Genomic DNA, 41,924 nt, shown 5'->3' with positions numbered 1-41,924 from the left:
CAGGAATAATCGTCGAAGGCACGCGGGACGGGCGCAGCGAAGCCGCCCGGCCACGTGCCGGATAGGGGGAAAGTGGATGGCCCAGACTACCACCGCGCGGCGGGGGCGGGAATGCTTGTCCCTGACTTGTTCACAGAACCATCCACAGCCTGTGGATGAAATCCCTGCACGAAAGGCGGACATGGCTTGACGCGATGGGGGTAGGGTCTATAGAATTTCCGGTTCTTTCCGTCCCATTCATACAGGTGCCCCCATGGCCACCAAGCGCACGTTCCAACCCAGCAACCTCAAGCGCAAGCGCGATCACGGCTTCCGCGCGCGTATGAAGACCGCTGACGGCCGCAAGATCCTGTCGCGTCGCCGCGCCAAGGGCCGCAAAGTCCTCAGCGCTTGATTGCGTTGCCGCCCCGTGCGGCAGATGCAACTCCGATCGTGAGCAGCACCGACCCGCGCAAGCGATTTCCTCGCTCTGCGCGGGTTCGTACGCGTGCCGAATATACAACGGTCTTCAACGGCGCCCGCCGTGTATCCGACCCGCTGATGACACTGCACTGGCTGAAAGGGGATTCCCCCGCCCGGCTGGGCCTGGCCGTGTCACGCAAGGTCGATACGCATGCGGTGGGGCGCAACCGTATCAAGCGTGTGCTGCGCGATGCCACACGCCACCTCCGGGCAGGCATGGCCGGGGGTGACTACGTCGTTGTCGCCCGCTCGGCGGCCAAACTTGCCAGCAACCGGCAGATCCGCGAGGCGTTCGAACGCCTGCTCCGCCGTGCCGGCGCATTGCCCGCCGTGGTCGCTGACGGCACAATGCCGCCGCGCGAGGGCAACGAACCCTCTTCTTCCTTGAATGCGCCAGGCACCCTGCCTGGTCGAGCCGAGCCTGCCTGCTGATGAACCAGACCCGTGTATTCCTGATTTTCGCCTGGCTGATGGTGGCGGTGCTGCTGTGGATGGAGTGGGGCCGCGAGAAGAACGCGCCGGACCCGGCCACCGTCGCCGCGACCCAGCCGGCGGTGCCGGCCGCCAACGACGCCGACCTGGCCCCGCCGGCCGCCGGCAACGTGCCGCAGGCGGCGGTTCCGGGACAGGCCCCGGCCGCCCCGGCACCGGCCATGGAAGCGGCCACCGCCGCCAGCCGCGTGAGCGTCACCACCGACGTGCTGAAGCTGGTGCTCGATGGCCGCAGTGTGCTCGACGCCGACCTGCTGCAGTTCCCGCAGACCAAGGCCGCCGGCAGCCCGCCGGTGCAGCTGCTGACCGAGGAAAAGGCGCATCCGTACAGCGCCACCAGCGGCTGGGTTGGCCAGGGCGGCTCGGCCGCGCCGGGCGCCAACGGCTTCCAGCCGACCCAGGGGGCGAAGGAATACACCCTGGCCGATGGCCAGAGCGAGCTGCAGGTGCCGTTCGTCTGGAACGGCCCCAATGGCGTCAGCATCCACCGCACCTACACCTTCAAGCGCGGCGACTACGCCATCGGCGTCAAGGATGAAGTGGTCAATGCCGGCACCACGCCGTGGCAGGGCTATGTGTTCCGCAAGCTGGACCGCGTGCCGGCGGTGCTCAGCCGCAGCATGACCAACCCCGATTCCTTCAGCTTCAACGGCGCCACCTGGTACGACAACGACAAGAAGTACCAGCGCCGGCCCTTCGCCGACTACCTGGAGGACGGCAACCTCAACCAGACCATCACCGGTGGCTGGGTGGCGATGCTGCAGCACCACTTCTTCACCGCGTGGATCCCGCAGGCCGACCAGGCCTCGCTGTACCTGCTTTCGCAGAACGGCCCGCGCAACGTGATCGAGGCGCGCGGCCCGGGCTTCACCGTGGCCCCGGGCCAGAAGGTCAGCACCCAGGCACGCCTGTGGGTCGGCCCGAAGCTGGTCAACCAGATCGCCAAGGAAGACGTGCCCGGCCTGGAGCGCGTGGTCGACTACAGCCGTTTCTCGCTGATGGCGATCATCGGCCAGGGCCTGTTCTGGGTGATGAACCAGGTCCACAAGCTGGTCGGCAACTGGGGCTGGTCGATCATCGGCCTGGTGATCCTGCTCAAGCTGGCACTGTTCCCGCTGGCCAACGCGCAGTACAAGTCGCAGGCCAAGATGCGCAAGTTCCAGCCGCGCATCGCCCAGCTCAAGGAGCGCTATGGCGACGACCGCCAGAAGTTCCAGACCGCGATGATGGAGCTGTACAAGAAGGAAAAGATCAACCCGATGGGCGGCTGCCTGCCGCTGCTGATCCAGATGCCGATCTTCTTCGCCCTGTACTGGGTGCTGGTGGAATCGGTGGAACTGCGCCAGGCGCCGTGGTTCGCGTGGATCCAGGACCTGACCGCGCGCGATCCGTACTTCATCCTGCCGGTGATCAACGTGGCGGTGATGTGGTTCACGCAGAAGCTGACGCCGGCGCCGGGCATGGACCCGATGCAGCAGAAGATGATGCAGTTCATGCCGCTGGTGTTCGGCGTCATGATGGCCTTCATGCCGTCCGGCCTGGTGCTGTACTGGGTGGTCAACGGCGGCCTGAGCCTGGCCCAGCAGTGGTGGATGACCAAGAAGCACGGCGAGGACGCACCGACGCCGCCGGCCAAGGCCGAAGCCAAGTAACCGCGAAAGCCCGCCGCAAGGCGGGCTTTTCGCATGTGCGGCGCACGCCGCCGCCGCCCGCGGGGACTCCCGCGACTGCGGCGGGGCCAGCGGTACACGCGCGGCTCCACTAGAATCGTCCGGCCCCCGCCTGTCTTCGCCTGCCATGTCCCGTCTTCCAGCCCTGCGCGGTTTCCTGTTGCCGATCGCGATCGCCGCGTTGCTGGGCGGGTGCGGAGGGGGACAGGGCGCCGCGCCTCCCGCGGCGGCGCCGGCACCCGGCCAGGCCACGGCGGCCGATCCGGCTGCCGCTCCGCTGCTGGCGGCGCTGCAGAAGCAACTGGACAGCCACCGCCGCATCATCGTGCTGCTGGCCGACGAGGACACGCAGGCCGAGCGCGACCGCGCCACCTCCACCCGCATCGGCCAGCAGTTGTTCCACCAGGGACTGGAGGAGCGCGACGCGATCGCCGCGCAGTTCGATACGCTGCTGCGCACCGCCAGCCCGCAGCGGTTCGCCACGCTCGGCGCGGTACTCGACTACATCGAATCGGCGCCGGACCTGTTCGACGCCGACCGCCTGGCGTTCCGCGAGGTACTGCGCGACCTGCACGCGCGGGTCGGTGCCGACTCCTCGCTGCCGGCGGTGAAGCTGCACCAGCGCATCGGCGAGGACCTGGAGGCGCTGGACGAGATCGAGCGCAACTACAACCAGGAAGTCACCCGCATCTTCAGCCGCTTCGAGCGCACCCGCGCCATCGCGCTCAAGCGCGAGAAGTGGGAGGACTACCTCGCCCACCTGCGCACGCGCTACGACCGCGAGGCGATCCTGCGCGACCACGGCGTGATCGAGCCGTACCCGATGTCGATGAAGGACAGCGAGCGCGAGATCTTCGGCCGCGACCTGCCGGCCAAGACCGTGGTGCTGACCTTCGACGATGGCCCGCACAAGGCTCATACCGAGGAGATCAGCGCCATCCTCAAGCGCTACGACGTGCCGGGCGTGTTCTTCGAGGTCGGCCGCAACATCGGTACGGTCGGCGCCGATGGCACGGTGGCGCTGGGTGCGATGGCCGGGATCAGCCGCCAGCTGATGGCCGACGGTTATGCGGTGGGCAACCACAGCCTGACCCACGCGCAGTTGTCGCGTACCAGTGGCGACGCGCTGCGCGAGCAGGTGCTGGGCACCGATGCGCTGCTGCGCCGTGTCGGTGGCGAGCGCGCGCCGCTGTTCCGCTTTCCGTATGGCGCGCGCAACGCCGAGGGCCTGCAGCTGCTCGGCGAAGCCGGCCTCAAATCGATCATGTGGAACATCGATTCGATGGACTGGGCCGACCCGGTGCCGGAGTCCATCGTGCAGCGCGTGCTCGCGCAGGTGCAGAAGGAACAGCGCGGCATCATCCTGTTCCACGACATCCACGACCGCGCGGTGAAGGCGCTGCCGCAGATCCTGGACAGGCTGATCGCCGACGGCTACCAGTTCGCCGGCTGGAACGGACGCGACTTCTCCGTCAGCCGCGCGCGCCGCGACGCCGGCAACGCGGCCACCGTCACCACCGGTTACGAAAAATCCTGGGCCATCGTGATCGGCATCGACGACTACGCGAAGTGGCCGAAGCTCGAATACGCCAGCCGCGATGCGCAGGCAGTGGCCGATGCCCTGACCGGCCAGTTCGGCTTCCCTTCCTCGCAGGTGATCGTGCTGAAGAACCGCGATGCCACCCGCAACAACATCCTGGCCGCATTCCACGACCGCCTGTCCGATGGCCGCACGCAGAAGAACGACCGCGTGTTCGTGTTCTTCGCCGGCCATGGCGCCACCCGCCAGCTCGCCTCCGGGCGCGACCTCGGCTACATCATCCCGGTCGATTCGGATCCGCGCGAGTTCGCCACCGATGCGATCGCCATGACCGACGTGCAGAACATCGCCGAGAGCCTGCAGGCCAAGCATGTGCTGTTCGTGATGGATGCCTGCTACAGCGGCCTGGGGCTGACCCGCGGCGGCCCGGCCTCGTCGTCGTTCCTGCGCGAGAATGCGCGGCGCACCGCGCGGCAGATGCTCACCGCCGGTGGCGCCGACCAGCAGGTCGCCGACAGCGGGCCCAACGGCCATTCGGTGTTCACCTGGGTGCTGCTGCAGGCACTGTCCGGCAAGGGCGACCTCAACGGCGACGGCCTGATCACCGGCACCGAACTGGCGGCCTACGTCGCGCCGGCGGTCTCGGCGGTCTCGCGGCAGACGCCGGCGTTCGGCAGCCTGCCCGGTTCGCAGGGCGGCGAGTTCGTGTTCCAGGTACCGGACAGCCAGGAGTTCCTCAACGCCGGCAGCGCCCAGCTCTCGGCCGATGCCATCGCGCTCAACAGCCGCGCCGATGCGGCGCAGGGAGGCATCGACGCGACGGTGAAGGTGGCCGGCCTGCAGGGCGGCAGCAGCACGCTGGTGGTGCCGGCGGCGGTGCCGGCGTCCGATCGCCAGCGCGCCCAGCAGGCCAACGACCGCGGCCTGCAGCTGTACCGCGAGAAGCGCTACGACGAGGCGGTGGCGCAGTTCACCGAGGCGCTGAAGCTGCGTCCTGATTTCGCCCAGGCCGCCAACAACCTGGGCTTCGTCTACTACCGCCAGCAACGCTACGCGGAAGCGGCGCGCTGGCTGGAGAACACACTGAAGATCGACCCCTCGCGCGCGGTGGCCTACCTCAACCTCGGCGATGCGTATGTCCATGCCGGCGACGCGCCCCGGGCCAGGCAGGCCTATCTTACCTACCTGGAACTGCAGCCGCAGGGCAGCGGCGCCGCGCAGGCCCGCGCGCAGCTGCAGAAGCTGTAAGCCATGAACGACAGCGCCCGCCGCGACACCATCATCGCCATCGCCAGCGGCGCCGCTGCGGGCGGCGTCGGCATCGTGCGTCTTTCCGGCCCGCTGTCGGCGCCGATCGCACGTGGGCTCGGTTGCCCCGCGCTGCGGCCGCGCCACGCCCACTACGCACGCTTCCGCGATTCGGCGGGCGAGGTGATCGACGACGGCATCGCGTTGTACTTCCCCGGTCCGCGCAGCTTCACCGGCGAAGACGTGGTGGAACTGCAGGGCCATGGCAGCCCGGTGGTCCTGCGCCAGCTGCTGGAGCGCTGCATCGCCCTCGGTGCGCGCCAGGCCCGCGCCGGCGAGTTCAGCGAGCGCGCCTTCCTCAACGGCAAACTCGACCTGGCCCAGGCCGAGGCCATCGCCGACCTGATCGCCGCCGGTGACGTGCGCGCCGCGCGCGCCGCCCGCCGCTCGCTCGACGGCGTGTTCTCGCGTCGCGTCGAGGACGTGGCCGAACAGCTGGTGCGGCTACGCATCCACGTCGAGGCCGCCATCGATTTTGCCGACGAACCCCTGGATACGCTGGGCGGGGCGCAGGTGCGTGCCGGCGTCGCCCAGGCACGCGAGGCGCTGGCGCGGCTGCGCGTCGATGCCGAGCGCGGCCGCAAGCTGCGTGACGGCCTGCATGCGGTGCTGATCGGTCCGCCCAACGCCGGCAAGAGCTCGCTGCTCAACGCCCTGGCCGGCAGCGAGCGCGCCATCGTCACCGATATCGCCGGCACCACCCGCGACACCCTGCGCGAGACCATCCGCATCGATGGCCTGGAGCTGGAGCTGGTCGACACCGCCGGCCTGCGCGAAGGCGGCGATACCATCGAGCGCGAGGGCATGCGGCGCGCCCGCGAGGAGATGCAGCGGGCCGACCTGGCCATCGTGGTACTCGATGCGCGCGACCCGGATGCCGGCCGCCAGGCCATCGGCGATGCCGCGGCCCAGGCCACGCGCCAGCTGTGGGTACTCAACAAATGCGACCTGCTGCCGCAGTGGCCGCAGCCGCCGGACGCGGACAGCATCGCGTTGTCCGCCGCCAGCGGGCAGGGCCTGGAGCAACTACACGCGCGCCTGCGCCAGCTGGCCGGCGAGGGGGCCGGCGGCGAAGGCCAGCAGGGCGAATTCTCCGCGCGCCTGCGCCATGTGCAGGCCATCGCCCTGGCCGCCGCGCACCTGGACGATGCCGATGCGCAGCTGCGCCACGACCACCTGGAACTGGCGGCCGAGGAACTGCGCCTGGCGCACCAGGCACTGGGCGAAATCACCGGCCGCATGACCGCCGACGACCTGCTGGGTCGGATCTTTTCGAGCTTCTGCATCGGCAAGTGACCGGCCACCGGCATTGAAACGTTCATCGAGCCCCGGGTAGTCTGGCCTGGTCGCCGCGATGGCGGCCCCCGCTTTCCGAAGGAGTCCGGTCCAATGCGCCATTGATGCCCGCCCCGCCAGCACGCGCTGGCGAGGCCTCGCGAAGTCCCGCTGCCGCTGGCAGCCGGGTGATCCGGGCATGGATGGAATGCAATGACCACGACTCCCTTCATGACGCTTGAACGCGTCTCCTGGCAGCTGCCTGACGGCAGGCTGCTGTTTTCCGATCTGGACGAAACCTTCGACGCCCGGCGCACCGGGCTGGTCGGGCGCAATGGCGTGGGCAAGAGCGTGCTGGCGCGGCTGCTGGCCGGTCGCCTGGCGCCTGCCCGCGGGCGCTGCCTGCGTTCGGGGCCGGTGGCCTGGTTGCCGCAGCAGATCGACGTGGCGCCCGGGGCCAGCGTCGCCGACCTGGCCGGCCTGGGCGATGCGCTCGCGGCCCTGCAGCGCATCGAGCAGGGCAGCAGCGACGTCGCCGATTTCGAAGCGCTGGGCGAGCGCTGGCAGCTGCGCGAACACCTGCAGGCCGAGCTGGAACGGATGCAGCTGCACGGCGTGTCGGCGGCCATGCCGGCGTGCCGGCTCAGCGGTGGCCAGCGCATGCGCGTGGCGCTGGCCGGTGCGTTCCTGTCCGATGCCGACTTCCTGGTCCTGGACGAGCCCAGCAACCATCTCGACGCGGCCGGGCGGCAGCTGCTGCGCGAACAGCTGCGGCGCTGGCCGCGCGGCCTGCTGGTGGTCAGCCATGACCGCGAACTGCTGGGCGACATGCAGCGTATCGTCGAGCTGTCCGCGCTCGGGCTGCGCAGCCATGGCGGCAACTACGACTTCTACGCGGCGCGCAGCAGCGAGCAGCGGCGCCTGGCCGCGGACACGCTGCAGCAGCGGCGCCACGAACGCCGCCAGGGCGAACGGGCGCTGCGCGAACAGCAGGAACAGCGCGAACGCCGCGCCACGCGCGGCGACCGCCAGGCCGCGCACGCCAACCAGGCGCCGATCCTGCTGGGCCGGCAGAAACAGCGGGCCCAGGCCAGTGCCGGCAAGGCGCAGCTGCAACAGCAGCAGCAGCGCGCACAGCTCGACGAACAGGTGCGGCAGGCGGCGGCGCAGGTCGATGCCGCTGCGCCGGTGGTGTTGCTGCCGGCGGTCGACGCCGGCCCCGCGCCCGCCCGCGTGGCCATGCTGCAGGACGTGGTGCTGCCATTCGTCGATGGCCCGCTGGCGCGGATCGATCTGCTGCTGGGGCGGGGCGAGCGGCTCGCGCTCACCGGCCGCAATGGCAGCGGCAAGTCGGTGCTGCTGCAGGTGCTTGCGGGGCGGCTGCCGGCGCGGGGCGGCAGGGTGCAGGTGAACGCGCCGCACGCCTGGCTGGACCAGCATCTGTCCCTGCCGCTGCCGCAGGCCACGGCGCTGGAGCAGCTGCGCCATGCCGGTCCGTCGACCGGCGAGGCCGAGCTGCGCACCCGGTTGGCGTTGCTGGGCCTGGACGCCGGCCATGCGGGGCAGCCGGTTGCCGCGCTCAGCGGCGGCGAGCGCATGAAGCTGGCGCTCGCCTGCGCCCTGTACGCGCAGCCGCCGGCGCAGCTGTTGCTGCTGGACGAACCGGCCAACCACCTCGACCTGGAGGCGATGCAGGCGCTGGAAGCAATGTTGCGGCAATGGCCCGGCACGCTGCTGGTGGCCGCGCACGACGAGGCGTTCCTGCACGGCATCGGCATCACCGGCCGGCTGCACGCCGGCGCCGGGGGCTGGTGCCGGCTGCCGCCATGAAACCCGGCAGCCGCAGGGCGTGTCCCATGCCGGTCATATCCGCCGCGCACACTCCCGCTTCCTTCGATGGCGGCAACGGGAGCGCGCGGTGTTCGGCAGAGCGGTGATGGCGGTAGTAGCAGGGTTGTGCGTGGCATCCTCGACGGCAATGGCCGCCGTTCCCGCCCCATCGTCCGCGCAGGTTTCGGTGTATGCGCACCGCGGCGCCAGCGCGCTGCTGCCCGAGCACACCCTGGCGTCCTACGCGCAGGCCATCGTCGATGGCGCCGACTACATCGAGCCGGACCTGGTGATGACCCGCGACGGGGTGATGGTCGCGCGCCACGAGAACGAGATCGGCGGCACCACCGACGTCGCCGCGCACCCGGAGTTCGCTGCGCGCCGCACCACCAAGCTGGTCGACGGCAAGCGCGTCGAGGGCTGGTTCAGCGAAGACTTCACCCTGGCCGAACTGAAAACCCTGCGCGCCCGCGAGCGCCTGCCCGAGCTGCGCGGTACCGCGTTCGACGGCGAGTTCCGCATCGCCACGCTGGAGGAGATCATCGCGTTCGTGGTGCAGCAGGCGCGGCGCAGCGGGCGCGGCATCGGGCTGGCGCCGGAGATCAAGCATGGCAGCTACTTCCGCGGCATCGGCCTGCCGATGGAGGAGCGCCTGCTCGATGCCCTGCGCGGCAACCCCTACACCCACGTCGCGCCGATCCTGGTGCAGTCGTTCGAAACCGCCAACCTGCGCCAGCTGCGCGCGCGCATCGGCCGGCAATCCAACATCCGCCTGCTGCAGCTGCTGGGCGAAGCCCAGGCCATGCCGGCCGACGTGGTGCTGGCCGGCGGCGACCTGACCTACGCGCGCATGGCCACGCCGGCAGGCCTGCGCGAGGTGGCCGGCTATGCCGATGCGATCGGGGTCGAGCGCCGTGCCCTGCTGCCGCTCGACGCGCAGGGCCGGCTCGGCGCGCCCACGCCGCTGATCGCCGACGCGCATGCCGCCGGCCTGCAGGTGGTGGCCTATACGTTCCGCCCGGAAAACCCGTTCCTGCCGCCGGCGCTGCGCCAGGGGGCGGCCAATGCGCGCAATCCGCAGGGTTCGGTGGCCGAGATCCGCGCCTATCTGCAGGCCGGGATCGATGCCTTCTTCACCGACGATCCGGCGCTGGGCCGGCGTGCGGTGGACGGGGACGCGCCTGTCGCCGGTGGCGACGGCTGAGGCGCGGTTACGACGGATCGCGCCGTGGGCGTGGCCGCAGCTGCACCACCACCTCGTAGTCGCGGCCCTCGCGCGGCTGCCACAGCACCGGCACCTGGCCGGGCGACGGCGGCTCCAGCTCGGCATCGGCCAGCGGCGCATCGGCGTCGTCTTCCTCGTCCTCGTCTTCCCAGCTGTAGCGCTTGCGCGGCGCCAGCGGGTCGGCATGGCGGAACAGCAGGGCGGCGATCACGCCGGCGGCGGCACCGCCCATGTGCGACTGCCACGACACGCCCGGCTCGTGCGGCAGCACGGTCATCACCATGCCCCCGTAGAACAGCACGCCGATCATGCCGGCGGCGATGGCGGCGCGGTCGCGGCGCAGCAGGCCCAGCCCCAGCACCAGGAACATCAGGCCATGGGTGACGCCGCTGGCGCCCAGGTGGTGGCTGCCGGGTTCGCCCAGCATCCACGCGCCGATACCCGACCCCAGCCACAGCAGCGGCAGTGCGCGCACGGTGGCCTTCGGGTAGACGCTGCCGGCCAGGGTGCCCAGGATCAGCAGGGCGGTCGCGTTGGCGGCCAGGTGTTCGATCGAACCGTGCAGCAGTGGCGCGCCGAGCAGGCCCAGCAGGCCGCCGGTGTCGTGCGGGCCCACTGTCCACGGCCGCCAGTCCCAGCCGGTCTGCTGCAGCGCGAACAGCGCCACCAGCAGCAGCACGAAGCCCAGGCTCAGGTTGAAGGCGCGCAGTACGCGCCGGCGGTCGCTGCGGTCGGTGGCCGGGGTGTCGCCGGCGGCGGGCGTGTTGGAAGTGTCCATGGCTTTCGGGATTGCGGCGCCCTGCAGTGAATGCAAGGGCGCCGCGTCGGGACGCCGGTGTGCCACCGGCGGGACAATCGGAGCCGTGCCCCGCGGATCAGGCCTTGTGCCCGCCCTTGGGCGGCAGCTTCAGGCTGAGCACCACCGTCACCACCAGGATCGCGGCGACCACGCCCAGCGACACCGGCACCGGGATCTTGAACACGTCGATCAGCAGCATCTTGGCGCCGATGAAGCCCAGGATCACCGCCAGGCCGTACGGCAGCAGGTGGAAGCGGTCGGCCATGCCGGCCAGCAGGAAGAACATCGCGCGCAGGCCCAGCACCGCGAACACGTTGGAGGTCAGCACCACGAACGGGTCGGTGGTGATGGCGAAGATCGCCGGGATCGAGTCCACCGCGAAGATCACGTCGGTGACCGCGATCAGCACCAGCACCACGAACATCGGGGTGAACCAGCGCACGCCGTTCTTCTCGGCCAGCAGGCGGTTGCCGTTGTACTCATGGGTGATGCGCAGGTGCCTGCGCATGAACTTCAGCGCGGGGTTGTCGTCCAGGCTCGGTTCCTGGCCGGCGGCGAACCACATCTTCCAGCCGGTGAACAACAGGAACGCACCGAACACGTAGAGCAGCCAATGGAACTGGCTGACCAGCACGGTACCGGCGAAGATCATCACCGTACGCAGCGCGATCGCCCCCAGGATGCCGATGATCAGCACCCGCTGCCGTGCCGTCTCGGGCACCGCGAAGTAGCCCATGATCAGCAGGAAGACGAAGATGTTGTCGACCGCCAACGCCTTCTCGATCAGGTAGCCGGTCAGGAACTGCAGGCCGATCTCGTTGGCCACCGCGGTACCGGCGGTCTCGTTCAGGTAGTACCAGAGGCCGGCATTGAAGGCCAGCGCCAGGGCGACCCAGCCGATCGACCACAGCAGGGCTTCCTTGAAGGTGACCTTGTGCGGGCCGCCGTGGCGCATCAGCACCAGGTCGATCAACAGGGCGGCGATGACGACGGCGATGAAGCCGCCCCAAAGCCAGGGATTACCGATTGTCTGGATCATGGGAGTTCCGGTCATGTGGAGGTTCTGGGGACCGCAGGGGCCAAGAACTGGACACGGAATCGGGGAGACCGGGGACAGAGCTTCGCCTATGCGGCGAAGGTCTTGCTCACAGTCCCGGAACCGGGACTGCCGCTGCACCGGAGCCTTGCGGCTCGAACTGACGGCGACAACGTCTGGGAGCTACTCCCCTTCAGCCGCAGATAGTGCGGCCTGGAGGCTTTGCCGTCAATGAACGCGCCGCGGCGGTGGCCCGGCGCCCGTTACAATGTCGCCATGAATACCCCCCTTCCCGTCGTACGCCTGAAGAACGCGTGGCGCTCCAGCCACCCGTGGATTTTCCAGAAGCTGGTCGAAAAGCCCGTCGCCAAGCCCAAGCCCGGCACCATCGTCGACGTGGTCGGGGTGGACGGGGAGTGGATCGGCCGCGGCTTCTACAACGGCCACTCGCGCATCGCCGTGCGCATCCTGGAAACCCGCCGCGACGTGGACGTGGACCAAGCCTGGTTCGCGGCCAAGATCGCCGAGGCGGTGTCGCTGCGCCGTGACGTGCTCAGGCTGGACCAGGTGTCCAACGCGTGGCGCGTGGTGCACAGCGAGGGCGACGGCCTGTCCGGGCTGGTGGTGGACCGCTACGACGACCTGATCGTGGTCGAGTTCTTCGCCGCCGGCATGTTCCGCCACCGCGAGTGGATCTACGAGGCGCTGCGCGCGCAGTTCCCGGGTTGCCGCTTCCACAGCTTCGCCGACGAACACGTGCAGAAGCAGGAGAGCTTCGATTTCCACGGCAACACCACCACCGAACCGGCGGTGATCACCGAGCATGGCATCAAGTTCCGCGCCGACCCGGCCGGCGCGCACAAGACCGGCTTCTTCGCCGACCAGCGCGAGAACCGGCAGTGGCTGAGCCAGCAGGTCGAAGGCAGGAGCGTGCTCGATCTGTGCTGCAACACCGGCGGCTTCGCCGTGTACGCGGCCGCGCGCGGTGCCAGCGAGGTGCTGGGCGTGGACATCGACCAGGACGTGATCCAGATCGCCAAGGGCAACGCCCGGCTCAACAACGCCCGGCCGAAGTTCGTGCAGGCCGACATCTTTCCGTGGCTGCGCGATGCCGCCAACCGCGGCGAGCAGTACGACGTGGTGATCCTGGACCCGGCCAAGATGACCCGCGACCGCGACCAGGTCATCAACGCGCTGAAGAAATACCTGGACATGAACAAGCTGGCGCTGGGCGTGGTCAAGCCCGGTGGCCTGTTCGCCACCTTCTCCTGCACCGGCCTGGTGGCCGAGGACCAGTTCCTGGACATGCTGCGCCGCGCCGCGTTCTACGCCGGCCGCACCCTGCAGATCCTGAAGGTGGCCGGCGCCGGCCCGGACCACCCGTTCATGGCCCACGTGCCCGAATCGCGCTACCTCAAGGCGGTGTTCTGCCGCGTGGTGGACTGAGCCCGGCATTCCAGGGGAGCGGCAACGGTCGCTCCCATAGCGCGCGGATCGGGAGCCATGCCCGGCGGCTATGGCCTTGGCAACGGCGGGTACTACCGGTCCGCGCCGCGGCGGCGGTATGGTCGTGGCCTTCTCCCAAAGGCCGAGGCCCGCATGCCGCTGTGTCGTCTGTCCCTGCTGCTCGCCCTTGTGCTGGGCGCACCGCTGTCCGCCCAGGCGGTCGACTTCACCCAGGCCGAACTGGCCCGTGCCAAGGCGCTGCAGCAACGCCTGCTGACCCTGGACAGCCACCTGGACACCCCGGCCAATCTGGCCCGGCCCGGCTTCGACATCCTGCACCGCCATGACCGCAACGCGCTGTCGCAGGTGGACTACCCGCGCATGCTCGAGGGGGCGCTCGACGGCGGCTTCTGGGCGATCTACACCGACCAGGGCGACCGCAGCGCCGCCGCGCACCTGGCCGAGCGTGACCACGGCCTGCTGCGGCTGATGGAGATCCGCGAAATGCTGGCCGCGCACCCGGACAGGTTCCAGCTGGCGCTCACCGCCGACGATGCGGCGCGGATCAAGGCGGCCGGCAAGCGCGTGGTCTACATCAGCATGGAGAACGGCAGCCCGCTGGTGGCCGACCCGTCGCTGCTGGGCTTCTACCACAAGGCCGGCCTGCGCCTGCTGTCCACCGTGCACTTCGCCAACAACGAGTTCGCCGATTCGGCCACCGACCCCAAGGGCGCGGAGTGGAAGGGGCTGAGCCCGGCCGGAAAGGCACTGGTCCAGGAGGCGGTGCGGCTGGGCATCGTGATCGACCAGTCGCATGCCTCCGACGCGGTGTTCGACGACCTGGCGACGCTGCTGCCGGTGCCGTTCATCCTCTCGCACAGCGCCGCCAAGGCGGTGTTCGACCATCCGCGCAACCTCGATGACGCGCGCCTGCGCCAGCTCGCCGCCAAGGGCGGGGTGATCCAGGTCAACGCCTATGGCGGCTATCTCCTGGACGAGACCCCCAGCCCGGAGCGCAAGCAGGCCGAGGAAGACCTGGAGAAGCGGCTCGGCGGCTGGGACGGCATGCCGATCGAGAAGGGCGTGGAACTGGCGCGCGGGATGGCCGAGCTGGACCAGCGGCTGCCACGCCGGCGGGCGACGCTGGACGACTTCTTCGTCCATTTCGCCCACCTGCTCGACGTCGTCGGTCCCGACCACGTCGGCATCGGCATGGACTGGGATGGCGGTGGCGGCCTGCCGGGCATGACCGACGTCACCGACCTGCCCAAGATCACCGCCTGGCTGCAGCGCCGCGGCCTGAGCGACGCGCAGATCGCCAATATCTGGAGCGGCAATGTGCTGCGGGTGATGCGCCAGGCGCAGGACTACGCGGCGAAGAACGGCGCCAAGTAACCGGCCGTCGTTGCCTGAGGCACGTCGCGTGGCCGCGCTGGCCGCGCGACGGCGACGACCAACGCTGCACGCGCGGCGCTTTCCATGCCGGGGCAGCGGCACCGCCGGTTCCAGGCCCGGCCTGTCTGTCCGCGGCCGATCACGGCCGCGCGCTGCGCTCCGCACCCGGGCGCGAAGCCCCGGCGCTCACCCCGCGCGTGCGTTGTCCGTGCAGGTCGACGCACGCCCCCGCCCGCGGCGGGGGTGCCGCCGGCGTCAGCCCGCCTGCCTGCCCAGCACCGCGTTGCGGCGGCTGTACAGCACGTAGACCACCAGCCCGAACACGTTCCACAGCGCGAACCACAGCTGGGTCCGGGTGGGCAGGCTGAAGAACAGGTAGATGCAGCCCAGGATCGCGATCGGGCCGACCACCCAGGCCAGCGGCGTGCGGAAGGTACGTGCGCGGCCGGGTTCGCGCCTGCGCAGCACCAGCAGGCACAGGCCGACCGCGGTGAACGCGGCCAGCGTGCCGGCGTTGGCCAGCGCGGCGATCTCGTCCAGGCGCGCCACCCCGGCCAGCGCGGCCACCAGCACCGCGGTGAACACGGTGATGGTCACCGGGGTGCCGGTGCGCTTGTTCACCAGCGACAGCCCGCGCGGCAGCAGGCCGTCGCGCGACATCACGAAGAAGATGCGGCTCTGGCCATAGAAGAACGCCAGCAGCACGGTCGGCAGGGCGATGATCGCGACCACGCCGATCACCAGCGCGGCGGTGCCGTGGCCCAGTTCGCGCATGATCAGCGCCAGCGGCTCGGCGCTCTTGCCGAACACGGTGTAGCTCATGGCACCGACCGCGGCCAGCGCCACCAGCAGGTAGATCAGGGTGCAGCCGACCATCGAGCCGACGATGCCGATCGACAGGTCGCGCTTGGGGTTCTTGGTTTCCTCGGCGGCGGTGGAGATCGCATCGAAGCCGTAGAACGCGAAGAAGATGATCGCCGCCGCGGCCATCACCCCGCGCTCCACGCCGTCCGGACCGACCGACTTGGGGAAGCCGTAGGGCATGAACGGCTGCAGGTTGGCCGGGTCGAACGCGGGCAATGCCACCCACACGAACACCGCCAGCGCGATCAGCTTGAACACCACCAGCACCGCGTTGACCGTGGCGCTCTCGCGGGTGCCGGCGATCAGCATGCCGGCGACCAGGAAGGTGATGACGATGGCCGGCACGTTGAGGAAGCCGCCTTCCACGTGCGGGCCGGCGGCCAGCGATGGCGGCAGCACCACGTTCCAGCCGAAGGAGGTATGCAGCCACTCCAGGAAACCGACGAAATAGCCCGACCAGCCCACCGCCACCGTGCTGACCACCAGCGAGTACTCCAGGATCAGGCTCCAGCCCACCACCCAGGCGATGGTCTCGCCCAGTGCGCTGTAGCTGTAGGTGTACGCGCTGCCTGCGGCCGGCATCATCGTCGACAGCTCGGCGTAGGCCAGCGCCGCGCAGGCGCAGACGATGCCGGCGACGACGAACGAGATCAGCACCGCCGGGCCGGCCTTGTCCGCGCCCACGCCGATCAGGGTGTAGATGCCGGTGCCGACGATGGCGCCGATGCCCAGCGCGACCAGGTGGGGCCAGCTCAGCGAAGGAATCAGCCGGCGGCCTTCCTCGTGCTGGGTGAGCTGGTCGATGGATTTGCGCCGGAGCCAGGACTGCATGCGGACCTCGCGGTTCGTGGTATTCGGGAAAGGGGCCGAGTTTCGCCGAACGCAGCGCAGCAAAGCCAGAATTTCCCGCTGCTTTCATGGGCTTTGGCGATGGGCGGTGGCCGGGGCGACGGATCCGGCACAAAACCGGATGCCCGGACGGTTGCCGCGCCGAGGCCGCGTCCCGGTGGCCTGCGCGTAGCGGCGGGCTGGCCGCGCTACGCGGTCCGGCGCGGGTGCGCCAGCAGGTAGTCGCGCAGGGCCACGGCCTGGTTGTGCAAGGTGTCGCGGGCGCCGTACACCAGGGTCACCGGCCCGGCGTCCAGCGCATCGCGCAGCGGCGCCAGCAGCCGTGGCTGCGCGGCCAGCTCGCGCCAGTAGCGCTGGCGGAACGCGTCCCAGCGCTCGGCGCGGTGGTCGAACCACTGCCGCAGCGCGTCGCTGGGCGCCACCTCCTTGAGCCACTGCGCCTGCAACCGGGCGTGGCTGATCCCGCGCGGCCACAGACGATCGACCAGGAAGCGCTGGCCATCGGTGGCGGTGGCGGCTTCATAGGCGCGCTTGCAGTGGATGTGCATGCCGACCTCCCGGCGCCGGGGCTCAGCCTTCCAGTCCGAGCCGTACCCCGAATGCGATCAAGCATACGCCGACCGCGCGCCGCAGCCACACGCCCACCCGCGGGTACCCGGCCAGGCGCCGGGCGATGAACTGGCCGCCGAAGATCAGCACCGAGCACCAGCCCACGCTCAATACCGCGATCAACCCGGCCATCAGCCCCAGGGTCAACGCACCGCGCTGCGTGGCCGGGTCGATGAACAGCGGGAAGAACGCCATGTAGAACAGGATCGCCTTGGGGTTGAGCATGCCCACCAGCAACGCCTGCCGGAACCAGCGCCGGCCCCACTGCTGTGCTGTCGCGCCGGCCACGGCGGCCGGTTCGCGCAGCAGTTGCAGGCCGACCCAGACCAGGTAGGCCGCGCCGACGTAGCGCAGGCCGGCGAACAGCAGCGGGTGCGCCTTCAGCAGCGCGGCCACGCCGGTGGCGGCGATGGCGATCAGGATCTGGTCGCCCAGCATCAGCCCCGCCAGTGTCGCGTAGCCGGCGCGCACGCCGCCGCGCGCGGTGGCGGTGAGCAGGGTGAAGGTGCCCGGCCCGGGCAGCATCAGGAACAGGATGACGGCCACCACGAAGGTGCCCAGGTCGTTGATGCCCATCCACGGCATGGCGTTGGTCCCGGCAGGCTCAGCGCGCGCGCTGCGCGGCAAGGCGCCGTTTCACCGCGGCGATCAGCGCCGGCAGGTCGTCATGCCGCGGCACCCCGTAGCGGTCACCGGTGATGTCCAGGTTGCCCTTGCGCCAGAAACCTGCCGGTGCGGCCACCAGCAGCTTGCCCGAGCGCGCATACAGGCCGAATTCGAGCAGAGTGACCGGACTCTGCGTGCCCGGTGCGAAGTACATCAGCACGATGTCGGCCCGTTCCAGTGCGGCCAGCTCCCATTCGACCTGGCGGCGGAACTCCGGCTCGTCGGCTTCGGCGCGCCACGCCGGGTTCCAGTCGGCGCGGCGCGGGTTGAGCAGCAGCACGTCCTCATCGGCCAGCGCCTGCTGTACCTGCCGTTGCCAGTCACCGGCCCTGCCCATTTCGATGCTGCCGGCCAGGAACACCGTGGGCCGCGCATCGTCCCCGGGAATGGCGGCCGGCGAGGTGATGGTCTGCGAACCCGCCATGGCGACCGGAGACAGCAGCAACAGGCAGGACAGCAGCAACGGCTTCATGGCATGGCGGGGAGCATGGGGGACACGCATGATCGCAGAAGCGGCGCAGCCGTTGAGACGCGCGGGGCTACACTTTGTCCCATGCAAACCGAAACCCTGATCCTTGCCGGCCTGCTGCTGGCCGTCATCGTGCTGCAGCTGGTGCTGCTGGTCCGTCGTTCCGGCAATGCCGGGCTGGAAGGCGTGCTGCGCGAGGAGCAGCGCAGCGGCCGTGGCGAACTGCGCGAGCAGCTCGAAGGCATGTCGCGCCAGCAGGACGCGCGCATGGACGGCTTCAGCCGCAACCTCACCGATCTGTCCACCCGCACCGACCAGCGCCTGGACCTGCTGCGTGACAGCCTCACCGACGATGCGCGCAAGGGCCGCGAGGAAAACGCCGGCGCCCGCCAGCAGATGGCACAGCTGCTGGATGCCCGGCTGCAGGACGTGCGCGGGCAGCTCGATGCCTTTGGCCAGCAGCAGCACGTGCGCATGGAACTGTTCGCCAAGCAGCTGGCCGCGCTGCAGGCGGCGCTGCTCGAGGAAACGCGCAAGGGCCGGCAGGAGAGCGGCGATGCACTGCAGCGCTTTGGCGAGATGCAGGGCCAGCGCCTGGCCGAACTCACCCAGCGCAACGAGCAACGCATCGGCGAGATGCGGCAGACGCTGGAGGCGCGGCTGAAGGACCTGCAGGCCGGCAACGATGCCAAGCTCGAACTGATGCGCCAGACCGTGGACGAGAAGTTGCAGAGCACGCTCAACACGCGCCTGGATTCGTCCTTCAAGCTGGTCTCCGAACGGCTGGAGCAGGTGCAGCGGGGCCTGGGCGAGATGCAGCAGCTGGCCACCGGCGTCGGCGATCTCAAGCGCGTGCTCAGCAACGTCAAGAACCGTGGTGGCTGGGGCGAGGTGCAGCTGGATGGCATTCTCGAGCAGACCCTCACCGTCGAGCAGTACGCGCGCGGCGTGAAGCTGCGCCCGGATGGCAACGAGATGGTGGATTTCGCCGTGCGCCTGCCCGGGCGCGGTCGCGACGACACGCCGGTGTGGCTGCCGATCGATTCCAAGTTCCCGCGCGAGGACTACGAGCGCCTGCTCGACGCGCAGGAAGCGGGCGACCAGGAGGCGGTACGCGCCAGCGGCAACCAGCTCGAACGCGCGCTGCGCGTGCAGGCCCGTTCGATCTGCGACAAGTACATCGCGCCACCCCATACCACCGACTTCGCGGTGATGTTCCTGCCGACCGAGGGGCTGTACGCCGAGGCGATCCGCCGTCCGGGGCTGGTGGACGTCCTGCAGCGCGAGCACCGGGTGGTCATCGCCGGCCCCACCACCGTAACTGCCCTGCTCAACAGCCTGCAGATGGGCTTCCGCACCCTGGCCATCGAACAGCGCTCCTCGGAAGTGTGGAGCCTGCTCGGCGCGGTGAAGGGTGAGTTCGGCAAGTTCGCCGGCATCCTCGAGAAGGCCGAGAAGCAGATCAACACCGTCGGCAAAAGCCTGGGCGACGCCAGCCGCAAGACCCGCACCATCGAGCGCAAGCTGCGCGGCGTGGAGTCGTTGTCCGCCGATGCGTCGCAGGCGCTGCTCGGCGACCTTGGCAACGACGATGACGGCGAGGAGCAGGGCACCGATTCCAGCGATGCATGACCGGCGTGAAGCCGGTTTATGCTTGCGCTCCATTCTCCCCGGCAGGAACCGCCATGACCACTTCCATCCAGGACATCCCCCTGACCACCCTCGACGGTACCCCGGCCTCGCTTGGCGACCATGCCGGCAAGGTGCTGCTGGTGGTCAACGTCGCCTCCAAGTGCGGGCTGACGCCGCAGTACGAAGGGCTGGAAAAGCTCTACCGCGAGAAGAAGGACGCCGGCCTGGAAGTACTGGGTTTCCCGGCCAACAACTTCAACGGCCAGGAGCCGGGCAGCGAGGACGAGATCCGCCAGTTCTGCTCGCTGACCTACGACGTGACCTTCCCGATGTTCGCCAAGATCAGCGTCGCCGGTGCCGACGTGCATCCGCTGTACCAGCAGCTGGTCGCGGCGCAGCCGGTGGCCACCGGCGAAGGCCCGATGCGCGAGAAGCTGGTTGGTTTCGGCATCGAACCCAACCCGGCGCCGGGCATCCTGTGGAACTTCGAGAAGTTCCTGGTCGGCAGGGACGGGCAGGTCATCGGCCGCTTCTCGCCGGACACCACCGCCGATGACGCGGGCCTGCGCGCGGCGATCGACGCCGCGCTGGCGGCCTGAGCCGCGACCCGCGCCGGGCAGCAGACTGAAGAGGCAATCGCAGGATGACTGCAGGCAATTCCGGTGGGTTCGCGGTCGGCTGGTTCACCCTGGCGCTCATCAACGCCGGTCTCGCCCAGGGCAAGGGACGCAGTGGCATGAACTGGGGGCTGCTGTCGCTGCTGCCTGGCCCGCTGGCCACGCTGCTGCTGGTGCTCCAGGCATCCCCGCGCCCGGGCGGCCGTTGAGCTCCGGTCCAGGGCGCCGCCACCGGTCCAGAAAAAAAAGCCCGGGATTTCCCGGGCTTTTTTCCATGCATCACCGACAGCGCGTTCAGTGGCCCCAGTCGGGCATCGGCATCGCATCGACCGGGATGGTGGTCTGCTCGTCGTCGCCGTGGCGGCGGGTGCCGTGGCGCAGGTCCTTCTCGATCTGGTAATTGCGCCGCTGCAGCCAGGCATCGCGGGTCAGCGCGTACTCGTCCACCGCGTTGTCGCGGATGTCGTCCAGCGACAGCAGCTGCACGCGGGTATCGACCAGCTGCAGGCCCTGCAGCCCGACGCGCAGCCTGTCCATCTCCACCCGGCGCAGCGGCGACAACGGTACGTCGCCGGCCAGCCCGAACACGTCGCGCACGGTGCGCGGGCCGAAGAACGGAAGTTCCACGTAGCGCGACTGGCGCCAGCCCCAGGCACCCAGGGTCTGCCCGAAATCCTCGCTGCGGCGCGGCACCATGGCCTTGCTGGCAGGGTCGAACAGGCCGCCGATGCCGAGCGTGGAGTTCATCAGGAACCGGCCCAGCGAGTCCCAGGCGTCGTCGCCATGGCCCTGCAGCAGCTGGTTGACCATGGTCACCGGCAAGCGCAGGTTGCTGAAGAAGTTGCTGACCCCGGTCCGCGCCACGCGCGGCACCACGTTCACGTAGGCGGTGGCCAGCGGACGGGCGATGCCACGGTCCACCGCCAGGTTGAAGCGGTGCATCCGGCGGTTGTACTTCTCCCACGGATCGTAGGTCGGCGCGGCGCCATCGCCACCCTTGCCGGCCTCCGTGCCCGGGGTGCCATACAGCGCGGCGAAGTCATCCTCTGCGTCGGTCGCCGCGGCCGGGCTGGGCGTGCTCGCCTGCGCCGGGGTACCCGCGACCGTGTCGCCGGCTGCCTGGGCGGGCTGCGCTGCCGTGTCGGCAACCGGCACCGGCACCGGTGCGGTTGCCGGCGCGCCTGCGCAGGCGGCGGCGTCCGCGCAGCCGGGCTGCTCCGCGCTGACGCTGGCGCTGGCGGGCGGTGCGGTCGCGCGCACGGGTTTGCCGGCGCAGGCGCCCAGCAGGAGCACGGCAGCCAGGAGGGGAAGGGTGCGGAAGAGGCTCATGTCAGTGTTCGGCCGATGAGGCGTTGAAATCCAGGTCCGGCGACAGCCGGTACGCCGCGCGCAGCTCGTCCAGGCCCACCGGGGCGCCGGCGATGGTAGCGCCGCCATTGCTACGCATGCGTGCAGACAGCTCGGCCAGCAGCGCCACCCCGGCGCTGTCCACGCGCTCGACGGCGTTCAGGTCGAGCCGCCGCAGCCTGCCGGCCAGCGCCGCCAGCTGCGGCCACAGCGCGATCGCCGCGGCGCGGTCGAGCGTGCCGGCCAGGTGCAGGGCGTCGCCTTCGACGCGCGCGGTGGCGTCACTTGCCACGGGGTGCCGGGCCCGCGGTGGCCTGCATGCTGCCGTTGCGCAGTTCGGCCGCAACGTCCTTGATCGACTTCTGTCGCAGCGGGGCGTCGAACTGGTTCTTGAAGGTCTGCACGTAGGAGATGCCTTCGATCATCACGTCGAAGATCTTCCACTGGCCACCGACGTTGCGCATCAGGTATTCGACCGGGGTCGGTTCGGCGCCGGCGCGCACCAGTTCGGTGGACACCTTCACGCCACGGTTGCCCGGCAACGGCGCCTCGCCCCTGAAGCGGAAGCTGGGCTTGCCCTGGATATCGAGCAGGGCCGAGCCGTAGCGCGCCATCAGGTTGTCGGCCATCGCGTCGGCGAACAGCTTCACGTCGGCATCGGCGGCGCCGCGGCCATGCACGCCCAGCACCAGGCGGGCAGCGTAGTCGCGGTCGAAGCCACGGCTCAGCTCGCCGTCGATGAAGCCGCGCAGCGCGGTCGGATTGGCGCGGAACTCGCTGCGGCGGGTTTCCAGCGCGGACAGGATGCGCGAGCTGGCGTCGAGCACGGTGCGCGCGGCGGCCGAAGGCTGCGCGGCGCTGGCCGCCGGGCGCGCCTGCGCCTGCGCCATCGCCAGCGACGGGGCCGCGGCGAGCAGGGCCGCGGCGAGCACGGTGGTGAGCAGTCGGGTTTTCATGATTACGGTTCTTCCTTGGTGGGCGTCGGGTGGGGGCCCGGGGTGGACTCGGTGGCGTTGTTGCCGCCGCCGCTGAACATGTATTTGCCGACCAGCTGGATCAGGTCCACCGCCGGCTGCGTGAATACGATCTCGTCGCCGGACTTGAGGACGTCCGGATCGCCGCCCGGCTGCAGGCCGACGTAGCTCTCGCCCAGCAGGCCGCTGGTGAAGATGCCGGCCGAGGTGTCCGCGGGCAGGTCCTTGAACTTTCCGTCCAGCGACAGGGTGACGATGGAGTCGTATCTAGCGGGGTCCAGCTGAATGTCGGCCACTTGGCCGATGGTCACCCCGCCTACCTTCACTGGCGCCTGCGGGCGCAGCTGGCCGACCTGGCTGAAACGCGCCTTGAGCACGTAGTCGCCGCCGCCCATGCCGAAGCGCTGGTTGGTGGACGCCACCGCCAGTACCAGCAGCGACGCCAGCGCCAGCAGCAGGAAGGCGCCGACGGAGAATTCGAGTCGAGGTCCACGAATGGCCATGTTGTTGTCTCACTCCTGATCCAGCAGGTGCCTCGCCGGTGCCGGCGAAGCGGGTTGTTCGTCGGATCCCCGCACCGGAACGTGCGGGTCCCCGGCAGGGATTGGCATCAATGGAACATCAGTGCGGAAAGCACGAAGTTGAACATCAGCACCAGCAGCGAGGCGTTCACCACCGCGCGGGTGGTGGCCACCGAGGTGCCTTCGATGGTGGGCTCGGCATGGAAGCCGACGTAGGCCGCGACCAGTGCCGCGGTGCCGCCGAAGATCGCCGACTTGAGCAGGGCCACGGCGAAGTCGTCCCAGAAGTCGACGCTGTTGCGCAGCCCCGACCAGAACGTGCCGTTGTCCTGGCCCAGCACCTTCACCGCCTCGAACCAGCCGCCGGTGATGGCCAGCGAGCAGAACACGCCGGTCAGCAGCGGCACGGTCAGCACCGCCGCCCAGAAGCGCGGCGCCACCGCCTTGGCCACCGGGTCGATGGCCATCAGTTCCAGCGCCTTGATCTGGTCGGTTGCGCGCATCAGCCCCAGCTCGGCGGCGATGGAACTGCCGGCGCGGCCGATGAACAGCAGCGCGGTCAGCACCGGCGCCAGTTCGCGGTACAGCGACAGCCCGAGCAGGGTGGACAGCGCGTCGGCGGCGCCGAACGTGGTCAGCGTGCGGTAGCCCTGCAGGGTCAGCACCAGGCCGACGAAGGCACCGCCCACGGCGATGATCGGCAGCGAGCGCGCGCCGATCTTGTAGATCTCGCGGGTCAGCTCGGCCAGGAAGTCGCGGGTCGGCAGCGAGCCGCGCAGCACCGTCAGCGAGAACAGGCCGGCGCGGCCCAGCGAGCGGATCGAGGAAACGAACGGCATCAGGCAACCCTCGGCCGCGGGGCGGCATCGAACGGGATCGGGCCATCGGGCTGGCCGTGCAGGAACTGCCGCACCAGCGGGTCGCTGCTGGCCTGCAACTGCTCCGGCGTACCGGAGAACACGATGCCCTCGTTGGCGATGACCAGCGCCTGGTCGCAGATCGGCAGGGTCTCGTGCACGTGGTGGCTGACGATGACGCTGGTCAGCCCCAGACTGTGGTTCAGGCGCTGGATCAGGCTCATGATCACCCCGGAGGCGATCGGGTCCAGCCCGGTCAGCGGCTCGTCGTAGATCATCAGCGGCGGGTCCAGCGCCAGCGCGCGGGCCAGCGCCACGCGCCGCGCCATGCCGCCGGACAGTTCGCGCGGCCACGCATCGGCCGCGGCCAGCAGGCCCACCGCGTGCAGCTTCATCCGCACCAGGCGCTGCAGCACCGGCTCGGCCAGGCGGGTGTGGGTCCGCAGCGGCAGGGCGACGTTCTCGGCGACCGTCAGGTCGGTCAGCAGGCCGTTGCCCTGCAGCAGCACGCCGATGTTCTTGCGCATCTCCAGCAGCGCGCGGTTGCCCTGCGGGATGTCCTGCCCGAACAGGCGCACCTGGCCGCTGACCGGGCGCAACTCGCCGGTCAGCGCCGCCAGCAGCGTCGACTTGCCGGTGCCCGAGGGGCCGAGCACGGCGGTGATGCTGCCACGCGGCACGTCCAGCGAAACGTCGCGCAGGATCGTGCGCCCGCCGCGGTCGATGCGGACGTCGGACAACTGCACCAGGGGTGTCCGGGGAAGGGACATGGCGGCCTTTAACGGAAAACCAACGTGGCAGGATTATCGGGTCCGCCTGAACAAAAGAGAACTGGACCGTGCAGTATTGTCGCCGTACCGGCGGCGCGCGTCAGTGACCATGCGCGGAACGCCCAGTCTCCCTGGTGTCGTCACACGCGCAGCGGCGGCGCGTGCCCACGTCCGTGGCGGACGCCACGCGACCCGCGCCATCCACCGCCGATCACCGCCACGTCCACGTCGCGCCCGCGCGCGTCGCAGTCAACGCGACGCCGCTCCGGCACAATGGCGCGGCCATGCCTGACGCCTCCGCGGACTTCCGCCTCTACCACTCCAACGCCCTGGACGTGCTTGCCTCGCTGCTCGCCCATGCGCTGCGCGAGCCCGATCCCGGCCGGCCGCTGCTGGCGGCCGACACGGTGCTGATCCCGCAGGTGGCGATGCGCCGCTGGCTGCAGTCCACGCTGGCCGCCGAGTACGGCATCGCCGCCAACCTCGAGTTCCTCACGCCCGGCGAGTTCGTCGCCCGCGCGCTGAAGGAAAACGTGCCCGGCGAGCAGGACGACCTGGGCGCGGCCGGGCTGCACTGGCGGCTGTACGCGGCGCTGACCGACGCGGCGCTGATGCGGCAGCCGGCAATGGCCGCGCTGCGCGCCTACCTGGCCGGCAATGCGCCCGGCGGCGACGACCCGTTGCGGGCCTGGTCGCTGGCTGCCGAACTGGGCGGGGTGTTCGAGAAGTACCAGGCCTGGCGCCGCGACTGGCTGCTGCGCTGGGAGGCCGGCGCCGACGCCGCCGACCCGCAGGCCATCCTGTGGCGCCACATCGCCGCTGGCCAGCAGCACCGCGCGCGCCGCATCAACGACTACCTGGCGCGGTTCGAGGGCGCCGGCCAGCCGCTGCCGCGCGGCCTGCCGTCGCGGCTGTTCGCATTCGCCACGCTCAACGTCTCGCCCGACGTACTGCGGGTGATCGCCACCCAGGCGCGGGTCGGTACGTTGCATTTCTATCTGCCCACGCCCACGCGTGCCTACTGGGGCGACCTGCAGACCCTGGCCGAGCGGCTGCGCGGCGGCATCGACGACCCGTTCGGCAGCGCCGCCGGCGAGAACCCGCTGCTGCAGGCCTGGGGCGCGGCCGGGCGCGACTTCATGGCGGTGCTGGGCAGTTACGAGGTGGTGCACCCATCCGGCGAAATCGCCGCCTATGCCGATCCGGAGCGCCGCGAGGGGCCGACGCTGGACCAGGGCGGGCTGAGCGACAGCCTGCTGCATCGCCTGCAGGCCGACCTGTTCCACCGCCGCGCGCGGCCGCCGGCGCCACTGCGCCCGGCATTGCGGGTGGACGACCCCAGCGTGCAGGTCCACGCCTGCCATACCCGCCTGCGCGAAATGCAGGTACTGCACGACCAGCTGCGCGCGCTGCTGGAAGATCCGCGCTTCGACCCGCCGCTGCAGCCGCGCGAGATCGCGGTGCTGGCGCCGGACATCGACCCCTACGTGCCGTACCTGGAATCGGTGTTCGGCGGCCGCGGTGGCGGCGAGGGCCATATCCCGTGGGCGCTGGCCGATGCCAGTCCGCTGCAGGGCGAGCCGCTGGCCGAGGTGTTCGTGCAGCTGCTGGGGCTGCCGGTCTCGCGCTTCGGCCTCAACGAGATCCTCGACCTGCTCGCCAGCCCGCCGCTGGCCGCCGCCGCCGGACTGGATGCGGCCGCGTTCGAGCGCCTGCACGGCTGGCTGCAGGCCGCCGGCGCGCGCTGGGGGCTGGATGCGGCGCATCGCGGCCAGCACCAGGCGCCGGCCGACGACGCCTGCACCTGGCAGTTCGCGCTGGACCGGCTGTTGCTGGGCCACGCCAGCGGCAGCGATGACGACCTGGCCGGGGTCGCGCCGTGGCCGGAGCTGGAGGGCAGCGCACTGGCCGCGCTCGATGCGCTGATCCGCCTGCTGCGGGTGCTCGCCCGCCACCAGAAGACGCTGGCCGAGGCGCTGCCTCCGGCGCAGTGGCGCGAGCGCCTGCTCGGGCTGCTGGCCGCACTGCTGCCGGACGCCCCGGCCGAGCCGTCCACCCAGCGCGCGCTCGAACGCCTGCGCAAGCTGGTGGACGAGTTCGCCGGCGAAGCCGCCCGCGCCGGCTTCGAGGCCCCGGTGCCGGCCGAAGTGGTGCGCGCGCATTTTTCCGCGGTGCTGTCCGAGGCCGACACCCGCGCGCCGCTGCTCACCGGCGGCGTCAGCTTCGGCCGCATGGTGCCGATGCGGCTGCTGCCGTTCCGCGCGATCTGCGTGCTGGGCCTGAACGACGGCGATTTCCCGCGCCGCGACCCGGCCGCCGGCCTGAGCCGGCTCACCGCCGAACTCGGCACCGCGCGTCGCCGTCATGGCGACCGCTCGCTGCGCGAGGACGACCGTTTCCTTTTCCTGCAGCTGCTGGCCTCGGCGCAGGACGTGTTCTACCTGAGCTACCTCGGTGCCGACGCGCGCGACGGCAGCGTGCGCGAGCCCTCGGTGCTGGTCAGCGAGCTGATCGATGCGGTGGCCGCCTGCCACGCCGATCCGGCGGCCGCGCGCCAGGCCATGGTCGTGCGCCATCCGCTGCAACCCTTCGCCCCGGCCGCGTTCGGTGGCGATGGCGAGCCGCGGCGTTTCAGCTATCGCCGCCAGTGGCACCCGGCCGCCGGCGCGGTCGGTGGCCAGCGCGGGCAGCTGGCGCCGTGGTCGGCCGGCGTGCTGGATGCGCCGCTGCCCGCTGCCCTGCGCGAGCCCGGCGTGTCGCTGGATGCGCTGCGCCGTTTCCTGGCAGATCCGGCCGGGCAGTTCCTCGAACAGCGCCTGGGCCTGCGCCTGGGGGGCGAGATCGAGGCCAGCGACGATGTCGAACCGCTGGTGCTGCCCGAACGCGGGCGCGAGCACGGCACGCTGCAGCAGCAGGTGCTCGCCGCGCTGCTGGAGGGCCGCGAGCAGGGGCTGTACGAACGCCTGCGCGCGCGCGCGCTGCTGCCGTCCGGAGCGCTCGGCCGGCAACAGTTCGAACAGCTGCTGGGCCGCATCCGCCCGTGCGCGGACAGCTTCGCGCAGTGGTACGACGGCACGCCGCTGCAGTCGCAGCGGCTGGAAGTGGCGATCGACGACAGCATCGTTCACGGTCGTGTCGCACAGATTCATCCACAGGGACTGCCACGCCTGCAGGCCGGTGCGCCGGGCGTGGCCTGGGTGCTGCGCAGCGGCCTGGACTGGCTGCTGGCCAATGCCGCCGGCGTGCCGCTGCCCCTGCTGCAGTTCATTGATGCCGGCGATGGCGGTTTCGGTCCGCACGTCCTGCCGCCGCCACCCGCTGAACAGGCCAGGTCGGCCCTCAAAGCCTTGCTGCAGTTGCGCTGGCAGGGGCTGCAGGCGCCACTGCCGTTTGCCCCGTACACCGGCTGGGCGATCTACAACGCCGATCCGGACGCACGCGAAAAGACCGCGCGCGAGAAGTGGCATGGCAGCGAGCGCAGCTGGGGCGAGCGCGATGGCGAAGCCCTGCAGCTGGCGCTGCGCTGCGCCGATCCGTTCGCCGATCCAGCCACTACCAACAGATTTATCCACAACAGCCTGCTGGTGTTCACCGCACTGCGCGAGGCTCGGGTGCCGGCCGGCAGCGAGGACCGCGCATGAGCGCCGCGCCGCTTGCGACCGACCCGTACCTGGACCTGCCGCTGGATGGCCTGCGCCTGATCGAGGCCAGCGCCGGTACCGGCAAGACCTTTACCCTGGCCACTCTGTTCACCCGCCTGGTGGTGGAGCAGAACCTGCGCATGGGCCAGATCCTGGCGGTGACCTTCACCGACGCGGCCACCCAGGAACTGCGCCGGCGCATCCGCGAGCGCCTGGACCTGGCCGCGCGGCTGGCCGACGCCGTGCCGGGGCCGGGCGACGGCAACGAAGCCGCGCTGACCAGCGCCATCCTGCAGCGCCATCTGCAGCAGGGCACGGAAACCGCCGCGCAGCTGGCCCGGCGCCTGCGCATCGCCGCCGAGGAAACCGACCTGGCGGCGATCTTCACCATCCACGGCTTCTGCACCCGGGTGCTGGCCGAGCACGCGCTGGAAAGCGGCCACAGCTTCGCCGCGCCGGAACTGCTGACCAACACCCGCCAGCTCCACGCCGGGCTCGCCGCCGACCTGTGGCGCCAGCATGCCGCCCGCGCCGATGTACTGGCGGCCCTGACCGGCCTGTGGAAAAGCCCGGACGCGCTGGCGGCCGACCTGCCGGTGCTGGTCGCCGACCTGCCGCTGCTGCCGGCGCTGCCGCCGGCGCCGCTGGACGATCCCCGTCCGCTGCGCGATGCCGCCGCCGGGCGCCTTGCCGCCGGGCTGGCCACGCATGGCGAGGCGTACCTGCACCAGCTGCGCGCCGCGCTGGAAGGCGGCGTGCTCAACAGGAGCAGCTACAAGGCCGAGTGGATCGAACCGCTGTTCCGGCAACTGCTGCAGTGGGCCCGGCATCCGGATCCGGATGCCGCGCTGGATGACCGGCTGCAGCGGCTGACCCTCGACGCGCTCACCGCCAGGACCGTCAAGGCCAAGGCCGGCAGCACCCCGGTGTCGCCGCTGCAGCCGCTGATCGCCGACTACGCGCAGGCGCAGGCACGCTTCGGCGAGTGGCGCATGCAGCAGTCCATCGCCCTGCTGCATGCGCTGCGCGATGAAGCCCGCCAGCGCCTGGCACGGCACAAGCAGCAGTACCGCGTGCAGACCTATGACGACCTGATCGACGGCGTGCATGCGGCGCTGGACGGCGAAGCCGGCGCGGCGCTGGCCGAACGCCTGCGTGCGCAGTACCGCTTCGCCCTGGTCGACGAGTTCCAGGACACCGACCCGCGGCAGTGGGACATCTTCCGCCGCGTGTTCGCCGAACCGCCCGCCGCCGCCGCGCTGTTCCTGATCGGCGATCCCAAGCAGGCCATCTACGGCTTCCGCGGCGGCGACGTGCATACCTACCTGCAGGCCCGCGAATGCGCCGCGGAGGCACCGCGGCTGGCGCACAACTTCCGCTCGCGCCCCGGCCTGCTGCGTGCGATCGACGCGCTGTACGCCAACGCCGGCGACCGCGCCTTCGTCGATCCGCGGATCCGTTTCGAACCGGTGCAGGCCGGCAGCAAGCGGGGCGATGCCGACTACCTGCTCGATGGCGCCCCGGCCCCGGCGTTGACCCTGCACCTGATCGACGCCGATGCCGACGGCAAGCCGCTCAAGGCCGACGACTCGCGCCACGCCGCCACCCTGGCCTGCGTGGCCGACATCCACCGCGTGCTGTCCGCCGCACGCCAGGACAGGGCGCGGGTCGACGGTCGCCCGCTGCGCCCGGGTGACATCGCCGTGCTGGTGCGCTCGCACCGCGAGGCCACGCGCATCCAGCAGGCGCTGGCGGCGGCGGCGATCCCGGCGGTCGCGGCCGGCCGCCACAGCCTGTTCTCCACCGCCGAGGCGCACGAACTGCGCCTGCTGCTGCTGGCGCTGCTGCAGCCGGCCGACGAAGGCCGCCTGCGCGCGGCGCTGGCGACCGTGCTGCTGGGCGAAAGCGCCGCCGGCATCGCCGCGATGGAACACGATGGCGAGCGCCAGCGCACGCACCAGGAACGCCTGCTGCAATGGCGCGAGCGCTGGCAGCGTGGCGGCGTGCTGGCGATGCTGTCCGACCTGTGCGCGGAACAGGCCGAACGCCTGCTGGCGCTGGTCGACGGCGAGCGCCGCCTGACCAACTACCTGCAGCTGGGCGAACTGCTGCAGGAGGCCGGCACCCGCAGCATCGGCCTGCATGGCCTGCTGGATTGGCTGCAGGCGCGCATCGCCCATGCCGACGACGGCGACGAGACCCAGCTGCTGCGCCTGGAATCGGACGCGCACCGGGTCCAGGTCATCACCCTGCACAAGAGCAAGGGCCTGGAGTACCCGCTGGTCTACCTGCCGTTCGTCGGCATCGACGGCGGCGCGCCGGCCACCGATGCCCACCGCATCGTGCACGACGGTGAGCGGCGCGTACTGCACTGGAAGATCGACAAGGAGGCGGCCGACTGGAAGGCCGTCGGCCAGCAGGCTGCCGCCGAGGACGCGGCCGAAGCCGCGCGCCTGCTGTACGTCGGCCTGACCCGCGCCGAGCACGCGCTGTGGATCGCCGGCGGCGCGCTGGCGGGGCTGCCCGGCTCGCAGCTGGGGCCGATGCTCGGCGACCTGGAACGCCTGGCCGTGCATGCCGACATCCGCATCGTCGAAGGTGGCGCTACCGCGCTGCCGCCGCGCCTGCCGCCCGCGCGCGAGCCGGCGTTGCCGCCGGTGCGTAGCGTGCGCCGCGCGCTGTCGCAGGACTGGTGGGTCTACAGCTTCACCCAGCTCGCCCACGCCGAGGCCGGCCACGACACCGCGGCCGCGGCCACCGAGGACAGCGGCGGTGCCGCCGACGAGCCGCCGCAGGCCGCCGACGAGACCGTGCAGGATCCGGCGGTGGCGCAGGATGCGTTCGATCCGCGCTTCGCCGGCAGCCGCTTCGGCAACGTGCTGCACGCGGCGCTGGAGACCACCGAATTCGGCGCCTGGAGCGGCTGGCGGCCCGGCGACGCGGCGCCCGCGGGGCAGGCCGCAGTGATCGCCGCGGCACTGCGCGCCGAAGGCTATGCCGAGGCCGACATCGACGACGGCGTGGCCCTGCTCACCGCGCTGGTCGGCCAGACCCTGACCGTGGCCCTGCCCGAGGGCGGCGCGCTGCATGCGCTGGGGACCGGCGAGCGCCGCGCCGAAATCGAATTCCACTTCGCCATGCAGCCCACCGCGGTGCCGGCACTGCTGCGCGTGCTGCACGCGCATGGCGTGGTGCGCGGCCGCCACGGCTTCGGCGCGCGTGGCCGCCTGGAAGGACTGATGACCGGCAAGATCGACCTGACCTACCTGCGCGATGGGCGCTGGTACGTGCTCGACTACAAGTCCAACCGCCTGCCCGGCTACGCCGCGGCGCAACTGGAGGCGGCCATGCGCCACAGCGAGTACGACCTGCAGGCGCTGATCTACACCGTGGCGCTGCACCGCTGGCTGCGCTTCCGGCTTGGCGAAGGCTACGACTACGCGCGTGATTTCGGTGGCATCCGCTACCTGTTCTGCCGTGGCCTGGACGCGACCCGCGTGCCGTCGCCGGGCGTATACGCGCATGTCTTCGCGGCGGACCTGGTGCACGCGCTGGACGCGCTGTTCGCCGGCGGCGACGACGCCCACGCGGCCATGCTGGCGCGCCTGGGAGACCGCGCATGAGCCTGTTGGCCGCACTCAGCAAGGCCGGCGTGCTGCGCGCGCTGGACCACGCGCTGGCGCAGAGCCTGCGCCGGCTCGATCCGGACACCCCCGACGCGGTGCTGGCCGCCGCCGCGCTGGCTTCGCTGGCCGTCGCCCACGGCCATGCCGGGTTCGACCCGGCGCGACCGGCGCGGCTGCTCGAAGAGCCGTTGCCCTGGCCCGACGCGCAGGCGTGGATCGCCCAGCTGCAGGCCTCGCCCTGGGTGGCGCAGCCGCATGACGATGCGGCCGAGGCCGCGCAGGCGCCGCTGGCCTGGGAACACGGGCTGCTGTACCTGCGCCGTTACCGTGAGTACGAACGGCGGCTGGCGCTGGGCCTGCAGCGCATCGGCCAGGCACCGCTGGAGCGGGCCGATCCGGCGGCATTGGCGCCACTGTTCGCGCAGCTGTTTCCGGGCACCGTGGATGCCGCGGCGGGCGTGGCGTCGGTACAGGGCGATCTGTTCGCCCGGTCAGTCCCCGCCGATGCGCCCGCCGCTGGCGACCAGCAGGCGCGCGCTGCCGCGCTGGCGCTGCGCCACGCCCTGCTGCTGGTCACCGGCGGGCCCGGCACCGGCAAGACCACCACCATTGCGCGGCTGCTGGTGCTGTTGGCCGCGCAGGCCCGTGCCGACGGCCGCGCGCCGCCGCGCGTGGCCCTGGCCGCGCCCACCGGGCGCGCCGCCGAGCGCATGGCCGAGAGCCTGCGCAATGCCGTGCAGAAGCTGCCGCAGCAGGGCGTTGACCCGGCGCTGTGCGCGCAGCTGCCGACCACCGGCACCACCCTGCATCGCCTGCTGGGGGTGGTCCCGGATTCGCCGCGCTTCCGCCACCATGCCGACAACCCGCTGCCATACGACACCCTCGTGGTCGACGAGGCATCGATGATCGACCTGCCGCTGATGACCAAGCTGGTCGAGGCGGTGGCCAGCGGTACCCGGCTGGTGCTGCTGGGCGATCCCGACCAGCTGCCTTCGGTGGAAGCCGGCGACGTGCTCGGCGCGATCCTGCGCGCCGCCGGCGACGGCACACGCATCGCGCCCGACGACGCACAGGCGTTGCAGGGCCTGCTGGGCAGCCTGCCGGCGGCGGCGATCGCGGCCCCGGCCGGCGGTTTTGCCGGCACCCGCGTGCAGCTGCAGCGTGGCTACCGGCAGAGCGAGGCGCTGCGGCTGGCGCCACTGGCCGCGGCGATGCGCGAGGGTGACGCCGCGCGCGCGCTGTCGCTGCTGCGTGATGCGCAGCTGCCTGGCGTGCATTTCCACGAGAACGAGGACGATCCGCTGCAGGCTTGGCGCGAACCGCTGCAGCGCTACTGGGAGGCGCTGGCGAGCGTGCAGACGCCGGCCCTGGCCCTGGCCCTGGCCGGGCGCCTGCGGCTGCTCACCGCCGTGCGCGAAGGCCCGCAGGGCGCACGCGGGCTCAATGCGCGCATCGAGGAGCTGCTCGCCGGCGGCGCCGCGCGGGGTGCCGCCGTGCACTTCCACGGGCGCCTGCTGCTGGTCACCGAGAACAGCTATCGCCACCGCCTGTTCAACGGCGATGTCGGCATCTGCCTGCGCAGCGAGGGCAGTACCCATGGCACCACCGCCTGGTTCCCCGGCGACGATCCGGACGATCCGCGCCCGTTCCACCCGGCGGCGCTGCCCGCGCACGAAAGCGCCTTCGCCATGACCGTGCACAAGGCGCAGGGCTCGGAGTTCGACGAGGTGTGGCTGCAACTGCCGCGCCGCGACAACCGCGTGCTCAGCCGCGAACTGCTCTACACCGGCATCACCCGCGCGCGCCACGCCGTGCACGTGGCCGGCGACGCGGCGGTGATCGAAGCGGCGCTGTCGCGCCACGCCAGCCGCTGGTCGGGCCTGGCGCAGCGCCTGGGCCGCTCGCGATAGGCGTTCACTGAAGTCAGCTCCTACCGCCCCAGGTACTCCTCGGCATAAAAGCCGCGCAGGAAACCGTCGATCTCCTCCGCACTCATGCTGCCGCTCTGCTTGCGGGCGGCGGCCACGGCTTCGCGGTACTGCGCGGTCTGTCTGAACGCCTGGAACTTCCGCTCGCGCCAGACGCGGAACTGCTCCGCACCCATCGACAGCGCCTCGAGCACCCGGCCCCTGGCGATGCGGTAGACGCGGTAATGCGCATGGGTGGAGCCATAGCCCATGTGCACGTAATCGACCAGGCGCCCGTCGGGGACGATCAGCGCACCGCTGTACCAGGTGGCGGCCACCGGCGCGCCCGAGGGGAAAAGCTCCGGCAGCAGGTCGATGGCACTTTCCTGTTCAGTCTGGCGGTCGTACAGGCGTACCTCGACCCTGCGCAGCAGCAGCCGGTCACCGTCTATCGCCCAGTGCGCCACGTAACCGCGCCAGTTGGCGGTGCTGCGCGAGACATTCTCCGGCGGGAAACCGGGGCGATCACGCAGCTGGCCTTCCAGCGGATTGGTATCGAGCGCGTAGTCGCGGCCTTCGATGAAGATCCGGTCCGGCACCTGCGCGGTCGCGCCCGCGGCTCCGGCCACCACCAGCAGCAGGCCCGCCAGCAGCATGCCCATCGCCAGGTGCATCGCCTTCTCCGTGGTCCTCGTCCAGCCGCGAGGTTAACGGCCTGCACCCGCGCCCGTCGCCCACGGCGCACGTTCCAGCCCGGCGGCGAGGTAGTCGATCAGCCGCTGCACGCGCGCCGGGCGGCGCAGGCCGGGCGGGGTGACGATGTGCAGCGCGATCGGCTCCACCTGCCAGTCGTCCATCGCCGTTTCCAGGCGGCCGGCGCGCAGGTCGTCCCAGACCATGAACTCCGGTTGCAGGGCGAGCCCGAGCCCGCCGCGCAGTGCGGCGGCGAACACTTCGGCGTTGTTGGCCTGCAACTGGCGCGGCACGGTCTGCGCGTACTCGCCGTGGCGGGGATGGCGGAAGCGCCAGGTGTTGCCGCCGCGCGTGTAGCTGTACTGGAAGCCACGGTGGCCGGCCAGGTCGCGCGGATGCCGCGGCCTGCCGTGTTCGGCGAAGTAGCCCGGCGCGCCGACCAGCAGGATCCGCACCTGGCACAGGCGGCGCGCGCGCAGGCTGGAGTCGGCCAGGGTGGAAATGCGCAGCGCCAGGTCGAAGCGCTCGGCTACCAGGTCCACCTGCGCGTCGCTGAGCTGGATGTCCAGTTCCACGTCCGGATGCGCGCGCATGAATGCGGGCAGCAGCGGCGCCAGCTGCGCCACGCCGAACGACATCGGCGCGGCCACCCGCACCAGTCCGCGCAGCGTGGTCGAACGGTCGGCGACCTCGGCCTCCACCGCCTCGCCCTCGTCGAGGATGCGCGCGGCGCGCTCCAGCGCCGCGGCACCTGCATCGGTCAGCGACATGCGCCGCGAGGTGCGGTGGAACAGGGTGGTGCCGATGCGCGCTTCGAGCCGGGTGATGGCCTTGGACACGGTGGCCTGTGACAGCCCCAGCGCTTCGGCCGCACGGGCGAAGGAGCCGGCCTCGGCGACCCTGGCGAAGATGGCCCAGGCTTCCAGGTCGGGCAGTTGGCTCATGGCGGAGACCACGGGGGAGGAGATTGGATCATGTCACAAATGGAAAGAATGTCTTTTCATTCCTTCCATTCCGAATGTAAAGGCGCGTGCCTAGACTGGCCCCCATCGCAACCACACCGCAGGACAGGACCATGATCGAGCGTCGCCCGTTTGCCACCCTTGGCGGAGCCAACCACGGTTGGCTGGATGCCAGGCACCACTTTTCCTTTGCCGGCTACCACGACCCGGCGCGCGTCCACTGGGGCGCCCTGCGGGTGTGGAACGACGACACCATCCAGCCCGGCACCGGCTTCCCGCCGCATCCGCATGCCGACATGGAGATCGTCACCTATGTGCGCGAGGGCGCCATCAGCCACCAGGACGACCAGGGCAACAAGGGCCGTACCGAGGCCGGCGACGTGCAGGTGATGAGCGCCGGCACCGGCATCCGCCATGCCGAGTACAACCTGGAGCCGGGGGTGACCCGCATCTTCCAGATCTGGATCATCCCGGATGCGCGCGGCGGTGCGCCGGCGTGGGGCACCAAGCCCTTCCCCAAGGGCGGGCGCTCCGGTCGCTTCATCGCCCTGGCCAGTGGCATGCAGGGTGACGAGGAGGCCCTGCCGATCCGCGCCGATGCCCGCGTACTGGGCGCGTCGCTGAAGGCCGGCGAGAGCACCGAGTATCACTTCCGCGACGCCACCCGCCACGGCTACCTGGTGCCCAACACCGGCAAGGTGGAAGTGAACGGCGTGCCGCTCGAAGCCCGCGACGGCGCCGCCATTGCCGGCGAGGGCAGCATCACCGTCCGCGCGCTGGAAGATGCCGAACTGGTGCTGGTGGATACCGCCGCCTGAGCGGCGGGACCGCTTGATGATCGACGCAAGGGCGCGGGCGACCGCGCCCTTGCCGTCGTCCGCGAAGGCAAGCCGGACGCAGGAGCGACGCAAACACCCGTGCCTTCCGGTAAAACCCGGGCGCCACTGCCGCAGCGGATTCGCCGCGACATTCCAGGCGCCGCGCGGGTTCTCCCCGGCATGACGTACGAACGCGGCCGGGTCAGCGCATCGCTTCGCGACGACGGGTCGGAGGCGACCGGCCTGCGCATGCGCGGACAGCGCCGGGCCGTGCAACCGCAGGAAGCAGGCACCTTGTCCGCCGATCCGTGCATGGCGCCACAGGCAGCGGTTGCGCTTGCCGCCATACTGCGGATTGGCCGGCCACGGTACCGCGACGACATGCGTGACTTCCTCTACTACTCGTCCCTGCTCCTGCTCGGATTTGCCTGGTACCGGTTCGGGCAGAAGCAGCTCCAGAAAGCGCCCTTCGACGAGAACGGCGCGCCGACCCAGGGGCTGGTGGGGCCGGTGGGCTTCCTGATGACCGCCGGCGTGGCGGGCTATGCGCTGTTCGCCGTCATGCGCGCGCTGGCGCGGGGCCAGATACCTTGCCTCGGCAAGGGCTGCGCCGGGCAGGTGTATACGCTGGTCGCGCATGCGGGCGCGTACTGGGCCAACGTTCTGTTTCTGGTGTGGCTGGTGCTGGCGCTGGGTTATGGAATGTACGTGACGCTGAAGATCTGGTTCCGCTGATGGTCCACCGTGGGCTTTGCGGGTAGCGCCGGCACCGGCAATGGCGGCATGCGCGGTCCCTGCCTAAACTGCTTTCCTTGCCAACCCGGGAATCCCGTCATGCAGGCCAAGGGCGAGTTCGACATCACGCGCGTCCCGCAGGAATCGCTGGACATCGGCGGCGGCGCGGTCGTCGGCCATGTGCGTTTCGACAAGCGCTTCCATGGCCCGTTGGACGCCAGCAGCGTGGTGCACATGCTGGCGATGATGTCGCCGGTATCCGACTCCGGCGCCTACGTCGCCCTGGAACGCATCGAAGGCACTCTCGACGGCCGCCGTGGCAGCTTCCAGGCCCAGCACAACGGTGTCATGGACCGCGGCGCGCCCCGGCTCGACCTCACCGTGGTGCCCGACAGCGGCACCGGCGAGCTGGCCGGCCTGCACGGCCGCATCGCCATCGACATCGTCGACGGCAGGCACCACTACACCTTCGATTACGGCTTCCGCGATACCTGAGCCCGCCGCAGAACCCGGCCCGGCCGGATACGGGAAGAAGGCGCGCCAGCCGATCCCGCGCTGGCGGGCCGGTGCGTCGCGGGGTCGTCCGTGCGGGCCTGCAGGCGGAAGACCGCGGCGATGGCAGGCCTTTCCGCCTCAACGCGTCCTGTGCGCCGTATAGGTCCCCGCGCCGCGGACCAGGTCGAAGCCCGCGATCGTGCCGGCACCGTCCTGCCGGAAGCGGATGCTCATGTCCTGGGCGGTCATGAAAAAGGAATCCTCCGACTCGCGGAACAGTTCCATCCGCCCCGCGCCGAACAGATCGCTCTGGAAGTAGAGGCGTTCGCCTTCGGCGACGACGTGGGCGGGCTGGTCGAGCAGCCGATAGTCGCCGGCCAGCAGCCGGTTGGTCGCCACGTCGGTCGGAATGGCCGTCTTCTCGACGACCTGGAACTCGGGCCAGCCGTACTCGGCGGCGATGCTGCACAGGATCTCGTCGATCAATGCGGCGCCATTGATGCTGTTGGCCATGATCACCACGCCCTGCCCGGAGCGGGTATAGCCATAGAGCTGCGAGCGGAACCCCTCGGTACCACCGCTGTGGCTGAAGCTGGTGCGGTCGCCCAGGTCCTCGACGAAGAAGCCCAGGCCGTACTCGCCCAGGCCGCGCGTCAGCATGGTCGAAACCATGTCGCGCGACAGGATGCTGCCAGGTCCGCCTGCCTCGGCCCGCTGCACTTCCAGGATCACCTGCGCCAGGTCGCTGGGGGTGCTCCACAGGCCAGCGGCGGCGGATTCGGGGTACAGGCGCCACCGGCCGGCGAGGACCTGGCCGTTGCCGTCGTGGGCGGCGCTTGCCTGGCTGGCCACACTTTCCGGCAGCGGCACGGCATAGGTGCTGTGCGCCATGCCCAAGGGCTGCAGGACCGCCGTTTCCAGGTACCGGTCGAACGGTTGCCCGCTGGCTTCGGTCATCATCAACTGCACGATGCTATAACCGCCGCCCGAATAGCGCCACGTGCTTCCGGGCGCGATATCGACGCGGACCGGCTCGGAGTTCGCCGGCGCGATGCCATCGAGCACCTGCAGCAGCGTGGGCAACGGCTGCCCCGGTGCGTAGCCGTCATAGCCGTGCACCGTCACCCCGGCGCCGTGGTTGAGCAGCCTGCGCAGGTTGATCGTGCCCGCGCGGGTGAACGCGTTCTGCGGAATCTTCCACGAAGCCAGCTGGCCGTTCGCGTCCGCGTCCAGCGAGAGCCGGCCCTGCTCGACCAGACGCAGCGCGCCCAGGGCGCTGAGCGGTTTGCTGATGGAGCCGGCCTGGAAGCGCGTGGTGGTGGTGGCGGGCTGCTGGCTGGCGGCATCGGCCACGCCATAGGCGCGCGCCCACGCGATCCGGCCCTGGTCGATGAGCGCGATGCTGACCGCCGGCACCCGGTGGAAGGCCATGCGTTGTTCCAGCGCCATCCTCCGCTGCGGCGAACCCTTGACCACGATGCGCGTGGAAAGCCCCTGCTCGACTCTGGAAATGCGCGCCTGGAGCGTGGATGCCGGCGCCGCGGTGGAAGCGGGCGCCGCGGCCGGCTGGGCGGCAGCGCACAGGCTCCACAGCAGGAGTGTCGTGCAGGACAGCAACGCAGGGTTCTTCATGGAAGTTCTCGCCATCGTGGCAGAGTTGCCGGGCCCGGGAAGCAGTGTGACGGACGTGCGCCGGCTGATGTGACAACCCATGGCACCGGAGCGGACAGGTGCGGCCTACTTCTTCCTGCGTCCGCCCGTGCGTGCGGGTCTGCGCGGAGCGGCCGCGCCATCGGCGTCGCCGCCGGTGGCCGCGCTGCCGCCGAGCTGTTCCAGCCACGACAACGCGTCGGTGTAGGCGACGAAATGCTGCAGGTATTCCGGGCAGACCTCGCGCATCAGCGCCATGGCGCGGTAGGTGAGCACGCTGGAATGCAGCGGGCCGGCGTCCTCGGGCAGGCCGTCGAGGCAGTGCCGCAGCAGGCCGTCGATGCGGATGCGGGTCCACAGCTGCTGGAACTCGTCCAGTACCGGCATCGGCGCGGCCAGATCGACGACCGGCGCTGCGTCGCCGGCGTCGCCCGCTGCACCGGTCGCAAGCGGGGCGATGGCCTGCACGGGTGCATCCGCGGGCCGCGCATGGCCGAACCGGTCCAGCAACTGCCGCAAGGGGCTGGCCCCCGCCGCGCGCATGGGTGGCCGCGCAGCGCCCGGTGGCGGCAGCGCGGCATAGGCATCGGCCAGCGCCTGCAGGCGCGCATCCAGGCGCTGCCGCAGCGCGCCGTCGTGGCGCGCCGCATGCCGCGCCAGCGCGCTCATCACCGCGAAGCGCAGCGGATCGATGCGGTCGGCACCGTCCCGGCGCCAGGCCTCCAGCCGCGCGTGGACGTCGCCGGTTTCAGCGGGCATGGGCCTTGCCATCGGGCGTGCGGCGCGGGATCGGCGCGATCTCCACGCGGCGGTTCCGGGCGCGGCCGGCTTCGTCGTCGTTGGTGCTTACCGGCTGCTCGGCGCCGAACGCGGCGGCGAACACAGACGCGGACGGCACGCCGTCGGCGATCAGGGTGCGGGTGACGGTGAGCGCGCGCGCCGCCGACAGTTCCAGGTTGTCGGCGAAGCGGGCGTTGGCCGCGCGCACCGGCTGGTTGTCGGTGAAGCCGCTGACCATCAGGATCTCGTCGCGCGCGGCCAGGTAGTCGCGCAGCGGCGTGGCGATGCTCTGCAGCAGTTCGCGGCCTTCGGGCTGCAGCTGGTCGGAGTTGAGCGCGAACAGCACGCTGCCGCTGATGCCGATGCGGCCGTCGATCACGGTCACCCGGCCGGCCGCCAGCGGCGCGGCCAGCGCCTGTTCCAGGGTCTTCAGCCGCGCGGCCTCGGCCTGGCGCTGCTTCACTTCCTCGTCCAGCCGGTTGTGCAGCAGCAGCTGGATGCCGATGACGCTGGCCAGGATCAGTACGAACGCGCCCAGCAGCACCGACATCAGGTCGCCGAACGCGGCCCAGGTGGTGGCGCTGGATTCGGCATCGAACTCGATCTCGTCGCTCATGCGCCGGATGCCCCGTCGCGGGCGCCGGCCAGTTGCTGCAGCTGGCCGATGATCTGCTTCTGCGACAGCATGCTCAGCTCGATCACTTCGCGCGCCTGCGCCACGTAGTAGGCCAGCTGCTCGTCGCTGCGCGCCAGCGATTTCTCCAGCGCCGATTCGATGCCCTGCAGGCGTTCGCTGAGGCTGCCGGTAGCGTCGCCGAACGCCTGCACCGCGTCGCCGAACGCCTCGCCCAGGCTTGCCACTTCCAGCGCGCTGCCGCTGACGTGCGCGGCGGCGGCGTCGAGCCGGCCGGCCTCGCCTTCGACCTGCGCGCTGAAGCGGCTGCCCACCCGCTCCAGCAGCTCGGCCGAGGTCGAGACCAGTGCGTCGATGGCGCCGCGTTGCTCGCGCGATGCATGGTTGACCGCGTCTAGCAGGGTCTGCAGGGTTTCCAGCAGGCGCCCGCGCTCTTCCAGCATCGCGGTATCGCGCACCATGCTGTCGGACAGCTTCTGGCGCAGCTCGGCGACCACTTCGGCGGCGGCACGCGGCGCTTCGGAGGCGGTGGCGACCAGCCGCTCGATCTCGGCCAGGGTGTCGCGTGCCTGCGCCTGCGCCTGCGCGTGGATCGCCTGGGTGGTCTGCGCCAGCGTGTCGCAGACCTGCTGCTGCTGCGCGGCGACCTGGGCGCTGCTGTGTTCCCAGCGCTGGCCGAACTCGCCGGTCAGCGTGGCGAAGGCGTCGCGCCATTGCGCCAGGCGCTGCGCGTCGCGCGCCTGCAGCGCGTCCTGCAGTTCGCCATGCGAACGCTGCAGGGCGTCGATCATGGCCTCGCTGCGCAGGGCGAAGGCGGCGGCCGCGTCGGTCAGCGCCTGCGCGTTGCCGGCGATGCCCTCCAGCGCGCCGCCGGCCGCGGCCTGCAGCTGCGCCGAGACCTCGCCCGCGGTGCGCGCCAGCGCATCGCAGACCTGCTGCTGCTGCTGCGCGACCTGCGCGCCGTTGCGCTGCCAGTTCTCTTCCAGCGTGGCCAGCATCGCCGCCAGCGACTGCGACCAGTGCGCCAGCCGCTGTTCGTCGCGCGCGGCCAGTGCCGACTGCAGTTCGGCGTGCGCCTGGCCCAGGTTGTCGACCAGCGCATGCGCATGCCGGTCGAAGTGGTCGGCGGCGGCAACCAATGCCTGCTCGTTGCGCTGGGCCAGCGCCGCCTGGGCGTCGAGCTGGCGTGCCAGTGCGCTGTTCCAGGCGTCGGCGGTCCGGTGGGTGCTGTCTTCCAGCCGCGTCGCCACGCCATCGACCAGCGCGGCCGAGCGCTGCTCGAAGGTGGCGGCGAACTGCTGCAGCGCCTGCTGCAGGCCGTCGGCCAGTG

36 protein-coding genes (1 of these 36 only partly in view) are annotated in these 41,924 nt (G+C 70.9%); 18 read left to right on the top strand and 18 right to left on the bottom strand.

Annotated features, from left to right (window positions below; genetic code table 11):
• Positions 1-253: 253 nt before the first annotated feature.
• The 7 genes from rpmH to QQA12_RS16425 all read left to right on the top strand — a co-directional run bounded on the left by rpmH (position 254) and on the right by QQA12_RS16425 (position 9,781).
• Positions 254-394, top strand: coding sequence for a 50S ribosomal protein L34 (rpmH, locus tag QQA12_RS16455; protein ID WP_006404565.1), 141 nt, complete (start codon positions 254-256; stop codon positions 392-394).
• Positions 395-432: 38 nt separating this feature from the next.
• Positions 433-894: a ribonuclease P protein component gene (gene rnpA, locus QQA12_RS16450; RefSeq protein WP_056931421.1), complete on the top strand. Its 462-nt coding sequence runs from the start codon at positions 433-435 to the stop codon at positions 892-894.
• A complete protein-coding gene (yidC, locus tag QQA12_RS16445; protein ID WP_226049894.1) occupies positions 894-2,606 on the top strand; it encodes a membrane protein insertase YidC in 1,713 nt (570 codons plus the stop codon). The genes rnpA and yidC overlap by 1 nt, the downstream gene beginning before the upstream one ends.
• Before the next feature lie 145 nt (positions 2,607-2,751).
• Positions 2,752-5,412: a polysaccharide deacetylase family protein gene (locus QQA12_RS16440; RefSeq protein WP_226049893.1), complete on the top strand. Its 2,661-nt coding sequence runs from the start codon at positions 2,752-2,754 to the stop codon at positions 5,410-5,412.
• A 3-nt stretch (positions 5,413-5,415) separates the two neighbouring features.
• Positions 5,416-6,768 (top strand): tRNA uridine-5-carboxymethylaminomethyl(34) synthesis GTPase MnmE, encoded by a 1,353-nt coding sequence (gene mnmE / locus QQA12_RS16435; protein WP_226049892.1) that lies wholly within the window; start codon positions 5,416-5,418, stop codon positions 6,766-6,768.
• Positions 6,769-6,960: 192 nt separating this feature from the next.
• The gene (locus QQA12_RS16430) at positions 6,961-8,577 is read left to right on the top strand and encodes an ABC-F family ATP-binding cassette domain-containing protein (protein WP_226049891.1); all 1,617 of its coding nucleotides are present in this window, start codon (positions 6,961-6,963) and stop codon (positions 8,575-8,577) included.
• Positions 8,578-8,683: 106 nt separating this feature from the next.
• Complete coding sequence (locus QQA12_RS16425) at positions 8,684-9,781, top strand: glycerophosphodiester phosphodiesterase (protein WP_226049890.1); 1,098 nt, start codon at positions 8,684-8,686, stop codon at positions 9,779-9,781.
• A gap of 7 nt (positions 9,782-9,788) precedes the next feature.
• On the opposite strand, the gene QQA12_RS16420 is transcribed toward QQA12_RS16425, so the two are convergent.
• The gene (locus QQA12_RS16420) at positions 9,789-10,580 is read right to left on the bottom strand and encodes a rhomboid family intramembrane serine protease (RefSeq protein ID WP_226049889.1); all 792 of its coding nucleotides are present in this window, start codon (positions 10,578-10,580) and stop codon (positions 9,789-9,791) included.
• 97 nt (positions 10,581-10,677) lie between these two features.
• Positions 10,678-11,637 (bottom strand): TerC family protein, encoded by a 960-nt coding sequence (locus tag QQA12_RS16415; protein ID WP_054668838.1) that lies wholly within the window; start codon positions 11,635-11,637, stop codon positions 10,678-10,680.
• Positions 11,638-11,913: 276 nt separating this feature from the next.
• Here QQA12_RS16415 and QQA12_RS16410 point away from each other — a divergent pair, with 276 nt between their 5' ends.
• Both QQA12_RS16410 and QQA12_RS16405 read left to right on the top strand, forming a co-directional pair.
• Positions 11,914-13,083: a class I SAM-dependent rRNA methyltransferase gene (locus QQA12_RS16410; protein WP_226049888.1), complete on the top strand. Its 1,170-nt coding sequence runs from the start codon at positions 11,914-11,916 to the stop codon at positions 13,081-13,083.
• A 153-nt stretch (positions 13,084-13,236) separates the two neighbouring features.
• Entirely contained in the window at positions 13,237-14,478 is a 1,242-nt protein-coding gene (locus QQA12_RS16405) for a dipeptidase (protein ID WP_226049887.1), read from the top strand.
• A 255-nt stretch (positions 14,479-14,733) separates the two neighbouring features.
• Here the strand turns inward: QQA12_RS16405 and QQA12_RS16400 are convergent, their stop codons facing one another.
• The 4 genes from QQA12_RS16400 to QQA12_RS16385 all read right to left on the bottom strand — a co-directional run bounded on the left by QQA12_RS16400 (position 14,734) and on the right by QQA12_RS16385 (position 17,938).
• Positions 14,734-16,173 (bottom strand): amino acid permease, encoded by a 1,440-nt coding sequence (locus tag QQA12_RS16400; RefSeq protein ID WP_054668508.1) that lies wholly within the window; start codon positions 16,171-16,173, stop codon positions 14,734-14,736.
• Positions 16,174-16,379: 206 nt separating this feature from the next.
• The gene (locus tag QQA12_RS16395) at positions 16,380-16,739 is read right to left on the bottom strand and encodes a DUF488 family protein (protein ID WP_056931413.1); all 360 of its coding nucleotides are present in this window, start codon (positions 16,737-16,739) and stop codon (positions 16,380-16,382) included.
• A 22-nt stretch (positions 16,740-16,761) separates the two neighbouring features.
• Positions 16,762-17,385: a leucine efflux protein LeuE gene (gene leuE / locus QQA12_RS16390; RefSeq protein WP_226049886.1), complete on the bottom strand. Its 624-nt coding sequence runs from the start codon at positions 17,383-17,385 to the stop codon at positions 16,762-16,764.
• A 19-nt stretch (positions 17,386-17,404) separates the two neighbouring features.
• Positions 17,405-17,938 (bottom strand): nucleoside 2-deoxyribosyltransferase domain-containing protein, encoded by a 534-nt coding sequence (locus QQA12_RS16385; protein ID WP_056931412.1) that lies wholly within the window; start codon positions 17,936-17,938, stop codon positions 17,405-17,407.
• Between the two features lie 81 nt (positions 17,939-18,019).
• On the opposite strand from QQA12_RS16385, the gene rmuC reads away from it, so the two are divergent.
• The 3 genes from rmuC to QQA12_RS16370 are packed head-to-tail and all read left to right on the top strand — an operon-like array spanning position 18,020 to position 20,393.
• Positions 18,020-19,567: a DNA recombination protein RmuC gene (rmuC, locus tag QQA12_RS16380; RefSeq protein WP_226049885.1), complete on the top strand. Its 1,548-nt coding sequence runs from the start codon at positions 18,020-18,022 to the stop codon at positions 19,565-19,567.
• A 53-nt stretch (positions 19,568-19,620) separates the two neighbouring features.
• Entirely contained in the window at positions 19,621-20,166 is a 546-nt protein-coding gene (locus tag QQA12_RS16375) for a glutathione peroxidase (RefSeq protein WP_226049884.1), read from the top strand.
• A gap of 44 nt (positions 20,167-20,210) precedes the next feature.
• A complete protein-coding gene (locus QQA12_RS16370; protein ID WP_054668502.1) occupies positions 20,211-20,393 on the top strand; it encodes a hypothetical protein in 183 nt (60 codons plus the stop codon).
• An 85-nt stretch (positions 20,394-20,478) separates the two neighbouring features.
• Here QQA12_RS16370 and QQA12_RS16365 read toward each other — a convergent pair whose 3' ends face one another.
• The 6 genes from QQA12_RS16365 to QQA12_RS16340 form a co-directional block, all read right to left on the bottom strand.
• Entirely contained in the window at positions 20,479-21,513 is a 1,035-nt protein-coding gene (locus QQA12_RS16365; RefSeq protein WP_226049883.1) for an MlaA family lipoprotein, read from the bottom strand.
• Between the two features lies 1 nt (position 21,514).
• Complete coding sequence (locus tag QQA12_RS16360; protein WP_056931408.1) at positions 21,515-21,823, bottom strand: STAS domain-containing protein; 309 nt, start codon at positions 21,821-21,823, stop codon at positions 21,515-21,517.
• Positions 21,813-22,487 (bottom strand): ABC transporter substrate-binding protein, encoded by a 675-nt coding sequence (locus QQA12_RS16355; protein WP_226049882.1) that lies wholly within the window; start codon positions 22,485-22,487, stop codon positions 21,813-21,815. The genes QQA12_RS16360 and QQA12_RS16355 overlap by 11 nt, the downstream gene beginning before the upstream one ends.
• Positions 22,488-22,489: 2 nt before the next feature.
• Positions 22,490-23,008 (bottom strand): outer membrane lipid asymmetry maintenance protein MlaD, encoded by a 519-nt coding sequence (gene mlaD, locus QQA12_RS16350; RefSeq protein ID WP_054668498.1) that lies wholly within the window; start codon positions 23,006-23,008, stop codon positions 22,490-22,492.
• 107 nt (positions 23,009-23,115) lie between these two features.
• Complete coding sequence (locus QQA12_RS16345) at positions 23,116-23,865, bottom strand: MlaE family lipid ABC transporter permease subunit (protein ID WP_054668497.1); 750 nt, start codon at positions 23,863-23,865, stop codon at positions 23,116-23,118.
• Positions 23,865-24,653, bottom strand: coding sequence for an ABC transporter ATP-binding protein (locus tag QQA12_RS16340; RefSeq protein WP_182335715.1), 789 nt, complete (start codon positions 24,651-24,653; stop codon positions 23,865-23,867). The genes QQA12_RS16345 and QQA12_RS16340 overlap by 1 nt, the downstream gene beginning before the upstream one ends.
• Before the next feature lie 284 nt (positions 24,654-24,937).
• Here QQA12_RS16340 and recC point away from each other — a divergent pair, with 284 nt between their 5' ends.
• The 3 genes from recC to recD are packed head-to-tail and all read left to right on the top strand — an operon-like array spanning position 24,938 to position 33,830.
• Complete coding sequence (recC, locus tag QQA12_RS16335) at positions 24,938-28,294, top strand: exodeoxyribonuclease V subunit gamma (protein WP_226049881.1); 3,357 nt, start codon at positions 24,938-24,940, stop codon at positions 28,292-28,294.
• Positions 28,291-31,917, top strand: coding sequence for an exodeoxyribonuclease V subunit beta (locus QQA12_RS16330; protein WP_226049880.1), 3,627 nt, complete (start codon positions 28,291-28,293; stop codon positions 31,915-31,917). Before recC ends, QQA12_RS16330 begins: the two co-directional genes overlap by 4 nt.
• Positions 31,914-33,830: an exodeoxyribonuclease V subunit alpha gene (gene recD, locus QQA12_RS16325; protein WP_226049879.1), complete on the top strand. Its 1,917-nt coding sequence runs from the start codon at positions 31,914-31,916 to the stop codon at positions 33,828-33,830. Before QQA12_RS16330 ends, recD begins: the two co-directional genes overlap by 4 nt.
• A gap of 20 nt (positions 33,831-33,850) precedes the next feature.
• Here recD and QQA12_RS16320 read toward each other — a convergent pair whose 3' ends face one another.
• Complete coding sequence (locus QQA12_RS16320) at positions 33,851-34,501, bottom strand: hypothetical protein (protein WP_226049878.1); 651 nt, start codon at positions 34,499-34,501, stop codon at positions 33,851-33,853.
• Positions 34,502-34,534: 33 nt separating this feature from the next.
• Positions 34,535-35,464 (bottom strand): LysR family transcriptional regulator, encoded by a 930-nt coding sequence (locus QQA12_RS16315; RefSeq protein ID WP_226049877.1) that lies wholly within the window; start codon positions 35,462-35,464, stop codon positions 34,535-34,537.
• A 131-nt stretch (positions 35,465-35,595) separates the two neighbouring features.
• On the opposite strand from QQA12_RS16315, the gene QQA12_RS16310 reads away from it, so the two are divergent.
• From QQA12_RS16310 to QQA12_RS16300, 3 genes are all read left to right on the top strand, one after another.
• Entirely contained in the window at positions 35,596-36,300 is a 705-nt protein-coding gene (locus QQA12_RS16310; protein ID WP_054668491.1) for a pirin family protein, read from the top strand.
• Positions 36,301-36,480: 180 nt separating this feature from the next.
• Positions 36,481-37,035: a hypothetical protein gene (locus QQA12_RS16305; RefSeq protein WP_198421467.1), complete on the top strand. Its 555-nt coding sequence runs from the start codon at positions 36,481-36,483 to the stop codon at positions 37,033-37,035.
• Between the two features lie 99 nt (positions 37,036-37,134).
• Complete coding sequence (locus tag QQA12_RS16300) at positions 37,135-37,530, top strand: DUF3224 domain-containing protein (protein ID WP_226049876.1); 396 nt, start codon at positions 37,135-37,137, stop codon at positions 37,528-37,530.
• Positions 37,531-37,668: 138 nt separating this feature from the next.
• On the opposite strand, the gene QQA12_RS16295 is transcribed toward QQA12_RS16300, so the two are convergent.
• The 4 genes from QQA12_RS16295 to QQA12_RS16280 form a co-directional block, all read right to left on the bottom strand.
• The gene (locus QQA12_RS16295) at positions 37,669-39,162 is read right to left on the bottom strand and encodes a serine hydrolase domain-containing protein (RefSeq protein WP_226049875.1); all 1,494 of its coding nucleotides are present in this window, start codon (positions 39,160-39,162) and stop codon (positions 37,669-37,671) included.
• A gap of 105 nt (positions 39,163-39,267) precedes the next feature.
• Positions 39,268-39,939 (bottom strand): DUF2894 domain-containing protein, encoded by a 672-nt coding sequence (locus QQA12_RS16290; protein ID WP_226049874.1) that lies wholly within the window; start codon positions 39,937-39,939, stop codon positions 39,268-39,270.
• Positions 39,929-40,576, bottom strand: a complete 648-nt coding sequence (locus QQA12_RS16285; RefSeq protein ID WP_226049873.1) for an OmpA family protein — start codon at positions 40,574-40,576, stop codon at positions 39,929-39,931. The genes QQA12_RS16290 and QQA12_RS16285 overlap by 11 nt, the downstream gene beginning before the upstream one ends.
• Positions 40,573-41,924, bottom strand: the 3' portion of a protein-coding gene (locus QQA12_RS16280) for a DUF802 domain-containing protein (RefSeq protein ID WP_226049872.1). The gene runs 1,045 nt beyond the window's last position; 1,352 of the gene's 2,397 nt are visible here — the last part of the coding sequence; its start codon lies off the right edge, out of view; it ends in the stop codon at positions 40,573-40,575. The genes QQA12_RS16285 and QQA12_RS16280 overlap by 4 nt, the downstream gene beginning before the upstream one ends.

The sequence above is a fragment of the Stenotrophomonas sp. 17(2023) genome (assembly GCF_030345315.1).
Taxonomy (GTDB): domain Bacteria; phylum Pseudomonadota; class Gammaproteobacteria; order Xanthomonadales; family Xanthomonadaceae; genus Stenotrophomonas; species Stenotrophomonas acidaminiphila.
This window is presented reverse-complemented; position numbering and strand designations above follow the sequence as displayed.

Bases quoted from the DNA above. Each gene is read 5' to 3' on its own strand.
- rpmH (WP_006404565.1), top strand. From the start codon at position 254: ATGGCCACCAAGCGCACGTTCCAACCCAGCAACCTCAAGCGCAAGCGC.
- yidC (WP_226049894.1), top strand. From the start codon at position 894: ATGAACCAGACCCGTGTATTCCTGATTTTCGCCTGGCTGATGGTGGCG.
- QQA12_RS16440 (WP_226049893.1), top strand. From the start codon at position 2,752: ATGTCCCGTCTTCCAGCCCTGCGCGGTTTCCTGTTGCCGATCGCGATC.
- mnmE (WP_226049892.1), top strand. From the start codon at position 5,416: ATGAACGACAGCGCCCGCCGCGACACCATCATCGCCATCGCCAGCGGC.
- QQA12_RS16430 (WP_226049891.1), top strand. From the start codon at position 6,961: ATGACCACGACTCCCTTCATGACGCTTGAACGCGTCTCCTGGCAGCTG.
- QQA12_RS16425 (WP_226049890.1), top strand. From the start codon at position 8,684: ATGGCGGTAGTAGCAGGGTTGTGCGTGGCATCCTCGACGGCAATGGCC.
- QQA12_RS16420 (WP_226049889.1), bottom strand. From the start codon at position 10,580: ATGGACACTTCCAACACGCCCGCCGCCGGCGACACCCCGGCCACCGAC.
- QQA12_RS16410 (WP_226049888.1), top strand. From the start codon at position 11,914: ATGAATACCCCCCTTCCCGTCGTACGCCTGAAGAACGCGTGGCGCTCC.
- QQA12_RS16405 (WP_226049887.1), top strand. From the start codon at position 13,237: ATGCCGCTGTGTCGTCTGTCCCTGCTGCTCGCCCTTGTGCTGGGCGCA.
- QQA12_RS16400 (WP_054668508.1), bottom strand. From the start codon at position 16,173: ATGCAGTCCTGGCTCCGGCGCAAATCCATCGACCAGCTCACCCAGCAC.
- QQA12_RS16395 (WP_056931413.1), bottom strand. From the start codon at position 16,739: ATGCACATCCACTGCAAGCGCGCCTATGAAGCCGCCACCGCCACCGAT.
- leuE (WP_226049886.1), bottom strand. From the start codon at position 17,385: ATGCCGTGGATGGGCATCAACGACCTGGGCACCTTCGTGGTGGCCGTC.
- QQA12_RS16385 (WP_056931412.1), bottom strand. From the start codon at position 17,938: ATGAAGCCGTTGCTGCTGTCCTGCCTGTTGCTGCTGTCTCCGGTCGCC.
- rmuC (WP_226049885.1), top strand. From the start codon at position 18,020: ATGCAAACCGAAACCCTGATCCTTGCCGGCCTGCTGCTGGCCGTCATC.
- QQA12_RS16375 (WP_226049884.1), top strand. From the start codon at position 19,621: ATGACCACTTCCATCCAGGACATCCCCCTGACCACCCTCGACGGTACC.
- QQA12_RS16370 (WP_054668502.1), top strand. From the start codon at position 20,211: ATGACTGCAGGCAATTCCGGTGGGTTCGCGGTCGGCTGGTTCACCCTG.
- QQA12_RS16365 (WP_226049883.1), bottom strand. From the start codon at position 21,513: ATGAGCCTCTTCCGCACCCTTCCCCTCCTGGCTGCCGTGCTCCTGCTG.
- QQA12_RS16355 (WP_226049882.1), bottom strand. From the start codon at position 22,487: ATGAAAACCCGACTGCTCACCACCGTGCTCGCCGCGGCCCTGCTCGCC.
- mlaD (WP_054668498.1), bottom strand. From the start codon at position 23,008: ATGGCCATTCGTGGACCTCGACTCGAATTCTCCGTCGGCGCCTTCCTG.
- QQA12_RS16345 (WP_054668497.1), bottom strand. From the start codon at position 23,865: ATGCCGTTCGTTTCCTCGATCCGCTCGCTGGGCCGCGCCGGCCTGTTC.
- QQA12_RS16340 (WP_182335715.1), bottom strand. From the start codon at position 24,653: ATGTCCCTTCCCCGGACACCCCTGGTGCAGTTGTCCGACGTCCGCATC.
- recC (WP_226049881.1), top strand. From the start codon at position 24,938: ATGCCTGACGCCTCCGCGGACTTCCGCCTCTACCACTCCAACGCCCTG.
- QQA12_RS16330 (WP_226049880.1), top strand. From the start codon at position 28,291: ATGAGCGCCGCGCCGCTTGCGACCGACCCGTACCTGGACCTGCCGCTG.
- recD (WP_226049879.1), top strand. From the start codon at position 31,914: ATGAGCCTGTTGGCCGCACTCAGCAAGGCCGGCGTGCTGCGCGCGCTG.
- QQA12_RS16320 (WP_226049878.1), bottom strand. From the start codon at position 34,501: ATGCACCTGGCGATGGGCATGCTGCTGGCGGGCCTGCTGCTGGTGGTG.
- QQA12_RS16315 (WP_226049877.1), bottom strand. From the start codon at position 35,464: ATGAGCCAACTGCCCGACCTGGAAGCCTGGGCCATCTTCGCCAGGGTC.
- QQA12_RS16310 (WP_054668491.1), top strand. From the start codon at position 35,596: ATGATCGAGCGTCGCCCGTTTGCCACCCTTGGCGGAGCCAACCACGGT.
- QQA12_RS16305 (WP_198421467.1), top strand. From the start codon at position 36,481: ATGACGTACGAACGCGGCCGGGTCAGCGCATCGCTTCGCGACGACGGG.
- QQA12_RS16300 (WP_226049876.1), top strand. From the start codon at position 37,135: ATGCAGGCCAAGGGCGAGTTCGACATCACGCGCGTCCCGCAGGAATCG.
- QQA12_RS16295 (WP_226049875.1), bottom strand. From the start codon at position 39,162: ATGAAGAACCCTGCGTTGCTGTCCTGCACGACACTCCTGCTGTGGAGC.
- QQA12_RS16290 (WP_226049874.1), bottom strand. From the start codon at position 39,939: ATGCCCGCTGAAACCGGCGACGTCCACGCGCGGCTGGAGGCCTGGCGC.
- QQA12_RS16285 (WP_226049873.1), bottom strand. From the start codon at position 40,576: ATGAGCGACGAGATCGAGTTCGATGCCGAATCCAGCGCCACCACCTGG.